This window comes from Lewinella sp. JB7 (assembly GCF_024297185.1).
Classification (GTDB): Bacteria; Bacteroidota; Bacteroidia; order Chitinophagales; family Saprospiraceae; genus Neolewinella.
In genome coordinates, this window is sequence record NZ_JANCTD010000001.1 from 395,894 (window position 1) to 453,564 (window position 57,671).

General features: G+C 61.2%; 37 protein-coding genes. 19 read left to right on the plus strand and 18 right to left on the minus strand.

Annotated features, from left to right (window positions below):
- The first annotated feature begins 253 nt into the window (after positions 1-253).
- The 3 genes from NMA52_RS01550 (at position 254) to NMA52_RS01560 (ending at position 6,554) form a co-directional block, all read left to right on the plus strand.
- A complete protein-coding gene (locus tag NMA52_RS01550; RefSeq protein WP_254825868.1) occupies positions 254-1,849 on the plus strand; it encodes an ATP-dependent DNA ligase in 1,596 nt (531 codons plus the stop codon).
- 197 nt (positions 1,850-2,046) lie between these two features.
- Positions 2,047-5,187 (plus strand): TonB-dependent receptor, encoded by a 3,141-nt coding sequence (locus NMA52_RS01555; protein WP_254825869.1) that lies wholly within the window; start codon positions 2,047-2,049, stop codon positions 5,185-5,187.
- A 26-nt stretch (positions 5,188-5,213) separates the two neighbouring features.
- Positions 5,214-6,554 carry a RagB/SusD family nutrient uptake outer membrane protein gene (locus NMA52_RS01560; protein WP_254825870.1) on the plus strand — a complete coding sequence of 447 codons (1,341 nt, stop codon included), beginning with the start codon at positions 5,214-5,216 and terminating at the stop codon, positions 6,552-6,554.
- Between the two features lie 38 nt (positions 6,555-6,592).
- Here NMA52_RS01560 and NMA52_RS01565 read toward each other — a convergent pair whose 3' ends face one another.
- The 3 genes from NMA52_RS01565 to zwf all read right to left on the minus strand — a co-directional run bounded on the left by NMA52_RS01565 (position 6,593) and on the right by zwf (position 15,090).
- On the minus strand, positions 6,593-11,596 hold the full coding sequence (locus NMA52_RS01565) for a two-component regulator propeller domain-containing protein (protein WP_254825871.1): 5,004 nt from the start codon (positions 11,594-11,596) through the stop codon (positions 6,593-6,595).
- A gap of 177 nt (positions 11,597-11,773) precedes the next feature.
- Positions 11,774-13,372 (minus strand): L-aspartate oxidase, encoded by a 1,599-nt coding sequence (gene nadB, locus NMA52_RS01570; RefSeq protein WP_254825872.1) that lies wholly within the window; start codon positions 13,370-13,372, stop codon positions 11,774-11,776.
- Positions 13,373-13,557: 185 nt separating this feature from the next.
- The gene (zwf, locus tag NMA52_RS01575; protein ID WP_254825873.1) at positions 13,558-15,090 is read right to left on the minus strand and encodes a glucose-6-phosphate dehydrogenase; all 1,533 of its coding nucleotides are present in this window, start codon (positions 15,088-15,090) and stop codon (positions 13,558-13,560) included.
- Positions 15,091-15,183: 93 nt separating this feature from the next.
- On the opposite strand from zwf, the gene NMA52_RS01580 reads away from it, so the two are divergent.
- The 6 genes from NMA52_RS01580 to NMA52_RS01605 all read left to right on the plus strand — a co-directional run bounded on the left by NMA52_RS01580 (position 15,184) and on the right by NMA52_RS01605 (position 21,010).
- Complete coding sequence (locus NMA52_RS01580) at positions 15,184-15,627, plus strand: RpiB/LacA/LacB family sugar-phosphate isomerase (protein WP_254825874.1); 444 nt, start codon at positions 15,184-15,186, stop codon at positions 15,625-15,627.
- Positions 15,628-15,647: 20 nt separating this feature from the next.
- Entirely contained in the window at positions 15,648-17,000 is a 1,353-nt protein-coding gene (locus NMA52_RS01585; protein ID WP_254825875.1) for a hypothetical protein, read from the plus strand.
- Positions 17,001-17,089: 89 nt separating this feature from the next.
- The gene (gndA, locus tag NMA52_RS01590; protein WP_254825876.1) at positions 17,090-18,550 is read left to right on the plus strand and encodes an NADP-dependent phosphogluconate dehydrogenase; all 1,461 of its coding nucleotides are present in this window, start codon (positions 17,090-17,092) and stop codon (positions 18,548-18,550) included.
- 116 nt (positions 18,551-18,666) lie between these two features.
- Positions 18,667-19,317 (plus strand): YceI family protein, encoded by a 651-nt coding sequence (locus NMA52_RS01595; protein ID WP_254825877.1) that lies wholly within the window; start codon positions 18,667-18,669, stop codon positions 19,315-19,317.
- Positions 19,318-19,336: 19 nt separating this feature from the next.
- The gene (tsaE, locus tag NMA52_RS01600; RefSeq protein WP_254825878.1) at positions 19,337-19,771 is read left to right on the plus strand and encodes a tRNA (adenosine(37)-N6)-threonylcarbamoyltransferase complex ATPase subunit type 1 TsaE; all 435 of its coding nucleotides are present in this window, start codon (positions 19,337-19,339) and stop codon (positions 19,769-19,771) included.
- 3 nt (positions 19,772-19,774) lie between these two features.
- Positions 19,775-21,010, plus strand: coding sequence for an alanine dehydrogenase (locus NMA52_RS01605; protein WP_254825879.1), 1,236 nt, complete (start codon positions 19,775-19,777; stop codon positions 21,008-21,010).
- Positions 21,011-21,042: 32 nt separating this feature from the next.
- Here the strand turns inward: NMA52_RS01605 and NMA52_RS01610 are convergent, their stop codons facing one another.
- Positions 21,043-21,891, minus strand: a complete 849-nt coding sequence (locus NMA52_RS01610; protein ID WP_254825880.1) for a mevalonate kinase — start codon at positions 21,889-21,891, stop codon at positions 21,043-21,045.
- Positions 21,892-21,984: 93 nt separating this feature from the next.
- Between NMA52_RS01610 and NMA52_RS01615 the strand changes: the two genes are divergently transcribed.
- A complete protein-coding gene (locus tag NMA52_RS01615) occupies positions 21,985-25,260 on the plus strand; it encodes a caspase family protein (protein ID WP_254825881.1) in 3,276 nt (1,091 codons plus the stop codon).
- The gene (locus tag NMA52_RS01620) at positions 25,260-28,106 is read left to right on the plus strand and encodes a CHAT domain-containing protein (RefSeq protein ID WP_254825882.1); all 2,847 of its coding nucleotides are present in this window, start codon (positions 25,260-25,262) and stop codon (positions 28,104-28,106) included. Before NMA52_RS01615 ends, NMA52_RS01620 begins: the two co-directional genes overlap by 1 nt.
- Before the next feature lie 901 nt (positions 28,107-29,007).
- Here NMA52_RS01620 and NMA52_RS01625 read toward each other — a convergent pair.
- Positions 29,008-29,829 (minus strand): bifunctional 2-polyprenyl-6-hydroxyphenol methylase/3-demethylubiquinol 3-O-methyltransferase UbiG, encoded by an 822-nt coding sequence (locus tag NMA52_RS01625; RefSeq protein ID WP_254825883.1) that lies wholly within the window; start codon positions 29,827-29,829, stop codon positions 29,008-29,010.
- A 154-nt stretch (positions 29,830-29,983) separates the two neighbouring features.
- Between NMA52_RS01625 and NMA52_RS01630 the strand changes: the two genes are divergently transcribed.
- Positions 29,984-31,759, plus strand: a complete 1,776-nt coding sequence (locus NMA52_RS01630) for an aminopeptidase P family protein (RefSeq protein WP_254825884.1) — start codon at positions 29,984-29,986, stop codon at positions 31,757-31,759.
- A 64-nt stretch (positions 31,760-31,823) separates the two neighbouring features.
- Positions 31,824-33,608 (plus strand): ABC transporter ATP-binding protein, encoded by a 1,785-nt coding sequence (locus NMA52_RS01635; RefSeq protein ID WP_254825885.1) that lies wholly within the window; start codon positions 31,824-31,826, stop codon positions 33,606-33,608.
- Positions 33,609-33,723: 115 nt separating this feature from the next.
- On the opposite strand, the gene NMA52_RS01640 is transcribed toward NMA52_RS01635, so the two are convergent.
- Complete coding sequence (locus tag NMA52_RS01640) at positions 33,724-34,188, minus strand: hypothetical protein (RefSeq protein WP_254825886.1); 465 nt, start codon at positions 34,186-34,188, stop codon at positions 33,724-33,726.
- A 313-nt stretch (positions 34,189-34,501) separates the two neighbouring features.
- Here NMA52_RS01640 and NMA52_RS01645 point away from each other — a divergent pair, with 313 nt between their 5' ends.
- Entirely contained in the window at positions 34,502-35,425 is a 924-nt protein-coding gene (locus NMA52_RS01645) for a Gfo/Idh/MocA family protein (protein ID WP_254825887.1), read from the plus strand.
- 5 nt (positions 35,426-35,430) lie between these two features.
- On the opposite strand, the gene NMA52_RS01650 is transcribed toward NMA52_RS01645, so the two are convergent.
- From NMA52_RS01650 to NMA52_RS01660, 3 genes are all read right to left on the minus strand, one after another.
- Positions 35,431-36,639: a beta-lactamase family protein gene (locus tag NMA52_RS01650; RefSeq protein ID WP_254825888.1), complete on the minus strand. Its 1,209-nt coding sequence runs from the start codon at positions 36,637-36,639 to the stop codon at positions 35,431-35,433.
- Between the two features lie 99 nt (positions 36,640-36,738).
- Positions 36,739-38,202, minus strand: coding sequence for an NAD(P)/FAD-dependent oxidoreductase (locus tag NMA52_RS01655; RefSeq protein ID WP_254825889.1), 1,464 nt, complete (start codon positions 38,200-38,202; stop codon positions 36,739-36,741).
- A 29-nt stretch (positions 38,203-38,231) separates the two neighbouring features.
- The gene (locus tag NMA52_RS01660) at positions 38,232-40,625 is read right to left on the minus strand and encodes a glycoside hydrolase N-terminal domain-containing protein (protein ID WP_254825890.1); all 2,394 of its coding nucleotides are present in this window, start codon (positions 40,623-40,625) and stop codon (positions 38,232-38,234) included.
- 63 nt (positions 40,626-40,688) lie between these two features.
- Here NMA52_RS01660 and NMA52_RS01665 point away from each other — a divergent pair, with 63 nt between their 5' ends.
- On the plus strand, positions 40,689-41,723 hold the full coding sequence (locus NMA52_RS01665; RefSeq protein ID WP_254825891.1) for an alpha/beta hydrolase family protein: 1,035 nt from the start codon (positions 40,689-40,691) through the stop codon (positions 41,721-41,723).
- A 37-nt stretch (positions 41,724-41,760) separates the two neighbouring features.
- Here the strand turns inward: NMA52_RS01665 and NMA52_RS01670 are convergent, their stop codons facing one another.
- Positions 41,761-42,579, minus strand: coding sequence for a sugar phosphate isomerase/epimerase (locus NMA52_RS01670; RefSeq protein ID WP_254825892.1), 819 nt, complete (start codon positions 42,577-42,579; stop codon positions 41,761-41,763).
- Between the two features lie 181 nt (positions 42,580-42,760).
- Between NMA52_RS01670 and NMA52_RS01675 the strand changes: the two genes are divergently transcribed.
- A complete protein-coding gene (locus NMA52_RS01675) occupies positions 42,761-43,930 on the plus strand; it encodes a hypothetical protein (RefSeq protein ID WP_254825893.1) in 1,170 nt (389 codons plus the stop codon).
- 6 nt (positions 43,931-43,936) lie between these two features.
- On the opposite strand, the gene NMA52_RS01680 is transcribed toward NMA52_RS01675, so the two are convergent.
- Both NMA52_RS01680 and NMA52_RS01685 read right to left on the minus strand, forming a co-directional pair.
- Entirely contained in the window at positions 43,937-44,590 is a 654-nt protein-coding gene (locus NMA52_RS01680) for a DUF1801 domain-containing protein (RefSeq protein WP_254825894.1), read from the minus strand.
- Between the two features lie 3 nt (positions 44,591-44,593).
- On the minus strand, positions 44,594-45,931 hold the full coding sequence (locus NMA52_RS01685; RefSeq protein WP_254825895.1) for a sulfatase-like hydrolase/transferase: 1,338 nt from the start codon (positions 45,929-45,931) through the stop codon (positions 44,594-44,596).
- Positions 45,932-46,269: 338 nt separating this feature from the next.
- On the opposite strand from NMA52_RS01685, the gene NMA52_RS01690 reads away from it, so the two are divergent.
- Positions 46,270-47,625: a YbjN domain-containing protein gene (locus tag NMA52_RS01690; protein WP_254825896.1), complete on the plus strand. Its 1,356-nt coding sequence runs from the start codon at positions 46,270-46,272 to the stop codon at positions 47,623-47,625.
- 334 nt (positions 47,626-47,959) lie between these two features.
- On the opposite strand, the gene NMA52_RS01695 is transcribed toward NMA52_RS01690, so the two are convergent.
- The gene (locus NMA52_RS01695) at positions 47,960-49,114 is read right to left on the minus strand and encodes an acyl-CoA dehydrogenase family protein (RefSeq protein WP_254825897.1); all 1,155 of its coding nucleotides are present in this window, start codon (positions 49,112-49,114) and stop codon (positions 47,960-47,962) included.
- 121 nt (positions 49,115-49,235) lie between these two features.
- Here NMA52_RS01695 and NMA52_RS01700 point away from each other — a divergent pair, with 121 nt between their 5' ends.
- Positions 49,236-50,231 (plus strand): alkane 1-monooxygenase, encoded by a 996-nt coding sequence (locus NMA52_RS01700; protein ID WP_254825898.1) that lies wholly within the window; start codon positions 49,236-49,238, stop codon positions 50,229-50,231.
- Here the strand turns inward: NMA52_RS01700 and NMA52_RS01705 are convergent.
- The 5 genes from NMA52_RS01705 to NMA52_RS01725 form a co-directional block, all read right to left on the minus strand.
- Positions 50,228-50,932: a hypothetical protein gene (locus tag NMA52_RS01705; protein ID WP_254825899.1), complete on the minus strand. Its 705-nt coding sequence runs from the start codon at positions 50,930-50,932 to the stop codon at positions 50,228-50,230. The genes NMA52_RS01700 and NMA52_RS01705 overlap by 4 nt on opposite strands.
- A 75-nt stretch (positions 50,933-51,007) precedes the next feature.
- Positions 51,008-51,565, minus strand: coding sequence for a class I SAM-dependent methyltransferase (locus tag NMA52_RS01710; protein WP_254825900.1), 558 nt, complete (start codon positions 51,563-51,565; stop codon positions 51,008-51,010).
- 46 nt (positions 51,566-51,611) lie between these two features.
- The gene (locus tag NMA52_RS01715; RefSeq protein ID WP_254825901.1) at positions 51,612-52,967 is read right to left on the minus strand and encodes a dihydrolipoamide acetyltransferase family protein; all 1,356 of its coding nucleotides are present in this window, start codon (positions 52,965-52,967) and stop codon (positions 51,612-51,614) included.
- Between the two features lie 798 nt (positions 52,968-53,765).
- Positions 53,766-54,083, minus strand: a complete 318-nt coding sequence (locus NMA52_RS01720; protein WP_254825902.1) for a transposase — start codon at positions 54,081-54,083, stop codon at positions 53,766-53,768.
- A 931-nt stretch (positions 54,084-55,014) separates the two neighbouring features.
- Positions 55,015-56,355 carry a competence/damage-inducible protein A gene (locus NMA52_RS01725; protein WP_254825903.1) on the minus strand — a complete coding sequence of 447 codons (1,341 nt, stop codon included), beginning with the start codon at positions 56,353-56,355 and terminating at the stop codon, positions 55,015-55,017.
- A gap of 145 nt (positions 56,356-56,500) precedes the next feature.
- Between NMA52_RS01725 and era the strand changes: the two genes are divergently transcribed.
- Complete coding sequence (gene era / locus NMA52_RS01730; protein WP_254825904.1) at positions 56,501-57,397, plus strand: GTPase Era; 897 nt, start codon at positions 56,501-56,503, stop codon at positions 57,395-57,397.
- Positions 57,398-57,671: the final 274 nt, after the last annotated feature.

The following is a 57,671-nucleotide window of genomic DNA, read 5'->3' on the forward strand; positions in this document are numbered from 1 at the left end:
AGGGGGAGGAAGCCAGTCTCCCGGTCACCGATGTAGCCGCGTCCTCCCCCCTCTGGGGGCCGGGGGGCCAGACGCGGCGTGTTGCAACGCGACCCTCACTCCACCGTGAAATTTCCGTACCCCGTCTGGCTTTTGCCCCCCAACCCCCAAGGGGGGAGGAAGCCAGTCTCCCGGTCACCGATGTAGCCGCGTCCTCCCCTCTCTGGGGGCCGGGGGGCCAACGCGGCGGACTGCTAAAATCCGCGGGTAGAAAATGAAGAACTTCGCCGAACTCTTCCGCCGCCTCGACCGCACCACCAAGATCAACACCAAGGTGGAAGCCCTCGCCGACTACCTGTTGCAGGTCGCCGATGAGGATAAACTCTGGACCGTAGCCCTTCTGTCCCACCGCCGCCCGCGCCGGACCGTCAACTCCAAACTGCTGCGTGCCTGGGCCTCCGAACTCAGCGGCGTAGACACCTGGATCCTCGAGGAAAGCTACCACGTGGTGGGCGACCTGGCCGAAACCATCGCGCTCATCCTCCCGCCCCCCGAAGCGGATTACGATCATACCCTGACGTACTGGATCGACTACATCGAACGCTTCGCCGGGTACGACGAAGCCGGCAAGAAGGAAGCGGTACAGGAAGCCTGGCGCGGACTGGGCACCACCGAACGCTATCTGTTCAATAAACTTATCACCGGAAATTTCCGGGTGGGGGTCAGTCAGAAACTGATGACCCGTGCCCTGGCCCAGGCTACCGGCATCGAGGAAACCAACCTGGCCCACCGCCTGATGGGCAACTGGACCCCTAACGATACCACCTTCGAGGAGCTGATCCACAGCGAATCGGCCACCGACGACATTTCCCGCCCCTATCCCTTCTATCTCGCCTACCAGCTCGAGCAACCCGCCGAGCAACTCGGAGCACCCTCTGAGTGGCAGGCGGAACATAAGTGGGACGGCATCCGGGGCCAGCTCATCGTGCGCGACGACCAGGCCTTCATCTGGTCGCGGGGAGAGGAGCTCGTCAACGATAAGTACCCCGAGTACCACATCCTGGCCGAAGCCATTCCCAACGGTACCGTGATCGACGGCGAGATCCTTCCCTTTAAGGACGGTCGCCCGCTGGGCTTTAACGTCCTCCAGACCCGCATCGGCCGCAAAACGGTCAGCAAAAAACTGCTCAAGGAGGCCCCCGTGGTTCTCATGTGCTACGATCTGCTCGAATACGAAGGGCGCGACATCCGTAAGTTGCCCATGTCCGGCCGCCGGGAGTTGCTCGAACGGATCGTGGAGGAATACGACACCCAGGGCATCCTGCAACTTTCCCCGGTCTTCCCCTTCACCGACTGGGGCGAGCTGGCCGCCGAACGGGAAACCGCCCGCGAAAAGTACAGCGAGGGTATCATGCTCAAGCGACGCGACAGTCCCTACAAACAGGGCCGCAAGAAGGGCGACTGGTGGAAGTGGAAGGTGGATCCCCTCACCATCGATGCGGTCATGATGTACGCCCAGCGCGGTCACGGCCGGCGGGCCAACCTCTACACCGACTTCACCTTCGGCGTGTGGGACGGTGACCAACTCGTACCCTTCACCAAGGCCTACAGCGGGCTCACCGATAAGGAATTCAACCAGATCACCGCCTGGGTGCGTCGCAACACCGTCGAGAAGTTCGGCCCCGTGCGCAGCGTCAAACCCAAGCAGGTCTTCGAAATCGGTTTTGAGGGTATCCGGCGGAGTACCCGCCATAAATCGGGCGTGGCCCTCCGGTTCCCGCGAATGCTGCGCTGGCGTCACGACAAACCGGTTGAAGAGGCCAATACCAAGGACGATCTGGAGGCGCTGCTGGAGGTGTACGGCAGTTAGGTGGGCGGGGAACGCGGGAGCAGTAAACGTAGGTGAACAAGCCAGATCGATCCGGTCGCAATCGATAAGCAATCAACCCCTTATCGTAGGAATACCCCCCATTCTAGTCGGTTAACCGTCACAAAACACCGGCGGATTTGATCTTCGCGCTTTTGGGCGTACCCGTACCTTCGGCCGTTCATTAATTCGCACCTGACATGAAAAGACTGCTACTCACCCTGTATAGCCTGGGGTTTGCCCTCTGTCTGACGGCCCAAACTACCGTCAGCGGTACCATCACCGACCAAACCGGCGAGGGTCTCATCGGCGCTTCCGTACTGGCCCAGGGGACCAGCAGCGGAACGGTGACCGATCTGGACGGCAACTTTACCCTCAACGTCCCCGCCGGCACCGAAGAACTGGTAGTCTCCTACACGGGCTTCAAAACCCAAATGATTCCGCTGAACGGCCAGACCACCTTCGAGATCGTCATGAACGAGGACGCCGCCCAGCTCTCGGAGGTCGTGGTGGTCGGCTACGGTAAACAGATCCGCAGCACCCTGACCGGCAACATCGCCCAGATCGAGGGGGACGCCATCGAAAACCTGCCCGTCACCAGTGCCGAACAGGCCATTCAGGGGCGTACGGCCGGGGTATTCGTCCAGGCCGTAAGCGGCAAGCCCGGCGGGCGCATCAACGTCCGCGTACGGGGAAGCTCCTCCATCTCGGCCGGCAACAACCCCCTTTACGTCGTCGACGGAGTGCCCATCACCAGCGGCACCTTCAGCAGTCCGGGCTCCGGCAGCCAAAACTTTATGGCCGACCTCAACCCCAACGATATCCAGTCGATCGAGATCCTAAAGGACGCTTCCTCCGCCGCCATCTACGGTTCGCGGGCCGCTAACGGGGTAATCCTCATCACCACCAAGGAAGGCGTGAGCGGGCGCACCAAGATCAACGTCAACGTCAGCTACGGCAGCAGCGAACCCAGCCGCCGCCAGGAATTTCTGAACGCCGAGGAGTTCGTTTCCTTCTTCCAACAAACCGCCCGGGGCGGCGCGCGCTACGATTTCAACAACGGGCTCAACGAGTTCGGCCTGGCCGAGGAGGATTACACCCTCGAAAACACCACCCAGGCGTACCTGGATTTCGTCGAGGGACGCTTCGACCGCTACAGCGGCCCCAGCGACTGGCGCACCAACGAAACCAATACCAACTGGGAAGACCAGGCCTTCCGCACCGGCCAGAGCCGCAACGCCGACCTGAGTGCCAGCGGGGGCAGCGACAAAATGACCTACTACGCCAGTTTCGGCTACTCCGACCAGGATGGTATCCTGGTCGACAACGGTTTCCAGCGCCTCAGTACCCGCCTCAACCTGGATGCCGAAGCATCGGATCGCTTCCGCTACGGGCTCCGGCTCGGCCTCAGCCGCTCCGACAACAGCCGGGTGAGCAACGACAACCAGTTCAGCACCCCCCTGCAGTTGATCGCCCTGTCACCCATCACTCCCGTGCGTAATACGACGGGAGAGGACTACAACGGCTTCGCGCCCGGCCAGCTGTTCGACCGCCCCGTCACGACCTACTACAACGGCCTGGTGGAACTGGAAAACAGCGAAAAGAAGTCCGTCAGCTACCGTACCCTGGCTAACGTCTTCGGAGAGTTCGACCTGCTGGAAGGACTGTCCGTACGCGCCGAAGCAGGCGTCGACGTCGCCAACATCAAGCAGGATCGTTTCCTGGGCCGCCTTACCGACGGCGGGGAAAGCACCAATGGATTCGCCGACAGCCGCTGGAGCAACATCGTCAACTACAACACCAAGGCATTGCTGCTCTATAACCGCGACTTTGCCGCGGGGCATAACGTGGACTTCGTCGGCGGCATCGAGTTCCAGAAATCGGATGCGGAGAACATCTTCGTCGAAGGCCAGGAGTTCCCCCTCGACCAGCTGCGGACCATCGCCAGTGCCGCCGACATCACTTCCGGCTTCACCGAGCTCACCGAATTTACCTTCCTGAGCTACTTCGGCCGCGCCAACTACAATTTCGACCGTAAGTACCTCTTTAGCATCAGCGGACGCCTAGACGGATCCAGCCGCTTCGGTACCAACAATCAGTACGGCTTCTTCCCCGCGGTGGCCGCGGGCTGGGTAATCAGTGAGGAGGATTTCTTTACCGACAACTCCGCCGTCAGCTACCTGAAACTCCGCTCGAGCTACGGACTGACGGGGAATGCCGACATCAACAACTTCGCCAGCCGGGGACTGTACGACGCGTCCAGCTACGCCGCTACCTCCGGACTCGGGCCCAGCCAGATCGCCAACCCCGACCTCACGTGGGAAGAGACGGCGCAGTTCGACGTGGGCATCGATTTCGGCTTGTTCAACAATCGACTGAGCGGGGAGGTCGACTACTACGTCAAGAACACCAACGACCTCCTCCTCAACGTCCCCGTCCCCGGCACCTCCGGTTTCCGGACCCAGTTCCAGAACGTGGGCGAGCTCCGCAACAAGGGCGTGGAAGTACTGCTGAACGCCGTGGTCTTCGACCGGGAGTTCGGCTGGAGCACCAGCGCCAACTTCGCCTACAACGACAACGAGATCCTCTCCCTCGCCGACGGACAGGACATCATCGACGAAGGCGGCAGCCGCTACATGAACGTCGTCAAGGTGGGCGAAAGCATCGGCGCCTTCTACGGCTATGAATACGCCGGCGTGGACCCCGCCAACGGAGACGGCCTGTACTACATCAACGAAACCGACGACAACGGCAACATCATCAATCCGGGAGCCACCACCAACAGTGCCAACGAAGCCAACTTCGTGGTCCTGGGCGATGCCCTGCCGACCACGCTGGCCGGCTGGACCAACGACTTCAGCTACAAGGGCGTGGCCCTCAACGTCTTCCTGCAGGGAAGCTTTGGCAACGAGGTGCATAATTCCGCCGGCGTCTTTCAGAGCTGCGGGGGTTGCTGGTTCGACAACCAAACCCGTGATCAGCTCGACGCCTGGACGCCCGAGAACACGATCACCGACGTACCCGAAGCCCGTTTTTTCTGGGGCAACGCCGATAACGGACGCAGCAGCCGCTACCTAAGCAGCGGTAACTTCGTGCGCCTCAAGACGGTCACCCTCTCGTACGAACTGCCGACGACCCTCGTCGACCGCATCGGCGTGAACCGGCTTCGCTTCTACGTCACCGGCCAGAACCTGGCCATCATCACCAACTACGCCGGATGGGACCCCGAGGTTGCCGCCGACTTCCTGGCCGACGACTCCCCCAACGTGCTCACGAGCGTGGACTTCTACACCGCGCCCCAGCCCCGCACCATCATCTTCGGCATTAACGTCGGCCTGTAATCCTCCCCATCCCCCAAACGAACATCATGAAATATTCAATCCTCGTTACGCTGCTGGGGCTCGGTATGCTTTCCGTTTCCTGTAGCGACGAACTCCAACTCCAACCCTCCCAGAGCATCGGCGAAGACGTCGCCCTGGGTTCCGACCCCACCGTAAAGGCCGTCCTCATCGGAGCCTACGATCAGCTGGGTGACGGTGACCTCTACGGAGGCAACAACCTCCGCGACGCCGACCTGCTCGGGGGCACCGGTGAGCTCCTCTTCGTGGGTACCTTCAACAGCCCGGACGAGATCGCGCGCAAACAGATCAGTACCGGAAACGCCGACGCGGAAGCCACCTGGCTCGAAAGCTACGAGACCATCAACATCACCAACAACGTTCTTTCCGCCCTGGAAGTCGTGGACGCCGACGATCGCGGTCGCGTCGAGGGGGAAGCCCGCTTCATCCGCGGACTGATCTACTTCGACCTCGTCCGCTTCTACGCCCTGCCCTACGAATCCGGACAGACGAACGGACAGCTCGGCGTGCCCCTCGTCCTGACGCCCACCCGGGGCATCAGCGAAGAGAGTAACGTTTCCCGCGCCACCGTCGAGGAGGTGTACGCCCAGGTGATCGACGACCTGACTACGGCCGCCGATCTGCTCCCGACCTCCAACGGCGTCTTCGCGACGAAGCAGGCCGCCACGGCCCTGCTCGCCCGGGTGTACCTGCAAATGGACCGCTACGCCGACGCCCGCGATGCCGCCAACGCCGTGATCGAAAGCGGATTTTACTCCCTGGCCCCCAATTACGCGGCCGCCTTCATGAACGGCAGCAACTCGACCGAAGACATCTTCGCGATCCAGGTCAGCGCCCAGGACGGGGTCAATAACCTGACGACCTTCTACTCCGTACCCGAGTTCGGCGGACGCGACGGTGACATCGAAGTACTGCCCTCCCACCTGGCGCTGTACGAGGAAGATGACGCCCGGCTCGCGCTCTTTTTCGAGCGGGGCGGCGTCAATTACACCGGTAAGTTCAATAACCAGTTCGCCAACATCAGCCTCCTGCGCCTCGCGGAGATGTACCTGATTCGGGCCGAAGCCAACGAACGCCTCGGCACGGATACGGGAGCCACGCCCGTGGAAGACATCAACCGTCTGCGCAACCGCGCCGGTCTCGACGATCTGGACGAAGTAGACCTGACGTACATTCTCGCCGAACGCCGCCGCGAACTGGCTTTCGAAGGTTTCCGGATCCACGACATCAAGCGACTGCAGGGCAGCGTGGGCAACTTCGCCTACAACGCCAACGAACTGGTGTACCCGATCCCCGCCCGGGAAACGGTGGCTAACCCCAATTTGCAGCAGAACCCCGGCTATAACTAAGGGTCCTCATACTCTGCTCCCGCGTCCCCGCCGGGAATTTATTTGAAGGTCATTACCTCCACGCCGGTCCACCCCTGGTCGGTTCCCCGCACGAGCAGTTTACTGGCTCGGTGCAGGAACAGTCGGGCGGGTTGATCGTCCGGAGTGATCTTCAGGACCTGATCGAAGGCCGCTACGGCCGCGGCGAAGTCGCGGTCGTAAAAATGGGCTAGCCCCCGCTCGAATACCTCCTGGGCGACCAGCTTTTTTTCCAGGAGGCGCGGCGGGTCACCGTTGAAGCATTCGTACAGTCCGATGGGATCCCGTTTGCCCTTCACCACTACCTTACCCAGGTACCGGAGGTGGTAGGCCGCCGTATCCCCGATGCGGTCGAGGCTATCCTGGCTGAGCAGAATGGAAGCGCCGTAGTACTTCGTCAGGCTTTCGATGCGGGAGGCGGTATTCACCGTGTCCGCGATCGTAGTAGCGTCCATGCGATCCTTGTCGCCGGTGATGCCCATAATGAGGGGACCGCTGTGCAGGCCCGTGCCCACCCGCAGGGGAGTCTGGCCGTCGCTGGGAAGACCGCCGTTCCGTTTATGAATGGCGGTCTGGATGGCGATGGCCGTATCCAGCGCATCCCGACAGTGGCGGGGAAAGATGGCCATGATGCCGTCGCCGAGATACTGATTGACGAAGCCGTGGTGCTGCTGGACGACGGGGCCGATGCGCCCGTTGAAGTCGTTGACGAACATGAACGTCTCCTCTGGGGTCATGGCCTCGGAGAGTGTGGTGTAGTCGCGAATGTCGGTGAAGAGCACGGTCACTTCGCGTTCGATGTGATCGCCCAGGACCACCTCCGTCAGGCGGTTGCGGTTGAGGGAGTGCAAAAAGGCATTGGGTACGAACTTGCCGGCTACTTTGAAGATGCGGTGCAGGTCGAGTTGCGTATTGATGCGGGCCAGCAGTTCCTGCTTGTGGAAGGGTTTGGGCAGGTAATCGTTGGCCCCGAGCGCCAGCCCCTGGACGACGTTCTTCAGTTGATTCTTGGCGGTCACCATGATGATGGGCAGTTCGGAGGACAAGTAAGTCTGCCGCAGTTTCTGACAGACTTCGTAGCCCGACATGCGGGGCATCATCACGTCCAGCAGTACCAGATCGAAGGGTTCATGTTCTTCAATGGTACGGATCGCCTCTTCTCCGTTCATCGCCTGCGTCAGGTGAAATCCCTGGTGGGACAGGTGATTGCACATCACCTGCTGGTTGATGGGCTCGTCATCCACCACTAGAATGCGGACATCGCCCGGCCTGCCTTCCGCCGGCAGCACGGCAGAAGGCTGCGGTGCCGGAACGGATGCGGCGACGGGAGGGGACGCAGCAGGTCCCGTTGCTACGGCGTCCCCGGCCGTCGGTACGGTGAAGTAGAAGGTCGAGCCCCGGTTGACTTCGCTCTCCACCCACATGGTACCCCCGTGCAACTCCACCAGTTGTTTGCTGATGCTGAGTCCCAGGCCGGTACCGGAGAATTCCCGGTTCGCCGCTCCGTCGAGTTGGCTGAATTCCGTGAACAGGAATTGGTGCTTTTCCTTCGGAATGCCCACTCCGGTATCCTCGACTTCCACCCGGATAAGGTCGTCGACGAGCACGGCCCCTACCCGGATGTGACCCCGTTCGGTAAATTTCATGGCATTGCCGACCAGGTTATAAAAAATCTGCTGCATCCGGTTTTCGTCGGCCAGGGCGGCCGGAAGATTGGGGGGAATATCATTACAGAGTTGCAGCGTCTTCCCGCCCATCAGGGGGGCGTTATTGTGAAATACGATATCGCAGATAATGCGCAGATTGAGCGGTTTTTGCTGCAAGGTGAGGTCGGAGTTCTTCAACTTGGAAAAATCCAGGATGTCGTTGATCAGGTGGTTCAGCCGCTTACCGGAGGATATGATCATGCCGAGATCGACGCGCTGTTTTTCGGCCGATACCGTACCGGCGGTTTCGTACAGGGACTCGGACAGACCGATGATTCCGTGGAGGGGGGTCCGCAGTTCGTGGGACGTATTCGCCAGGAACTGATCCTTCAGTTTATCGATCTCCCGAAGCCGATCCGTCATCAGTCGCTCCTGGGCCAGTTCACGCTCCCGGATGCGCAGGCGGCGCTTGTGGCGTCCGGTGCGCCACCGCACGAAGCGAAACAGAAGGAAGGCTCCGGCCAGACCGTAGCCGAGGCGGGCCCACCAGGTGTGGTACCAGGGGGGGAGAATCGTGAAGGTATACGCCAGGGGGTCGCTCCAGGCCGATCCTTCGCCGATCGCGCGCACCTTCAGGGTGAAGGTGCCGTAGGGTAAGTTCCGGTACTCGGCGGTGGAAGAAGGGGAGGGGATGCTCCAGGATTCATCTAAGCCCTCCATCCGGTAGCTGTACTGGATCTTGTGAGGCGCGCTCCAGTCGATGGCCGAAAAACGAAAGTTGAGGTGATTCAGCCGGCTGGGCAGGGAGAGATTCCGGGGATAATTGGCGGAGGCGGCAATCGGTCCTACTGAGCGCGCCAGGCGTTTGCCGAAGGGCAGACTGCGTAAGTAGGTCGTGTCCGAAAGCCGGTGATAATCAATGAAGTGTTGATTGATGTCGACAGAATTCAGGCTGATTTGTGGACTGCCGGAGGGCAGGGGAAATTCGTTCAGATCCAGGCGGGTCAACGACTCCCCCGTGCCGAACCACAGGCGGTGCTTCCGGTCCAGGTACGCGCCCCGCCAAAAATTAAGGTGCAGTAAGCCGTCGTTCTTGGCGTAGGGCGTATTGCGGTACACGGTCCCCGGTACCGGGGCGGACGATTCTGATTTGGCGGGAGACGCGGGAGCCAGCAAAGTGAGTCCCTGATGCCTTCCCAGCCAAATATTTCCGCGCCCGTCGGGGACCACGGATAGTGGTGCTCCTAGTTGGTCGTTCAGCGGGAAGGGGTAGAAGTCGGCACCGTCGTAGTAGCGTAAGCCCTGCTGGGTTCCCAACCAAAGGGAACCGGCCCGGTCTGGGGTGATGGCAAACACCCGGTGACTTTCGGTTGCCGTATCGATGAGCCCGCGGTAGTGGTCGGCAACCATCTGTTCGCCGGTGGTATCGACGCTGAAGAGGCCGACGTGACGGGCGTTGAACCAGAGCGTTCCCCGGCGGTCATCCACGACGGCGTTCACCCACGCGCGGTACTGGGGATCCGACGGGGTGCCCGTCGGGTCGGAGGGTATGGTGTAGTGGGTAATGCGGGGCTTACCGGCGTGTTCGCCCGGCAGCAGGCGGGTGATTCCGATCCCAATTCCGCCCATCCAGAGGGCATTGTTATCGTCCCGGTGCAGGGAAAACTGTACATCCCCCCGCAAGCCCTGGTGGGTAGTGTAGGTGGTGAAAGCGCCGCGTCCGCGGTAAGCTTCGGGATCCAGGCGGCTCAGTCCCCCGTTGGTGCCGAACCATAGATTCCCCTCGGCATCCTCGGCGGCGGCGAATACGGCATCGCCGGCCAGGCCCTCCCGTTCGGTAAACTGGGTAAAGTCGCGGCCGTCGTAGTGGAAAACCCCGGCACCGTTCGTGGCGATCCAAACGTTGCCCTTACGGTCGCCCTGGATCATGTAGGCGTTCCCGGCGGTGAAGCCGTTATCCCGCGTGAAGTACTGGATGCCGGGTTTGTACCTGATGGCGCCGTTGGTACCCGACCCGAACCACAGGTTCCCCTGCCCGTCTTCGTGAATGCTGGTGATGTCGTTGTTCGATAGTCCTTGTCGGGTAGTGAAACTGGTGAACGTCGGCGCGTCACCATCGGCATCGTGCAATTTGCTGACGCCCGCGTCGGCGGTGGCGAACCAGAGGTTGCCCGTCCGATCCTCGTGAATGTCGGTGATCACCTGGCCCTCCAGACCCTGCGAGCGTCCGTAGTGCGCCAGTGTGTCGCCGTGGCCGTCCCGGGACGGGTACAGGCAGTCGACCCCTCCACTTTCGTCCCCGCTGAAGTTGACGTCAAAGGACGGGCCGCCGCCCCCGGAGCCGAACCACAGCCGGCCGTTGCGATCCTCGTGGATCGACAGGACGTGATTATTTACCAGCCCCTGCGCGGTGCTGTAGCGGGTCAGGGAGCCGTAGGGGGCCGCCGCCGAACGGTCCGGGTCATACTTGATCACACCCCCGTTGAGGGTGCCGAACCACAGGTTACCCCGGCGGTCCTCCAGGACGGACTTGATGTTGTTATCGCTCAGCCCCTGTCGGATCGTGAAGTGGGTAAAGGTAGCCTCCTTACCGTCTCTGGCGGGCGTGAGCCGCCTAATGCCCTCCCGCGTGCCCGCCCATACGTTGCCGTGACGATCTCCGGTGAGGGTGAGCACCAGATTGTCGCCGATGTTCTCCGCCGTGGCGAAATTGGTGAAGGTGCGGCCGTCGAATTTGCTGATGCCCGGTTCGCCGCCGATCCAGAGGTTTCCGGCCTCGTCCACGAACATACTTCTTACCCAGGTTACGCCCAGGCCCTGTTCCGTCGTGTAGTTCGTGATGTGGTTACCGTCGTACTTACTGATGCCCCCGTCCTGCCCGAACCAGATGTTGCCGCTTCGGTCCTGCACGATGGCGTAAATCCGCCCGCCGTTCATGAGGCTTCCCGCGTCCAGAAACTGAAAATGGCCGGTGGCGTTCCGCGTCAATCCCGGGGCGGGGGTTGGTTCGGGTCGCCGCTGTATGGCGGGACGCACGGTGGCGTGGGCGGTCACGACCCGGGGAGGCGGAACGCCCTCAGTGCCGGGGCGGATGACGACGGGCGGTACCGTAATCTCGGTTATGCGGGGTAGCCCCGCCGCCCGAACGTTCTCGGGACCCGGAATCACCCGGGGGCGTCCGGAAACCGGCCGGGCCCGGGCGGCAACGACACTATCGGGGTGAACCTCCGTGACGACCAGCGGAACCCGCTGCGGACGCACGGGTAAGGGAGCTCCGGTCTCCGCCACGTAGGGCGACGGCGGATCGCCGGCTTGGTCTTCCGACTCCGTGCAAGCTGCCAGCAATAACAGGACTATGAAATGTACGTAGCGCATCATCGTACCGGGGTAAGTGGCCTCGAGAATCGGCCAATTGTTTATCCCGTGCAGACGGACAGGTAACCGACCGGACATCCGAACGTTGTCGGACAGCGCTCAGTAGGCAGCCACTACGGTTGTTCAAAATAACCCCAAGTTGTCAGCTTTGCAAGGCTTTCCGCCCGCCCCGTCTCAGGTCTACAGCACCGAGTACTGTACGAAGTCCGCTCGCTCGGGGTAATCGGTAGTGTAATGAAGCCCCCTGCTCTCCTTGCGGAGCGAGGCGGCTTTGGTCACGAGGTAGCCCACGGTGATGAGGTTGCGCAGTTCGCACAACTGAGGGCTTACGAGGCTGTGGCGGTACAGTTCCTCGGTTTCGTCGTGTAGAAGGGTGAGTCGGTCCCGGGCCCGCTTCAGGCGCTTATCGCTGCGCACGATGCCTACGTAGCTCGACATCACTTCCTTGAGTTCCTTGATGCTCTGGGTGATCAGCACCTGTTCCTTGGGTTCGGTGGTGCCGGTGCGTTCCCACTGCGGAATGTCTTCCCGCAAATCCTCGTGATCAATGTTACTCGCAATGGAATGGGCGATGCGGTGACCGAAGACCAGGGCTTCCAGCAGACTGTTGCTCGCCAGGCGGTTAGCGCCGTGCAGTCCCGTACTGGTGCATTCCCCCGCCGCGTAGAGGCGATTGACGGAGCTGCGGCCAAACTCATCTACCTTCACCCCCCCGCACATGTAGTGGCAAGCCGGGGTAACGGGGATCAGGTCGTGCATGGGGTCGATGCCGATCTCCCGGCACTTATCGTAGATCGTCGGGAAGTGAGCGATGAATTTTTCCTTGTCCAGATGGGTGCAGTCGAGGCACATGAACTCGACGCCGTGCAGCTTCATCTCGTTGTCGATGGCTCGGGCCACGATGTCGCGGGGGGCCAGAGAGCCCCGGGGGTCGTAGTCGTGCATGAATTCCGATCCATCCGGCCGCTTAAGGATGGCTCCGAAACCCCGAACGGCCTCGCTGACCAGAAAGGCCTGCTTTTCCCGCCCCGGGTTGTACAGGGCCGTCGGGTGAAACTGCACGAACTCCATATTTTCGAGGTGCACCTTGGCCCGGTACGCCATCGCCAGACCGTCTCCGGTGGCAATGATGGGATTGGTGGTGCTCCGGTAGATCTGGCCGTTGCCGCCGGCGCAGAGGACGGTCGTGCGGGCCAGAATGGTGCTGATCTCCCAGTTTTCCTTATTCAGGACGTATGCACCGTAGCATTCGATGTTCTCCGTCAGCCGGGTTACGATGTGACCGAGGTGATGTTGGGTAAGCAGGTCGAGGGCGAAGTAGTGTTCGTGCACCACCAGATTGTCGAGGGTGGCCGCTTTGGCACTCAGGGCCCGCTGGATCTCCCAGCCGGTGAGGTCCTTATAGTGCAGGATGCGGTTCTCGGAGTGACCGCCCTCCCGCCCGAGGTCGTACTTCTCGAACTGGTCGAGGTCGAAACGCGTGCCCCAGTCGATGATTTCCTCCACGCGCTCGGGACCTTCCTCCACCACGATGCGCACGATGTGCTCGTCGCAAAGGCCGGCGCCGGCATCCAGGGTGTCCGCAATGTGTTTTTCGTAGTTGTCGGTGCCGTGGTCCCACACCGCGGCGACTCCGCCCTGCGCGTAGCTGGTGTTGCTTTCCCGCTCGTTGACCTTGGTCAACACGTCGATCTTTAGCTCCGGCCGGAGCATCGCTAACTTAATGCCCGTGCTCAGGCCGGCAATTCCGGAGCCGATGATGAGTACGTCTGTGGTCATGGGAGAATTGAATGGGGGGGGGTCGAAGGAATGAATTAAAGAAGGATTGGAGGAAAGAATTAAAGCAGGATTGAAGGATTGAATTAAAGCAGGATTGGAGGAATGAATTACAGCAGGATTTATCCTGCCATCCAATAATCCTAACATTCATTCATTCACTAACTTCTCATTCACTCATCCTACCCTCACAACTTCGTGTAGTGCTTATCCTCCGTCAGTGATTCCGGGGGATTGCGCCAGGTATTGCCGACGCCGTCCCAGAGATCATCGGCTTCCGTCGGTCCCCAGGTGCCGGCTTCGTACATGACGAGCGGCGCTTCGTTCTTTTCCCAGGCCTCGAGGATGGGATCCACGAATCCCCAGGCCGCTTCGACACTGTCGCCGCGGGCGTATAGGGTGGGATCGCCCTTCATACAGTCGAGGAGCAGGCGGCTGTAGGATTCCGGTACGTCCTTGGTCGTGAGGTCGCGGTAGAAGAAGTCCATGTCGACGTTCTTTACGCGGAACCCTTCACCGGGCACTTTCATGCCGAATTCCATGGCCATGCCCTCGTCGGGCTGGATGCGAATGATGAGCTGGTTGTCGCACTTCATGGCGTAATCGTCGTACGACGCGAAGATGGCCTGGGGCGGGTTCTTGAAGGTGATGACGACCTCGGTGACCTTCAGCGGCAGGCATTTGCCCGTACGGATGAAGAACGGAACGCCGGCCCAGCGCCAGTTGTCGATGAAGAACTTCATCCCGACGTAGGTCTCGGTCATACTGTCGTCCGGTACGCCCTCGGCGTCGCGGTAGGCTACCACGTCGCCCTCCTTGGTATGTCCGGCGGTGTACTGGGCACGGACCACCTGCTGGGCTACCTGCTCCCCCTGGATCGGGCGAAGCGACTGGAACAGTTTCATCTTCTCTCCCCGGATCGAGTAGGCATCGGCGCGGATGGGTGGTTCCATCGCCACGTGGGCCAGTACCTGCAGGAGGTGATTCTGGATCATGTCGCGCAGGGCACCGCTTTCGTCGTAATATCCCCCCCGGCTGCCCACGCCCACCGTCTCGGCGGCGGTGATCTGGACGGACTGGATGTAATTCCGGTTCCAGAGGGGCTCGAAAAAGCCGTTAGCGAAACGGGTGACCAGGAGATTTTGCACCGTTTCCTTACCCAGGTAATGGTCGATGCGGTAAATGTTGTTTTCTGGAAAGACCGACTGAATCTCCTCGTTCAGTTGCTTGGCGGAGGCCTCGTCGTAACCGAAGGGCTTTTCGATCACGATGCGGGCCCATCCGTCGGCGGGCTTATTCAGTCCCGACGCGGCCAGGGCCTTGGGTATGGTGCTGTACAGCTTTGGTGGCGTCGACAGGTAAAAGATGAAGCGATTACCGGTGGTAAACTCCTTGCTCAGATCCTGTAGTCGCTGTTTGAGTTTCTTGATGTCGTCCTCGCCGTCGTACCGCTTCAGGTCCTGGTAGAAGAGCAGTTTGGCGAATTCCTTCAGTTTGGGTTCCTGCTTCTTTTCCTCGTCGAAAAATTCGTTTTCGAAAACCACCTTTTGCCGGAAGTCCTCGTCGCTGTAGTCGGTACGGCTGGCCCCCAGCAGGGCAAAGTGTTCCGGGAGGTAGCCCCCGCGGTACAGATCGTAGACCGCCGGGATCAGCTTGCGTTGGGCGAGGTCGCCGGAAGCACCGAAGATGACGAGGATATGGGGTTCTACTGTACTGGCCATAGGTAGGGGTTTCTCTAGCAAAGGTGTGTACTTTTTATAAGGTTTACGCCCCACACAAGGTAATTTTAGGCCCTATCCACTAAATCCGAGTCCATGACCATTGGCATCGCAACCGACCACGGCGGCATCGAACTGAAGCAGCAACTACAGAAATATTTGGAAGACAAGGGCTACACCGTCCGTGATTTCGGCGCCTATACTTACGACGCCCAGGACGATTTCCCAGATTTCGTCATTCCACTGGCGCGGGCCGTGGGAGCGGGCGAGGTGGACCGCGGCGTAGCCGTTTGCGGCAGTGGGGTAGGGGCCAGCATTGCCGCCAACAAGATCAAAAACGTGCGCGCCTGCCTCATCAACGAAACCTATTCGGCACGGCAGGGGGTCGAGCACGACGACATGAACATGATCTGCCTCGGCGGTCGCGTCATTGGCATCGCCCTGGCCACCGAACTGCTCGACAATTTCGTGGAAGCGGAGTACCAGGCACTGCCCCGCCAGCTGCGCCGGATGGGCAAGGTGGCCGCACTGGAAGAGTAGGGCGGCGGAGCGCGGGTGCCATGAAATCAGGAGAAGAGCAAAGTGATCAGGACCGACCATCCCAACTCAAGGGGTGGTTCGATAACCTACAGCAGGAGAGCTGGCAGCTCGAACTCCTCATCAGCGGATTCGCCATTTTTCTGCTGATCGCCGGCTACGAATCCCTGAACGGACTCAACGGTCTGGTCCAACGCTTGCTCCTCGATGCCAGCCACTGGCAACCCCTCGCGATCACCTACTACATCATGCGTACCGCCTACTCGGTGCTCATCACCAGTTTGGTCATCCACGTACTACTGCGGGGCATTTGGATCGCCGCCATCGGTTTGCGGTACGTCTCCGGCGATATCGACTACGCGGCGCTTGGCTACCGCCCGCGGTATACCCGCTTTCTCCGGCGACGCATCGGTAGTTTCGACGACTACCTCGAAAAATTGGAACGCCTCTGCAGCGTGGTGTTTTCGGTAGCCTTTCTCATCATTTTCTGCTTCTTCAGCGTTACGGCCTTCGGGCTGTTCACCACTTCGCTCCAGTTCGCCATCAGTTGGCTCTTCGGCCAGGAGGTGCACCAGAGTGGTCTGTTCAGCGGCAGCGGACTGGGCCGGCTGATCACCCTGCCTACCGGTATCCTGTTCTTTATCGACTTTATCACCCTGGGTTTCCTGAAGCGCAACCGCTACACGGCCGCCGCTTTCTATCCCATCTACCGCTTCGTGGGCTGGATCACGCTTGCCAATCTCTACCGACCCCTGTACCATAACCTGGTAGATAATCGCTTCGGGCGCCGGCTGGCCCGCCTGCTGCCCGTTTTCGTGCTCCTGGCCATGGCGGCCGTATCCGTTCAGTACGTAAACGGAAGTTTCCAGCCGGAGTACGCCCGGGACAGTCACTACGCCATCGCTACAAACAATTACGACGATACCGCAACCGACCTGGCCGCGCAGTTGCACCGACCGACCCTGAACTCCAAATATCCGGAACACGATTATCTGGAACTGTTCATTCCCTACCTGCCGTCCATCAACGACCCGGTCATCCGAAAGATAGCTCCCACCCTGACCGAAACCGCCTACCCGGGCGTCAAACTGCGCGGCGGCATTTACGCGGGCAGAATGTTTAACGACCGTGCCGACTATCCGGCCACGCTGGCCGCTATGGGGCGGCTACACCGCGTGTTCCTGAACGGAGAGCCTACGCGCGCGGTCGATCCCCTTTTTTACTTTCACGGCGGACGGGAACAACACGGGCTGCTCTACATGATCCCTACTCACCGGTTGCCCGTCGGAAAACATACCCTCCGGGTCGAATCGCGCACCTCCAGCCGGGATACGACGGCCTGGTCGGGCTACGGCAACATCTACTTTTACAAGTAAGCGAACCAAAGTTGGCCCGTTGCTTTTAACCGCTTTACCTTGTACCACATCCCGGCAACTCCCGGACCCTCCCTAAAATATACCCCTGTATGGACCAGCAACTGTATGATTTCGGCATGATCGGCCTCGGCGTCATGGGCCGCAACTTTCTGCTCAACGTCGCCGACGATGGCTTTGGCGCACTGGGTACGGACATCGACGAAGATTCCGTCAGCGCCCTCAACAGCGAAGGAAAGGACATGCGCGTGAAGGGCGTAGGAACGCAGAAGGAATTCGTGAGCCTGCTCAGTAAACCCCGGAAGATCATGATGCTGGTTCCGGCCGGAAAGATCGTCGACAATGTCATCGAAGGCCTGCTGCCCCTCCTAGACGAGGGCGATATTTTGATCGACGGCGGCAACAGCCACTACGACGATACCGACCGTCGGTATGCCTTTCTGAAGGCCAAGGGCATTCGCTTCCTCGGCACCGGTGTATCCGGCGGCGCGAAGGGAGCCCGCCTCGGCCCCAGCATTATGCCGGGAGGCGATCGCTCGGCCTGGGAAGACGTCAAACCCATTCTGGAAACCGTCGCCGCCAAGGTGAACGGCGAACCCTGCGTGACCTACATCGGCGAATCCAGCAGCGGACACTACGTAAAGATGGTCCACAACGGCATCGAGTACGGCCTTATGCAACTCATCGCCGAAGCCTACGACGTGCTCAAGCGAGTCGGTGGAATGGGCAACGACGAGATGTCGGCGCTCTTTACGAAGTGGAACGACGGGCGCCTCAACGGTTACCTCATCGAAATCACCGCCGCCATTCTGAAGTTCCGGGAAGAAGGCACGGAAACCCATTTGCTAGACGTGATCCTCGATAAAGCCAAGCAGAAGGGTACCGGCAAGTGGACCAGCCAGTCGGCCATGGACCACGGCGTTCCCGTGCCGACCATCGACGCCGCCGTAACCATGCGGGCTATCTCGGCCTTCAAGGAATACCGCCAGGATAACAGCAAGCTGTACAAGCCCATTCACCCTGACGAGGTAGCTCTGAAGGGGGAAGGACTGGCCGATGCCGTGGAAAAAGCCCTTTACTTTAGTTTCATCACCTGCTACGCCCAGGGGATGCAGCTCCTGGCCGAAACCAGTATCGACCGCGAGTACAACCTCGATCTGGAGGGCATCGCACGCATCTGGCGGGGCGGCTGCATCATCCGCGCCGAATTGCTCGAGAAAATCCGCGAAGCCTACGGTAAGCGGGAGGGACTCAAGAACATGATGGCCACCAAGGAGTTCCGTGACGATCTCTTCGCCTGCCGCGACGGCGTGGCCGAAGTGATCCACCAGGCCACCGAACGGGGTATTCCCACGATGTGCATGTCCGCCTCCCTCCAGTACTTCGATGCCTTCCGGACCGAAAACCTGCCCCTTAACCTGGTACAGGCCCAGCGCGACTACTTCGGTTCCCACTCCTACGAACGGCTCGATCAGAAGGGCATCTTCCACACATCCTGGGACGCTCCCCGGGAAGCCAAGGTCATGGACCCCCCCAGCGGAGCCGAGGGGTAAGTGTAAAAAATAGATGTATCTACATTAAATTTTACCCGCCGTTCAACCAAGCGTTGTAGCGGCGGGTTTTTCATGCCATCGGGTCACGAGTCGTGGCTCCGACCAAATGTGAAACTATGCTACGTTTACTTTCCCTCCTTACTTTCTCCCTGCTGCTCGCGGCCTGCGGGCCCTCTGGCACCGAAGTCGAATCGTCCGACGCCGTCGCCGAGAATACCACGACCGAAGCCGCCGCGGTATACACCGTCGACGCTCAGGCCAGCACCGTCAGCTGGGAAGGAACTAAGCTGATCGGCGGCGGCCATACCGGTACCGTACCCCTTACCGCCGGTAACCTTAAGATCGACGGTGAAGCGCTCGTCGGTGGCGAGTTCACCCTCAACCTTGCGGGACTCGAGAACAGCGATCTCGACGGTGACGGCAAGGGCAAGTTGGAGGGGCACCTCAAAAGTGCTGACTTCTTCGACGTGGAGCAGTACCCCACCGCCAAGTTCACCATCACCGGGGTTTCTCCGACCACCGACGCCGACGACCACAACTACACGGTGACCGGTAACCTGACGATGAAGGGTAACGCCCGCAGCATCACCATCCCCGCCAACATCACCCTGGGAGACGAGCAGATCACGGCCACCACCCCGGAATTCGTCATCGACCGTACCGAGTGGGGCATCGAGTACAACTCCGGTTCTACCGAGGGCATTCTGAAGGATAAGGTGATCAACGACGAGATCGGACTTAAGCTCGATCTGGTCGCTAAGCGGTAATTCGGCGTAGCTTTGCGGGATGGACCACTGGTATACGCTGGATGATCTGCCCCGCATTGCCGCCGAACTGCTAGCCACCTACGGCCCGGACGGGGTCTACGCCCTGGAGGGGGAGCTGGGTACGGGCAAAACTACGCTCGTGACGGAGCTGTGCCGGCAGTTAGGCGTGCGGGAACCCGTCTCCAGCCCCACCTTCAGCATCGTGAATAGTTACCCGGCCCCCGGGGGTACCGTGTACCATCTCGACTGCTACCGGTTGGAACACGTGGAGGAAGCCATCGACGCCGGCCTTGAGGAACTGCTCGCCGAGGCCCCCCACGCCGTCTTCGTAGAATGGCCCGCCGTGATAGAACCCTTACTGCCCCCCGGCGTTGTTTTTCTGTGCTTGGACCACGATCCGGAAGGCGGGGGACGGCGCCGACTACGTATCCATACCGGCTACCCCGCAAGCTAGATTATGAGCAGTAAGGAAAAGGAAAAGATCGACCTCCCCAAGGAGCTTACCTCCGGCTACGGCCAGACCCAGACGGAAACCCTGGCCGTCGAACCCAAAGCCGAGGAGCTGTTCATCGGTATTCCCAAAGAGATTACTCTCCAGGAGAAGCGGGTAGCGATCGTCCCCAGCGGCGTGCATAATCTCACCAGTCGTGGTCACCGCGTGCTGGTCGAAACCGGAGCCGGCACCCCGAGCAGCTTTACCGATCACGATTTCAGCGAGTGCGGAGCCGAGATCGCCTACTCCGCTCAGGAGGTGTACCGCAAGGCCCGCGTAATCATCAAGGTAGCGCCGCCCACCATCGAAGAGATCGAGATGATGCAGGAAGGTTGTATCCTGATCTCCCCCCTGCAGCTCCCCATCATCAATGCCGAATATCTCTACCGCCTGAAGCACAAGCGCATTATCGCCCTGGCCATGGAGTACATGCAGGATGAGGAAGGCAGCTACCCCCTCGTGCGCATCATGAGCGAAATGGCCGGTGTATCCGCCATCCAGACGGCCGCCGAACTCCTGAGTACCAGCCACGGCGGACCCGGCGTTCTCCTCGGCGGCATTTCCGGCGTGCCCAGTGCCAAGGTGGTTATCCTCGGCGGAGGCGTCGTAGCCGAATACGCTACCCGGGCGGCCCTGGGCATGGGGGCCGAGATCCGCATCTTCGACGATAACATTCATAAGCTGATGCGCCTACAGAATTCCGTCGGCCGTCAACTCTATACTTCCGCTATGAATCCGGTGTACCTGCGCCGGGAACTACTCGACGCCGACGTGGCTATCGGAGCTATCCACGCCGAACACGGGCGCGCCCCCATCGTGGTCAGCGAAGACATGGTGCGCGCCATGAAGCCCCACTCCGTAATCATTGACGTAAGTATCGACCAGGGGGGCTGCTTCGCGACCAGCGAACTCACGAGCCTGGACCGACCCACCTTCCGCAAGCACGACGTCATTCACTACTGCGTGCCCAACATCGCCAGTCGCGTGGGGCGCACCGCCTCCATCGCGGTAAGCAACATCCTTACTCCCCTGCTGCTGCGGGCGGAGGGCGCGCGTAATTTCGAGCACTTCCTGTTTCACCACAGCGGTATGCGACAGGGCATCTACACCTTCCGGGGCTGCCTCACCAACCGCTACCTGGGCCAGCGCTTCGAAATGCGCCATACGGACATCGATCTGCTGATGACCAGTGGCTTATAAATTTAAAATTGGCAATTTTAAATGTGCACATTTTAAAGCCAGCTCAACCGCTTCCCGTATACCGATTCGACCGCCTGCCGGTTACGGGCTAGTCCCAGCAGCATGCCGCCCCCGCCGGCCCCGCACAGTTTTAGCCGGTACTCCCCCCCGCCATCCCAAGTGGTACGGAAATCCTCCGGAATGAAGTCCGGAAATCGGGTCAGCTGAAAGCTGGAAATGGCGGCGAAGGCGGCGTAGAGCGCGTCCGGCTCATCCGCGATCAACGCGGAGATCGCCCGGTCGGCCGGAAGGCTCCAACCCTGCTCGATCGATGCACCTTCGGTGTCGTCGTACGCCCGCAAAAAACGCTCGATGTACCCGGAGGCACTGCGGGACCGGCCCGTGTCCAGGAGGAAAAACCCATGAGCCCAGCTCTCGGGAAGTTCTACGGCACCCGCGGCCCCGCCCGCTGACAACAGTAAGGGGCGACGGAGATATGCGATGAGTGGGTCCGTCCCCGAACTCTGACCGTGAAAGTGGCCCTCCATGGCGGCCAGAAAAGCCCGAAGTTCACGTAGGGGTAGCTGCTTGGCCTCCGGCCTTGCGAAAGCATCGAAGACGGCGGCACAAACCGCTCCGCTACTGCCTAGTCCGTAACCGGTCGGGATATTACCAGTCAGACGCCGACCCGCGAAGACTTCCTCCATGAGGCGGTCCGTAGCGAGGTAAGCGGCAAAATCCGGCTGACGCAGGTAACGGGCAAACGCGCACAAGCGCTCGTCGGGAGAACCCTCGATCCACCGCAGGGCGCGGTCCGGATAGGGAACGGCCAGGCCGCGACCGCCACGCAAGACGGTGTGTTCGCCGAACAGAAGAATCTTGGCGGGGTAGGGCCGGCTCATCGGCCGCAAAGTACGGGAAAAGGGACGGGAAGCGGCAGGCCCCAACGCGAAGGCTCCTTGTTGGAACATCCGTAAAGCATGTATATTGGATATATGTCCAAACTTCATGCACTCCTGGTCGGAATCGATCGCTATCCCCCGGAATCCGGCGTCCCTCCCCTGCGGGGTTGTAGTAACGACGTGCTGCAGTGGGAAAGCCTGCTCCGGACCTACTACGGCGAAGCGCGGTGCCGGGTCCTGCGGGACGAACAGGCCACCTACGCCCAGGTCGTAGCGGCCTTCGGCGAGATCGCGGCTGTGGTGGCGCCGGGTGACCGCTGCTGCTTCGTATTCGCCGGTCACGGCTCCCGGGAACCCGCGGCGGCGGCCTTCGCTCCCTACTTTCCCGAGGGGTTGCAAGAAACACTCGTCTGCTACGATAGCCGACTACCGGACGGGCAGGATCTAGCGGATAAGGAATTGCTCTACCTGATTGGCGATCTCGCGGAGCGCGGAGCGGAGGTGACGGTGGTACTTGACTGCTGTCATGCCGGCTCCGGTACCCGGGCGGCGACGGGTGACGGTACGCTGATCCGCCGGGCCCCCGACCGGTCTACGGCCCGCCCCCTTACCTCCTACCTCCGGGGTCGTATTGCCGGGGATTTAGATAAGTTAGGAACCGCTTACCGCCTGCCGAATCCCCGCCACCTGCTACTCGCCGCCTGCCGCCGCGACGAAGAGGCCCGGGAGCTACCCAGCCGCCGGGGCCTCCTTTCCAGCCTGGTCGAACAAGCCATCCGGGAAAGCTCCGGCCGGATCAGCAATACCGATCTGTACCGGCGCATTTCGGTGGGCGCGGTGGACTTTACCACCCGCCAACACCCCCAGCTGGAAACTTACGGAGGGTTCGACGGGTCGGGGGGCTTCCTCGGGATCGACACCGACCTCGTGCACGCCGAACTTCCCGTCGGTCGCGACGAGGAAGGGCGGTGGTACGTAGCGATCGGTGCCCGTGACGGACTGCCGGACACCGAGCCCGGACATGTGAGCTTTCGCCTATCTACGGATGGTAAGGATTCCATGACGGTTACGGCACGCTCCGTCGGCTTCGACCGAACCATCATCGAACTCCCCGCCGGAGCGAACGGTGGAGGTCCCTACCGGGCCGTATTGCTCAATCCGCCGCGCCCTCCGGCCTCCGTTCAGTTGCGCGTGGGGGACCCGTGGTCTGATCGGCTAATGCGAGCCCGCTCAGCGCCGTCACCCTTCTATATCCTGACGCCGCACGGCAACCTATCCCCTTATTACATCGCGGAAGCGGAGGGTGGTCTGCAAATCGTCCGACGCGCGGACGGGCTGTCCCTCTACACGGCCGTGGGGGAGGACGCGGACGCCGTGGTCGCCGCTGTGCTGGAGCGCCTGGACACCATCATGCGCTGGGAGTACCTGGTAACACTCGATTCCACCGCCCGCAGCCCCGACCGGGGGGCCGTGGAGATAATTCTGGAAGTGCGACGGGATGGCGGGTGGACCGAACTGACGCCCGAAGAGGGCGGGACGATAAACGTACATATTCCCCACACGGACGGGCGCAGTGCCGAGTTGCCCTTTCGCGTGTCCGTACGCAACACCCACGCCAAGAAACCACTCTACGCCGCCCTCTTCTTCACTACCGAGCAGTACACTTTTCACTTCACCGGCTTTAACGAATTAGTGGCCGCGGGCACCCGTGCCGTTGCCTGGGAGGAGGTGCTCCAGGGGGTACCTACCCGTTTCGCCGCCTCGGGCGCACCTTCGAGCCTGCACCTGCTCAAACTGTTCGTGGGCGAGCGCGAACTCGACGTTAGCGGGATGCACCGACCGGGTTTTGCCGTAGGGGAAACGGAGCGGGTCGGCGCGCGCGGGCGCGGTATGGTCCCCGGTATCGATGCTTTCGGGCAGGCACCCGCCGAGCCAGATTGGTGGGCGCAGACCCTCCCCATTCGGGTGGTGGAATCCTCGTCCACCGTCGGCCCCCGGGAGGCCGTGTTGCTGGAAGGGCGGATCACGGTAGGCGCCCGGTCCGACGACTTTCGCGCGGAGGTAACGCTTGGCCACCTCGGCGCGGGCCACCGCGGCTTGCCGGAAAACGATCGGCTGCGGGAACTGCTGGAGGCACAGCGGGGCGCGGAAGTCGTCCAGTTCGCCGGTGATACGCGGGGAGCAATGCCCTACGCCGTGCTCGAGCTTCGTCAGATCCATCACGCCACGCGGTTAGCGGATGCCCCCCTGGAGATGGAAATTCGCTTACCGACGCAAGACGGTGAGCATTTGCAATTGGTTGCCTTCGACGGAGAACACTTACTGCCGGTCGGGGAGGTATCCGAAAGCGGCTCCGGACACACGCTGCATATTCGCCACCTGCCCGAACCCGGAGCCGGCGATCGGCGTAGCCTGACCGGCGCACTGAAGATGGTTTTCCTGAAGTACGTACTGCGGCAACCGGGTTACCGCCTGCGGTGGGTTGACTATACCGGCCCGCAGGTGCGCCGGCGTACGACGGATCTAAGGGCGAAGGTCGCCGCGGCACGCCGCATTCTGCTCTGCATTCATGGCATCATCGGCGATACGGAGGGTATGGCGGCCTTCGGGCGGCCGCTGGTGGAGCGGGGTAAGTTCGACCTCGTGCTCACCTTTGACTACGAGAACCTTACGACCGTACTGGAGGATACTTCCCGGGCGCTCGGCGAGGCCCTGCGCCGCGAGGCCGGAATCGGACCGGAGCACGAACTGGTGATCCTGGCGCACTCCATGGGTGGCCTCGTAGCCCGTCACTTCATCGAACTTCGCCGGGGCGGGGAGCTGGTCGACCGGCTCATCATGGCCGGAACCCCCAATGCGGGGTCCGAGATCGCCCAACTCACGAAGTACCGCGATGGCGCGGTGATCCTGTTGGGCATGGCGATCAATTTCGGTTGGTCTTTGCCCGCCGCCGCCGCCCTGAGCACTACCCTCAAAGCATCGGAAAAAGTGACGAAGACGCTGGAGCAGATGCTGCCAAACAGCACTTATCTGCACCAACTGGAAGATGCCCCCGATCCCGGCGTCGATTACCGGGTACTGGCGGGGAATCTCAACGATTACCTGACCCAACACGCGGAAACACGTCGCTTACTGGACAAGCTCTATAAACTCGGGGGGCGGCTCTTCTACCGCGACTTGCCCAACGACCTGGCCGTAAGCATTGCGAGCATCGGATCGGTACCTACGGGACGGGAGCCGGCAGGCGAGACCAGAGAGGTCCCCGGACATCATCTCAACTACTTTACCGATCCCCGCAGTACGGCGATCCTGGAAGAATTTTTGGTAGAAGATGAGGTCCCGGTCCCTCCGAAAGTAAGCTTGCCGTGATGCTTCAGCCGCCCACTCTTTCCCGCTTTCGCGCAAAGATGCAGCATCCGGCGGCCTGGGCCATACGGATCCTGGAGATCACGGCGGAACTAGCCCCGGCGGACCAGACTTCCGGATGGCGTAGCGCACTGGAGTTCAGTCTTCCGGCCCAGCGCCGGTCGCTCTTTTATTACGTCCAGGTACTCCAAGGGAACGGACCGGAGGGTACGGTGGTGCCGGAACTTCCCGGGCTGTCGGCACCGGCAAGGGGCCGGTTACTCGAAGACTTACGGGAATCCGATCTTTCCGTGGACGATTACTACTCCCGCCACCCGGCATTTCGGAAGGAACTCACCGAACTTACCGATCGCTACCTACGGCTAGGTTCGGCAGCGGATCCTCTATCGGACGGTATGCTCCTGCTTAAGGACACCCGGGCCGCCCGGGAGCGGTGGAAGCAGGAGGACGAGCGACTGGAACTGGTGGATCTGGAAAACAAGGTGCTGGGGCATCTCGCGCTGGTCTGCAAGCAACAGTCCGCCTACGGAGAAGCCCTGAAGTGGTACGAAGAAGCGGCAAAACTGACCGGGGAACACGGACTGGAGGAACGCTGGTTGGAGACGCAGGTCAGCCGGGCCGAGATTCACCAACGCGGGGGGCGGGGGGCGGCCGAGGCACTGCGGAGTATCCTGCCCCTGTGGGAGGAGCAACGGGCCACGAGCACGCATCTTCCGGGAGCCGAACTCACGCTGTTGCTGGCCGAAACCTATTCCGCGGCGGGTGACCGCTACGAAGCACGTAAATACGCCGGTCTTGCCCGCCGCCAGCTCGGGGAACTCGGACTGGAGCGAGACCCAAATACCCCTCTGCCGGTTATGGTAGACCATTGGGTAGACCTTCTCGCCCCCCGGCACGAAGTGCAGGAAGATTTTCTGGGGAAGTTGATGAAAACTCTGCTTCTGAACCTTCAACTTACGCGCCTGGAAGCCCGGCTAAATGGCCAGGACGAGGAGGTGTGTACGAAAGAGTACGCGACCGTGATCGAGGAACTTTGGGAAGCGGTCCGGGAGCAAGAAACCGAGGATCACGCCGCGATGGAGGCTTTTCTGACGGGGACTGCTTTCTCCCGGGCCCCGGTCGACGCGGACACCCAAGCCAATGGCCCGCCCGCCGCCGTCCTTTACTGGGAAGCGGGGGAGGCGGCAGCGGAGCGCGGCGACTGGTCCGCAGCACACGCACACTTCGAAGCAGCCTATACGTTAGGGCAACGGGCGGATGATGACGATACCATGCTCCATTCGCTCAGCCTGCTGATGCTGAATCGTCCCGCGGAAGACGTGGCGGGGCGATTCGCGACGGCTATGCGTGCGATTCGTCACGTGGAAGGCGTGCGATCGACCCTGCGGAGCCCCTACCAGCGCTCGGCCTACCTGGCCGATAAGGAGATGTACTATACCGTGGCCATGATCAGTGCGTGGAAACTCGGCAATACCGACGAGTTGTTGCGGATCGGGGAGTTGCTAAAGGGTGAACCCCTGGCTTACCGGGGCAGTCTCCAAAACCGGCGGCGTACACACCGCGAACTTCACGAAATTTCCGACCGACTGGCTTCCGCTCCGGTACCGCCCCCGGAATGGTTGGAAGACCGACAGCGGCTCTTCGACCGCTTCATGCTCGATCTGCCACCCTCACCCGACCGGTTAGAGAAAATGCCGACCGCCTTTGCCAAACAAGTCCGCTCCCGGATTTCTCCGGATGCTGCCGTGCTGAGCTACTACAATCTGGCCGATCAGGTCCTGCTGGTAGTCGCCCTGACGCGGGAACGCGAGTGTATCGTGCGGCAGGTAGAGCAGAGTGCCGGGCACTTTGATCAGCTCAGCCGGGGGGAGGGGTTCGGGGATGGTGATCTACCGCTCCCGCGCTCGCCGCGCTACGTTCCCGGCACGCAGGTTCGTGAGTACAGCCCCGTCGATCGCTCTGCTCTCACCGCCTGGTTATTACCCCCGGAAATAAGGGAGATGGTGGCCGGTAAGGAAAGCATTTACGTATGCCCCCACCGCCAACTGCACCAGGTTCCCTTTCACGCCCTGCGGGTCGGAGACGAGTACCTGGTCGAGCGGCACCTGATTTCCTATATTCCGAATCTGCACGGATTTCTGGAAGAGCGACCGCTCTGGCAGGTCGGCGCCATCGGCGTGGTGGCGTGTGCCGACTATACCCAGCGCCCCGCCGTGGACCTTCCCCGTATTCCCGGCACGGAACGGGAGGCCGACCGGATCGTGACGGATTATCGGGAGGCGGGTTTCCGGGCCGATCCACTATTGGGGAGTCACTGTCACCGCGATCAGCTCGTGCAATTACTCGACGGGTACGAAGCGGAACCTTACACCCTGCCGTCCGTCCTTCACCTGGCCGTACACGGGGAAGCGGCGCCGGGGGATACCCCCCTCGACACTCGTCTGTTCCTGCACCGGGGGGTTGCCGACGGCTTCGATTTGCTGCTGCGGGATCTGCCTTTCCCGCTGGTCGTGCTGAGCAGCTGTTTCGCCGGCACCCGGCCCGGGGCCGGCCGTGATCTTCCCTACCTGCCAGCCGACGATCTGTTCGGTTTTCAGGCCTCCTTCTTCGCCGCCGGTGCCCACCGGGTCCTGGGCGCGCTATGGGCGGTCGACGATGATGCCGGAGCGGAAATTATGATGGAATTTCACAGGCAGTTGCTGCGTGGAGAAGCGCCAGTTGCGGCACTCGCCCTCAGCCAGCGGCGGTACCTGGCTACGACGGTGGGGGAGCGGCGGGATCCACGGTACTGGGCACCCTTCTTCGTGGTGGAGGGGAGATCCGTAGACGGGCCCCCGTCTGCTGACTAGGAATACATCCGTAGTAGAAAAGACGTCCGTCCGTGTTAAATCCGTGCCCATCCGTGGTGAACTTGTCCCGGACCAGAGGCCACTCGACCTATCGCTGTGCTCGGCGTGCAACGCCTCGACCTGAGTCGTGCGGTAGCAAAATCCGTGTTAAATCCGTGCCCATCCTTGGTGAACTCGTCTCGGACCAGAGGCCGCTCGACCTATTGCCTGCTCGGCGAGCAACGCCTCGACCTGAGTCGTGCGGTAGCAAAATCTGTGCAAATCCGTGCCCATCCGTGGTGAAATCGTCTCGAACCAGAGGCCGCTCGACCTATTGCTCTGCTCGGCGAGCAACGCCTCGACCTGAGTCGTGCGGTAGCAAAATCCGTGTTGAATCCGTGCCCATCCGTGGTAAACTTGTCTCGGACCGGAGGCCACTCGACCTATTGCTGTGCTCGGCGTGCAACGCCTGACCTGAGTCGTGTGGTAGCAAAATCCGTGGAAATCCGTGCCCATCCGTGGTGAAATCGTCTCGAACCAGAGGCCGCTCGACCTATTGCTGTGCTCGGCGTGCAACGCCTCGACCTGAGTCGTGCGGTAGCAAAATCCGTGTTGAATCCGTGCCCATCCGTGGTGAACGTGTCTCGGACCGGAGGCCACTCGACCTATTACCGAACTCGGCGTGCAACGCCTCGACTGAGCCGTGCGGTAGCGAATTCCGTGTCGAATCCGTGCCCATCCGTGGTAAACTTGTCTCGAACCAGAGGCCACTCGACCTATTGCTCTGCTCGGCGAGCAACGCCTCGACCCGAGCCGTGCGGTAGCGACTTCCGTGGAAATCCGTGCCCATCCGTGGTGAAAAAGTCTCGGACCGGAGGCCGCTCGACCTGTCGCTTCTATTGCACATGCGATGCCGACCTTATTATCTACAAATCACGATCACCAGCCGTGCGGGCTTCTTCACCACCCGGTTCGCCAGGGAGTCCACGGCCCGCCACGCGCGAAAAGGTAAGTGGCGCAGTACCGAATGCGTGCGCAGATACAGCAGCGCCTTATTCGACAGCGTATAGGTACGGTACCGGACGTCCGCAAACGGAGCGAGTAGCCGTGCAATCAGTTCCTCATTAAAGCTGTGCAGGTGGGCATGAAGGGGCGTGCGCCGGTTGCAGTGAATACAGAGGGAATACTGGATGGTTTCGTTGTAGGGGGTGGAAATGACGATACGTCCCCCCGGCTTCACCACCCGCAAGAGTTCGGCGAGGTAAGCGGGAACGTCCGGCACGTGCTCCATAACTTCGGAAGACACGATCGCATCCACCGAGCCGTCGAGAAAGGGGAGCCGGTAGGCATCACCCGTAACGGCGAAGTGATTAGGGGCGGGATGGCGCCGCAAAGCTTCGGTAGTATTGCGCAAGGCGATATCGAAGGAGACGACCGCCTCCCGCTCGGGGAGCAACGCCCGGGCCACCCACGCATTGCCGCAACCGACATCGAGAACGATCCGGGCCGCGGGCGGCAGGTGACGCAAAATTTCCTGGTGGAGGCGCGTACTTTCGTGGACGGTAGCCGGGTCGGTGGGGGGCGCGAAGTAATCGAACTGCAGCGCGTCTTCCCGGTAGTGGGCAACGTAGTCGGGCTCGACTTCCGACACCGGGTCGGGGAGGAGATTATACACGCCGTCGGCGGTCCGGTAAGTCTCCAGCGGCCTAACTTGGGGTGCGATGATCCGGCTCAGGTCGAACATACCGGCAAAGCTAGCGATTTTGGAAGCCGCTTCGCCGCGGAATTCCCGCAGCGGTTCAGTGCCGGAGTGCACCGTTCCCGCGTTCAAAACGTTGCACCTGCGCGCCCGCCAAAAGCCGGAAACGCACGCATTAATACGCTAACTTATTTCGTAGATGACTACCCCGGAAAAACTCGCCGCCCTCCGCCACCAGATGCTGGAACACCAACTCGACGCCTACGTAGTACCGAGCACCGATCCCCACCAGAGCGAGTACCCCGCCCCGCGCTGGGCCACCCGCGCGTGGCTGAGCGGCTTCACGGGCTCGGCGGGAACCCTGGTCGTGACCCTCCACGAAGCAAAGTTGTGGACCGACAGCCGCTACTTCCTCCAGGCCGAAGCGGAACTCCGCGACAGTGGTATTCAACTTATGAAACTGAAGACACCCCACACGCCCGAGTACGCCGACTGGCTCGCCGATCACCTGCTGCGGGGACAAACGGTGGGCGTGGACGGCCGCGTATTCAGCGCAACGGCCGCCCGGCGGCTGGCGAAAAAACTGGAAAAACACGACGTTCAGCTGCGCACCGGCCTCGACCTCCCCGGCCTCGTGTGGAAGGACCGCCCCGGGCTGCCCAACCGCCCCGTAAGCGAGCACCTCTCCGACTTCAGCGGCGAAAAATGGGAGGACCGCCTACGGCAACTGACCGACTGGATGACCGAAAACGGCCTGGACTACTTCCTGGTTTCCGCCCTCGATGAACTGGCCTGGTTGCTCAATCTGCGGGGAACGGACGTCGACTTCAACCCCCTCATGGTCGGTTATCTCGTGGTGGGACGCCGGGGGGATCACGCCGTTTTCGCCGAACAGGAAGAAGCGCTCGACCCCTGGGTGGCCAAGCTGCCCGAGATGAAGCGGTTGCCCTACGGCGAGGCCGCCGCGTACCTGCGCAAGCTCAATGCCGCCGACGCCGACATCGGATTCGATCCGGATACCACTTCCGTGTACCTGTCTACTGCGGCCGGGGGCGTGGAAGTCTGCGGAATCGAAAGTCCCATCCCCCGCTGGAAGGGGATCAAGAACGAGGTAGCCCTGGAGCACCTACGGGAAGTGATGACCCACGATGCCGTCGCCCTGCTCCGCCTCCGCCGGTGGCTCGACGAATCCCTCTCCGCCGGGGTCACCGAATACGAGGTAGGGGAAAAACTGGCCGCCCTGCGTGCCGAATACCCGAACTACGTCAGCGAAAGCTTCAACCCCATCGTGGGATACGGCGCCAACGGGGCCATCGTGCACTACCACGCTACGGCGGAGGGGTCGGCCACCCTGCGCGAAGAAGGTATCCTGCTCCTCGACAGCGGCGGACAGTACCACAACGGAACCACCGACATCACCCGCACCTTCGCCCTGGGGGAACCGACCGCGGAGCAACGCCGCAATTTTACGCTCGTGCTCCAGGGACACATCGATCTGGCCACGGCCCGCTTTCCGGTCGGGACCAGCGGCGTACAACTCGACGTACTGGCCCGCCGCCCGTTGTGGCAGCACGAACTGAATTACGGCCACGGGACGGGCCACGGGGTCGGCTTCTTCCTGAACGTGCACGAGGGGCCGGCGGGCATCAGTCCGAACCCGCGTTCGAAATCCGCCCAGCACCCCCTGGAGCCTGGCATGCTCCTGAGCAACGAACCCGGCTACTACGCGGCCGGCGAATACGGTATCCGCACCGAAAACCTGGTCGTGGTGCAACCCGCGAAGCAGGAGGGTTGGCTGCGGTTCGAGACGGTGACCCTGTTCCCCATTGATCGGCGGCTCATCGACGTGAGTCTGCTGAGCGAAGCACAACGGCAATGGCTGAACAATTACCACGCCCGGGTGCGGGAGAAGGTCGGGCCCTTGCTGAATGGCGACGAAAAAAACTGGTTAGAGGTAGCCTGCGCGGACATCTGACGGCACCAACTATCTACCGGCCGACGCGTTCACACAGTCACGATCTCCGAACTCTCCTTCCCCCTTGGGCGACCTCAAATACCTCAACCGATTCTTCTGGAAGTACCGCTGGCGCCTGCTGCTGGGGATCGTTTTCATTTGTATTTCCAACTACTTCCAGGTCCTGCAGCCCCAGGTGATCCGTGAAGCGCTGGACCTGGTGATCGATTACGTCAACAGCTACCGGCTGTACGACGGCTTTGGTGTGCAGGCCGAGTTCTTCGGTATCCTGAGCCATACGCTCATGCTGTTTGCCGGACTGGTCCTGCTGCTGGCCTTCGTGATGGGCTTTTTCCTCTACCTCACGCGGCAGACCATCATCGTAATGTCGCGCCTCATCGAGTATGATCTGCGGGAAGTCATCTTCGACCACTACGAGGATCTGAGCCTGGAGTTCTACAAGCGCAACAATACGGGTGACCTGATGTCACGCATCACCGAAGACGTGAACAAGGTCCGCATGTACCTCGGTCCGGCCGTCATGTACTGCGCTAACCTGATCTCGACGATCCTCTTCGTCATCTTCAGTATGCTGGCGGTAAGTCCGACACTGACGCTCTATACCCTGATTCCCCTGCCGGTGCTCGCGGTGAGCATTTACTACGTCAGCAACCTGATCCATACCCGGTCCACCCTGATCCAGCAGCAACTCGCGCGGCTGACCAGCACGGCTCAGGAGGTGTTCTCGGGCATCCGCGTGGTGAAGAGCTACGTGCGTGAACGGCAGCAAATCCAGTACTTCGCCAACCAGAGCGATACGTACAAGGACATGAGCGTCAACCTGGCCAAGATCGACGCCTGGTTCTTTCCGCTCATGATCTTCATGGTGGGCGCCGCGACGATCCTGACGGTGTACGTCGGCGGACTGCAGGTCGTCGCGGGCGAGATCAGCGCCGGCAATATCGCCGAATTCGTCATTTACGTGAATATGCTTACCTGGCCCGTGACGGCCATCGGGTGGATCGCGAGCATCGTGCAGCAAGCCTCGGCCAGTCAGAAACGCATCAACGAATTTCTCGACACCAAGGCCACCGTGATCGACCCCCGGCCCGATTACCGGGGCCCGGTGCGGGGGGGCATTACCTTCGATCAGGTGACGTTCGTCTATCCCGACACGGGTATTCGCGCGCTCGACGGACTGGATTTCACCCTCGAACCCGGACAGAAACTCGCCATTATCGGGCGCACGGGTTCGGGCAAGACTTCCGTAGCGGACCTACTCCTGCGGATGTACGACGTGACTTCGGGCCGTATCCTGATCGACGGCCAGGATATCCGCGAGGTAGGCTTGGCCAATTTGCGGCAGCGTATCGGCTACGTCCCCCAGGACGTCTTCCTGTTCTCGGATACCATCCGCGCCAACATCGCCTTCGGAGCCGACCATGACCCGAGCCTGGAGGAGATCGAGCAGTTCGCGAAGTACGCCGCGGTGTATAAGGACATTGCCGACCTTCCGCTGGCCTTTGACACCCTTGTCGGGGAGCGCGGCGTGACCCTCTCCGGAGGCCAGAAGCAGCGGGTGTCCATTGCCCGGGCTCTGATCAAGCGCCCCGATATCGTTATCCTCGACGATGCCCTCAGCGCCGTCGATACGAATACCGAGCAGCAGATCCTGGGCTACTTCAACGAGGCCTTGCAGGATAAGACGGCCATCATCATTACTCACCGCATTTACGGCCACCTTAAATTCGATAAGATCATCGTCCTGGAGGAAGGGCGCGTCGCGGAAGTGGGCACCCACGAGGAATTGCTCGCCAACGGTGGCTACTACAGCGAGATCGTGGAACGGCAGATGGCCGAGGAAGCGTAAGAATTACAACTTATAAATTCAACCTGCGGCTTCGCTCGTACACTGAGCATGACGCAAAAAAAAGCGCAATGCCCCCGTCCGGGAACACTGCGCTGAAATATCAACGGGAAATGGGTTATTCGGACAGCTCCACCAGGTGGGGTTCCCAGTCGGAGGGGATATCGTTGAGGGTATATACTTTCAGTTCTTCCCGCAGGAGGCCGGCGGTGGACCGCGACATTGTCTGGTTGATGAACTCCGTATCGAGTTTGTACATGGCACCGGTCGCCGGGTCCACGATGAGTAAGCCGATCAGTCCGCCGAAGAGAATGTTGCCGAAGTACCAACCATCGAGTTTGTATTCGATGGGTACCATGCCGGAATCGTAACCCTCCATCTCGAAATTGACCACGTACTGGGCCTTGGAGAAAAATCCGCTGCCGGACTTGAGCTTCACCGTAGCGGGTGTATTGCCGCGGTAAACATCGACGCCTTTTTTATCGGTAATGGTGATGCGAGCGCCGGAGGGCGTACTATCGATGACGACGGGGTAGTTGCTCTTACTGACAATACTCGCGCAACTGGTGGAAAAAAGAATCAAACAGGCTAATACACAGGAGGTAAAACGCTGAATCATAGGGGTAAAGGTGAGTGGTGCGCCTACTTCTGTTTTAGGTCCTTTTCGGCATATTCTGACCGGTATCGATTACCGTACCGCCAAGTAAACGGTCATTCACCGGCCCTATTGCTAATATATGATACATATTTGAATGTTTTTGCGCGGCCGCGGGAGCTGGGTATATCCGGAAAGTCCGGTCATCAAACAGTGTCCGTCGACAATATTCGGTATACGACATTCGGTACGGTTGCCCGGTAAAGGTTAAGGGGGTTGGGCACCGACTTATCTTCACCCCATGCCCGAATCTACCCGCCTACGGATCGCCCTCATCGGTCTCGGTGACATTGCCCGGAAAGCATACCTGCCCCTCATGGCGGCCTACCCGGATGTCGACCCGGTGCTCTGCACTCGCCAGACGGAAGTGTTAAGCCGGTTAGCCGACCGCTACCGCATTGCGGAGACGTACGCTTCCCTCGACGAGCTGCTCGCCCGCCCGCCCGCTGCCGCCATGGTCCATGCGGCCACGGACAGCCACGTCGCCATCACGCTCCGCCTGTTGGAAGCCGGTATCCCCGTTTTCGTCGATAAGCCGCTGAGCTATTCGCTGGAGGGGGCGGACCGGATCGTAGCGGCCGCCCGTGATAAAGACGTGCCGCTGTTCGTTGGCTTTAATCGGCGGTACGCCCCCCTGATTCGTGCGCTACGGGATGCGGGTACGCCCCTGCATATCCACTGGCAAAAAAACCGGACCGCCCTGCCCGGCGACCCCCGCACCTTCGTGTTTGACGACTTCATTCACGTCGTGGACGGCCTGCGCTTCCTTGCCCCCGGCCCCGTGGAAAACTTGCGCGTGCACGCTCACTACGCGGCAAACCAGTTGGCCAATCTGCAAGTCCACTGGACGCAGGGCGATATCCTTCTCACCGGAGGCATGAACCGGATTGCCGGCCGGACCGAAGAACGAATCGAGTACTTCACCGACGGACATACCTGGCGCCTGGATAACCTACACGCGGGGAGTCATTACCACGCCGGCGAAATCACCAGGCTGGGCTTCGACCACTGGGAACCTACCCTGACCAAACGGGGCTTCTCCGACATGCTCGATGCCTGGATCGCTACCGTGCGGTCCGGTTGCGCCGATGCAGCCATGCTTGAGGACGTTCGCCTTACCCACGCTCTCTGCGAGGACATCGTGGAGCGGCTCCGGACAACGTAGGGTATTCAGGAGCCCTTCGTGACGTACGGCAGGTAGTTCTCCCACCGCCAGGGCGTATAGGTGTCGCCGACCGTCAGGGCCAGTAGGTCGCGGAAGATGCTCTCGGCATTATCGCTGTTGGCCATCAACAGGACTCCGATTCCCCGGTCGGGAAAGAGGATGGAGTAATGCTGAAAGCCCTCCCCGTGTCCCTCCTTGAAGACCCCCTTCCCGTAGGGCGTCTGCAGGATACCCCAGCCGAGGCCGTAACTGAGTTGAATGTCGTCGTTTTCCGTCGTGTTCACCAGCGACTCCGGGCCGAACTGCATCCTCGACCGGATGCGTATAACCGGGGTAAACAATCGCTCGGTCAGGGGAGACCCCGCGGCGGTGGACCGCAGGACGTGTTGCAGGAACACGGCGTAATCCTCAGGCGTGGTCTCCAGGGAACCGGCCGCGCCGGCCTCATCCTCGGTATCCTTCGGGATCACGCTGCCGTCCGCCAAGTGCCCGTAGGAGAAGGCATCCCCGAAGCGGTCCTGCCAGACGTAGCTGGTCATATCCATCCGTAAGGGGTCGAAGATGCGCTCCCGGGCCAGTTCCTCCAACCCCCTTCCCGTAACGTGCTCGATCGCGTGTTGCAGCAACATCATCCCCTCACCGGAGTAGCTGTATACGGTGCCGGGGTCGGTGTACAGCCGTAATTTTCCTTCGGGCGCGAATTCACCGACGCGGCTGATCCACCGCCAGTTCGGCAGTCCGCTGGTGTGGGCCAGGCACATGCGGGCCGTGATCTCGCGGTAACGTGGGTCATCGGCCAGATCACGGAAGCCCCGCCATTCCCGGTTAAACGCCAGTTCGGGAATGGGCACGTCGAAATATTCCTGTAGCGGCCGATCCAGGTCGATCGTTCCCTCCTCGACGAGGTCCGCCACTAGGTATCCGAATACGGCTTTACTCAGAGAGGCTCCGTAGAATACGTGGTCGGTACGCAGCGTGTCTCCCCGCGAACGGTGGGCGTAGCCGAAGGCCCGACGGTAGGGGACCGTGTCGGGCTGCACGATGGTTACCGTAAGTCCGGCAACGTCGGCCGCTTCCACCAGTTGTCGGATGCGCGCATCGAGGGAGTCGACGGAAACGGTGGTAGCATCGATGCGCTGGATCATTCCGGTTGGCGGGATTTCGGCGGTACACCCGAGAAGAAGCAGGAGTCCGGTCAGGCAGAGAAGTTTCACGAAAAAGGCTTGGGCGGGAACGCGGGAGCAGCGCAAAACCACGTGATCCGGTGAAGGGTAGCGGACAAAGCTAGCCAGCCGGGGGTAAAGTCGTCACGATTAACGGAACTCCAGCACGCCGTCGTCGATCCGTTCGTAGCGGGTGAGCAGCGCATCGGCCAGATAGTTCTGGTACACCCGCCAGGGTCGCCGTGATCCCTGCACGGGCATTTTGTCACCGGCCCGCCGGATGTACCCGGCGCTGAAGTCCAGTAGGGGACGGGGGTCGACTCCGGCTTCCCGTGTGGGTGTCACTACCCGGTACCCTTTACGGTCCATATGGCGCAGGAGGCGGCAGACGTAGTTGGCCGTCAGGTCGGTCTTCAGCGTCCAGGAAGCGTTGGTGTAGCCGAAGGCAATGGCGAAGTTGGGTACGCCGGCGGCGAGCATACCCTTGTAGATCATGATGTCGCCGGTACGGATTTCCCGGCCGTCCACGGTGACCCTGGCCCCTCCGAGCAGACGGATCTTCAGGCCGGTGGCTAGTACGACCAGGTCGGCGGGAAGCTCCCGCCCCGACTCCAATCTAATCCCCCCGGAGGTGAAGCGGTCGATCCGGTCGGTAACCACCGCCGCCCGGCCGCCGCGGATGGAGCGGAACAGATCGCCGTCGGGCACCAGGCAGAGCCGCTGGTCCCAGGGGTCGTAGCGGGGATTGAAGTGAACGTCTACGTCCACCTCCGGCCCCAGTTGTTTGGCGGCGTTGTTCATGATCCACCGCTTGATCCGGTTAGGGAACAGTTGCGAGATGCCGTAGAGGGCCATACTGCCCCCCAGATTGATCCAGCGATTAATGCGGTAGGCCCAGCGCTCCGGCAGTACGCGCCGCATGCGATCGTACGGCGCGTTGCGGTTGGGAATGGTCATGATGTACGTGGGTGACCGTTGCAGCATCGTCACGTGGGCGGCCCGTTCGGCGAGGGTCGGTACCAGGGTTACCGCGGTGGCCCCACTGCCTACGACTACGACCCGTCGATCGGTGTAGCTCGTGTCGTCGGACCAGAATTGGGGATGCACGATTGCCCCCTTAAAATCCGCCTCGCCCGCGAAGGTGGGCCGGTGGGCCTCCGTATAGCTGTAGTAGCCGCTGCACATGTAGAGGAAACGGGTACGGAACTGGCAAGAGTGGTCACCCTTTTCGACGGTGAGGGTCCAGTAAGCGGTGGTACTGTCCCAGTCGGCCCCGATGACCCGGTGCCCGTAGCGGATGCGCTTGTCGATGCCGTACGCCGCCGCGGTTTCCCGCAGGTAGTCTAGAATTTCGGCACCCGCCGCGAGGGGTTGGGGTTGTCGCCACGGCCGGAAGCGGTAGCCGAAGGTGAACATGTCGGAGTCCGACCGCACGCCCGGGTAGCGGAAGAGGTCCCAGGTGCCGCCCAGCTGTTCGCGACTCTCTAGGATAGCGTAGCGCTTAGCGGGGCACTTCCGCTGTAACCAGTAGGCCGTACCAATACCGGACAGACCGGCCCCTACGATGATGACGTCGTAGGTGGGTGGGGAGTCCTGCCGGGTTTGCTCGCTCATGGAAAAATCGTTGCACCCGCGTGCCCGCCCTAAAAGTCGAGCGTGATCCGCTCCCCCCGCTTGAGGGAGACCGGTCGCTGGGTGGACCCGTAAATTACGGTGGTTTGCGCGTCCGCCCGGGCCGTGAGGGTAGCACGTACGGGTTTAGCGTCGGCCCATTCGAGGTCAACGACGAAGCCGCCGCGGGCGCCCATGCCGGTCACGGATCCCGACGGCCAGGCCTCCGGTAGCGCCGGAAGTAGGGTGATGGTGTCTGCGGAAGATTGCATCAGCAGTTCGATGACCGCCGCCGCGCCCCCGAAGTTTCCGTCGATCTGGAAGGGCGGGTGGGCGTCGAGCAAGTTGGGGTAAGTGCCGCCGTGACGGGCCCCCACGGGCGGGACGTAGCGCAGGAGCGTCCGGTACATGCGGTAGGCGCGGTCGCCGTCGCCGAGCCGGGCCCAGAGATTGATGCGCCAGCCCTTGGACCATCCGGTGGTCTCGTCGCCCTTGATCTCGAGCGTCCGGCGGGCGGCGGCGGCGAGGTCGGGGGTAAGGCGGGGCGACAGGTGGTGCCCGGGGTGGAGCCCGAACAGATGGGTCTGGTGGCGATGTTGGGGGTCCTGGTCCTGCCAGTCGTGAAACCACTCCTGCAACTGACCTTCGCTGCCGATGCGGTAGGGGTGGAGGTTGTCGTGAACCTCCCGGGCCCGGGAGGTGAAGTCATTCCGCAGCTGGAGGGTTTCCGCACCGGCGAGGTAATTCGCGAAAAGCTCGCGGAGCATGGCCAGGTCGGCGGTGGCACCGTAGAGGGTGGAGCCGACGTAGCCGTCCGGGGTAATGAACTTCGCCTCCGGGGAGGTCGACGGGGAGGTGATGTAGTGGCCCGCGGTGTCGCGCACGACCCAGTCCAGTCCGAAGCGGACGGCGCCCTCCAGCAGGGGCAGGGCCCGCTCGCGCAGGAAAGTGGTGTCGCGGGTATAGAGGTAGTGCTCCCAGAGGTGGGTCGCCAGCCAGACGCCGCCGAAGTTCCAGTTGGCCCAGTTGGGGTCGCCCTGGCCGTAGTCGCCGACGGGGTTGCTGAGGGCCCAGATGTCGGAGTTATGGGCGGCCACCCAGCCGTCGGTGCCGTAGTACGCCCGGGCCGTGCGGGCGCCGGTCTTGGCGATGTTGCCGATGAGGTCGAGCAGGGGAGTGTGCAGGTCGGAAAGGTTGCCGGGGCCCGCCAGCCAGTAATTCTCCTGGGCGTTGATGTTGATGGTGTAGTTGCTGCTCCACGGCGGACGCAGGTGGGGGTTCCAGAGTCCTTGCAGGTTAGCCGGTACGCCGGGGGTGCGGGAACTGGAGATGAGCAGGTAGCGGCCGAAGTTGAAGTAGAGTTCCTCCAGGGCGCGATCTTCCTCCCCCTCGGCGTAGCGCCGCAGGCGGGCGTCGGTGGACAGGTCGGGGGCATCGGTGGGTCCGAGATCGAGTTGGAGGCGATCGTAGAAGTTTCGGTAGTCGGCGACGTGGGCGTCGTGAAGGGCGGCGTACTCGCGCTGGCTGGCGGCGGCCAGGGCTTCGGCGGCCAGGGCCCGGTTATCCAGCCCTTCGGTGGCGGGGTTCTTATCAAAGCCGTTGAAGCTCGTAGCAATGGCCACCAGGATCACCGCCTCGTTCACGCCGGCAAGCTGGAGAGTGGTATCGGTCGTGGTGACCCGTCCGCCCTCGTGCTTCACCCGGAAGAGGGAAGTGAAGCGGGTGCCCCGCTCCGGATCGAAACGTACGGCATCGGGCATCCGGCCCCGGTAGCTGGGCTCGGCGTGGTAGGGGGCGTAGCCATTGACGTGTAGATCGCCGTCCCGAACCTCAGTAGCGTACCGTAAGAGGCTGCTGAAGCGCAGGGTCGCGTTGACGGCGCCGGGCCGGTCAGCGGTGAGGCGGATGGCGATCACCCGGTCCGGGTGGGACACGAAGTATTCCCGGCGAAGGGTGGTGCCCCCCGTGCGGTATTGCGCGCGGGCGGTGGCGGTCCGGAGGTCGAGCTCGCGGCGGTAATCGGTAGTGCCGGTGGGCGTGTCGAAGTCGAGCAGCAGGGTGCCCAGGGGGGCGTAGGAATCCGAAAACGGGCCCTGCAGTACTTTATTCAGTGAGTCGGCGGCGCGGTAATCCTCGGCGGCCAGGGCGGCGCGGATGGCGGGAAGATTGCCGGCCACGTCGGGAAAGTGGGAAGAGTCGACGGGTTCGCCGGACCAGAGGGTCAGGTCGTTGAGGTAAATAGTATCGGTACCCGTACCTCCGAAGACCGATGCTCCCAGGCGGCCGTTGCCGAGCACCAGGCTTTCCTCAAAGTAGCGGGCCGGGCGGTCGTAGCGCAGGAGCTCGTCGGCGGCCGTCTGAGCGGTGAGGGGTAGGCAAGCCGCGAGCAGGCAGCATGAGATGGTGTAGCGCATGGGGGTCAACATGGTCGTCAAATTACTGCACGGAGCCCGTACCGTCCGGTTGTTACCTTGCGGAAAAAACCTGGTATGCTCCGCTCCCTATGGCTGTTTTCATTCCTCCTGCTCGCCGGTTGGCTGCCGGCCCAGTTCGGTGGGGGTACGGTAACCATCGATTCCCTCTCCTCACCGCGATTGGATAACGCCTTCGGGGAGCCGACCACGCGGGCCATGTCGGTCTACCTGCCGCCCGGCTACGCCACCTCCACCGTCCGTTACCCGGTTATCTACTATCTGCACGGCTTTCTCAACGATCATACCCTCACCGTCGAGATGATCGCCACCCTCGACGAAGCCATTGCCGCGGAACGGATTCCGCCCTTCATCCTGGTCGTGTCCGACAGTAAAACCCAGGTCGACGGCAGCTTCTACAGCAACTCCGGCTTCGGCAATCTCGAGGATTACCTGGCCTACGACCTGGTGAAGCACATGGACGCGAACTACCGGACCCGCCCCGACCGCCTGAGCCGCGGCGTCACCGGGCACAGCATGGGGGGCTACGGCGCCCTGAAACTGGCCATGCGCCACCCCGACGTATTCAGCAGCGTATACGCTCTGAGTCCGGGCGCCCTGACCGTGGTCGGCGAGTACGGTCCGAACAGCGATACCTACCGGGAATTGGCGGGCATCACTACGATGGACGAGCTGCTGAAATCCTATTTCCCGAAGGTGATCGTGGCCTTCGGGCGCGCCTGGTCACCCAACCCGAACAAGCCACCCTTCTACGCCGACATTCCCTTCGCCTACGATGCGGATGGACTGCTCGTTGTCGACCCCGCCGTACTCGATAAGTGGTACGCGGAGATGCCGGTCCACATGATCGATGCGTACCGCGAAAACCTGCGGTCGCTCACCGCCATCAAGCTCGACTGGGGCCGCAATGCCGGCGACCGCTTCGTGCGGCAGTGCGAAATGTTCAGCCAGCGACTGGAGAACGCCGGCGTGGCCCACTTTGCTGAGGAGTATATCGGTACCCACACCAGCGACATCTTCACGCCGGGCGGACGGGTATCCACGGATATGCTGCCCTTCTTCGCGGAGTATCTGGAATTCGCGGCGGAGTAGGGCGCGCTAAGAATAGCAGGTCGGCTGATGCACGACGCTACAGGAAGCGCTGTACGTAGCGCTTGAAGAACTCGGCGCTGTCGGCTACGCTGCGCAGGGGAGTGTAGGTATAGTTACCGCCCTGCTCGAGGTAGTAAAATTCGAGACCGGCCCGTGCGGGATCGGGAAGGATGGTGGTGTAGTCGATGGTGCCGTTGCCGAGTTCGGTGTAATCGCGGGAAACGGGGTGCATGTCCTTGATGTGCCACATCACGTAGCGGCCCGGCTGCGCCGCGACGAGTTCGCGGGGCGTGGTGACCCCGGCGTGCATAACCCAGTACATGTCGATCTGCAGCTTGACCAGGGCGGGGTCCGTCTCGTTGACGATAAGATCGTAGCCCCGCTGACCGTCGTGCTCCTCGAATTCGAAGCCGTGGTTGTGGTAGGCGAACCCGAGTCCGGCGGCGGTGACCCGTTCCCCGATGCGGTTGAGCAGTCCGGGTAGGCGGCGGTAAGTTTCCATAGTGCGCTGCTCGGGGGCCATCCAGGGCCAGGTGACGTAGCGCATATTCAGGGCCCGGGCACCCGTAATGCAATGGTCGACGAAGCGGTCCAGCTCGTCCGCGGGGCGGTCCAGGTAGGGCGCAAAGCCGAAGTGACCGCTGGATACGGTAAGGTCCAGGTCGTCCAGCACCCGCCGGAACTCGGCGGCCGGGTAACCATAAAATGCTCCTTGCTCCTCGTCGAAGCCGTACACCTCGAAATCTTCGTAGCCCATGGCCTTCACGGCCCGTAGGGTGCCGACGGGATCCTTCGCCATGTCATCGCGGATGGTGAAGAGCTGGAGTCCCATTTTGTACCGGGGGGTGGGGGGCATAGGCAGGACCGTTGCGGGTAAGCAGACGGACGCGCCCAACGTGGCCGCAGTGGTAAGAAATTGTCTGCGCTTCATCCAGGAGTCGATTTGGGCGTCAAAGTAAGGAAGTTTGGTCCGGGAGATATCGCCCGATACTCCGTATCATACTTTCCTGAGGCGCGTGCCCCCCAAATATAGCTCCATGACCGACCGAACCATCACCGTTGGAATTATGAAAGTCGACGTGGGCGGCGAGGATGCCCGCGGTCTGAGCCGACTAACCGAACAGGCCACCGACACCTTCACCCGGGAGCTTCGCCGGGAGCCCCGGCTCCGTATTCAATCCCTCACCTTCGCGGGGCCCCACCTGACGCCGGATCGCGAAGGTTACCGTGCCCTCGACTTCGTACAGATCGGCATCAACGAAAAGACCGAGCGCCGGCTGGCTTTCTTGCTCATCGTGACGGAGGTCGAAATCACGGCTTCATCACTCTCATACCTGCTCGCACTTCCCTCCCAACTGACCAACGTAGCCATCCTGTCGACGCGCCGGCTGGCGGACTACGGGTCGGAAGACCTCAAGGATCATGCGCTGCTCGCCGACCGACTCGGTACGCTCATGTTGCACAGTTTCGGCCGCCTGCTGAACCTTCCCTACCACCCCGACAACACGAACTATATGGCCCGCATTCGGGTGCCGGAGGATCTCGACGCGATGCATCATTTCACCGAGGAACAGTTCGCCCGTATGGCCGACAACCTGCCGGAAGAGGCTAACGACCGCTATTCGGAGGGGAATCGGTTTTCCTTCGTACTGCGACAAACGGCGGCCAACCTATCCCGCATCGTGCGCGGTGCCCTGCGGGCAAATCCCATACGCATCGCCACTAAGTTGCCCACCATGATCGCCACGGCCCTGTCGGTGATCGTCCTGCTCATCTTTGGCGGGGAGACGTGGGACTTTGCCGCCTCCGTCTCGCGCGGCCAGCTGGCGGTGTTCGTCGGTGCCAGCTTTGCCGCGGCGACCTTCGTACTGTACCGGGCCTTCTCCTTCAAGCTCGTGGGTACCCGCAACGGCAAGATCTCCGAAAGCTCGGTCGTGACCGCGGGAGCTACCTACCTGGCGCTGGTACTGACGCTGTGCTGTCTGTTTCTCCTTTTCGGCCTGCTGATGTACGGGGTGGTCGTGTTCGTATTCCCCGATCCGCTCATGGACAACTGGACGTCCGACCGGGATGGTTCTACTCCGGGGGCTCACCTCCGGCTCGTCATCTTTCTGGCCGCGGTGGGCGTACTGTCGGGATCGCTCGGAGGGTCGGCCGATTCCCGGTCGGTAGTCCGCAACGTGCTCTTCGCGGTGGACGAGACGTAAGTCCGTTTAGTGGTATTTATGCGAACCGTCGCAGGTCGGCATTCGCCGGGAGTGTCCGCAAATGCAGTCGTTCAGGCCCTTCCCGGCAAGAATGCGGGGGGCACAACGCTCGATGCGGGCCGTACGCGTCGCCGACTGCTTCGCCCCGGAAAAGTGCAGGAGGTAAGCACGCCGGCGCCCGGGCGTGAGGGCGGCGAATGACCTTTCCAGCGCGGGCTGGGCGGTAAAACGGGCGGTGAGTTCGGCGGGTAATTCCGGACTGGCGGACCGTCGCTCAGGCTTCAGGTCCGCCCGCTCCGCCGCGATGGCCTCCTCAATGTAAGCACGCAGGATCGGTGCGAGCCGGTCAATCTCTTCGGTACCGGTGAAGCGCAGGAGGCGGGGGACCCGGGTGTTTGCTCCGGGTTTCAGGAGGATGCCGTGGGGATCGCTCAGGACCGCGCCCCGGAAGAAGGTCAGGGTGCAGTTTGTCTTGAAGCGACCGAGCAGAATGACGTTGCGGTCTGCGTCGGTGTAGCAGGGGGTACGCCACTTCCACGTTTCGTCCAGGCCGCTGGCGAGGACGATAGCACGCAGACGACTCAGTTCGGCCGACCACGGTTTGGCGGGGTCGAAGAAGGCTTCCAGGTCCGGATGACCGTACGGGGGCGGGGTGGCCATAAGTTATCGCTTTGCGGTTGCTAGGTCAGCCGCGCGGAGTATCGACAGCAGCGATTCGACGGTGGCGGGATGGTCGTCGGCTACGTTGACGGTTTCGCCGGCCGGGCTGGTGTGATCGTACAGCTCCACGAAACCGTCGTCGTGAAGGATCAGGCGGTGAGTATCGGTACGGACGGTGGTGGCGGACGCCGTATAGGCAATGGCGGGATGGCCGGTTGCCGTGGAATCCTCCAGCAGATAACGGAGGGAGGTGCCCTGGGCGAAGGGGGGCGCCTCGCTGCCCGTCAACTCACAAAGGGTAGGAAAGATGTCGAGGGTTTCCACTACGGCCCGGCTGGTCGCGCCCGCCTGTTCCATGCCTGGGTAGCGTACGATCAGCGGCGACCGCAGGGACTCCTCAAACAGGCTGTGCTTCCCCCAGATGGCGTGTTCGCCCAGATGCCAGCCGTGATCTCCCCACAGCACGACGATGGTGTTGGCGTCCGCCCCGCTTCGCTTCAGTTCGGCGAGCAATTTGCCTACCTGAGCGTCGGCGTAACTCACGCAGGCGGCGTAGTGGCGACGCACGGCTTCGGCGAAGACCGGATCTTTGTTCGGGTCTTTTCCCCAGTTATGGTACCGCCTGAATTCTCCGGAACCGTGCCACGTGGTCTTTCCGGTCGGCTTGGCGGGGTGGGGGATGGGCGGGAAGGTGACGTCGGCGTAGTGGTCCAGGTAGGCGGCCGGGGCCCCGAAGGGCAAGTGGGGTTTGAGTAGGCCGACGGCGAGGAAAAAAGGACGGTCGCCGTCGGCGGAAAGCGTGCTTAGTTGCCGTAAGGCTTCCGCGGTGATCCGGCCGTCGGGGTAGATGTCGTCATCGCCGGGAACGGACTGGTAAACATCCATGGCCGCCGCGTCTTCGCGGATCTCGCCGTGAGCCAGTCCGTGCATGGCGCCCCGCGGGTGTTGCCATTCGCCGACGGGCATGAGGTGGCGATCCCAGGCACCGGGCAGTTCGGGCTGGGCATCGTCGTTCCAGTCGGGGCCTCCCCGTCCGCCCGGGTGGTGGCTTACTTTCCCGATAGAAACGGTTACGTAGCCGCGCCGGCGAAACCACTCCGGCATACTCGGGGGGACACCGGTGGTATCCTTGGCACGTTGGAAGAGCGCGTTGTTCCCGGCGGGACCGTAACGGCCGGTCAGCAGGGTATAGCGGGAGGGGCCGCAGCTTGGAGCGTTGACGTAGTGCCGGCGAAAGGATACGCCGCTCGCGGCCAGGGCATCGATGTGGGGGGAAGAAATGTGGGGAACGCCGAAGCTGTTCAGTTCGGGCCGCAGATCGTCGACGCAGATTAGGAGCACGTTGGGTCTCGCGGGCGTTTGCGCATGCCCCCGGAACCCAGTGCTGAGTAAGCACAGGAGGATAGACAGGGGAATTAACCAGGGTCGCGTTCTTAGCGGCATATCGGGGCGTATCGTTGCCCCCTAAGGTAAGCGTTCCGTACGGGCGGCGGCGCGCGGGAGCAACGAAACAAGGGGAAAAAGCGGTCCCCCCCGGTACATAACCTTGATCGACGCACCGAGCTTTGGCTTATAACAGCCAGTCGCACGGTATAGGATTTGTTTCCGTTACCTGCTTAGCCCGAAACACGGCTCTCCGCTGTCCCTTTTGCACCCGCGTCCCCGCCGAAACCTTTGTATTGCGCTATCTTTCACCCCCGATGAGCATCTGGGATAATCTTTTCGGCCGGAAGGCCACTCCCCGGTCCGGTGGGGAACCGGAGCACCGCTTCGGACGCTACACCGATGCCCATAAATCGCGGGAAAACTACGCCGCCTGGGATCAGGCACTGGATGCCTTCGAGGAGGGTGACTTTATCGACAGCTGCACCGCCTTCATGGCCTACCTGCGCGATGAACGGGAGGACAACGTGAAGTGGCAGCGGGAGGCGGACAGGGTGTACTTCGAACTCTACCAGGGAAGCAAGCGGGTCACCGGAGTAGCTGACCGGGAACAACTGCGCGCCACGGCCCGGATCGCCCGGCTGGAAGAGGAGAACGCGCAGCTCTTGCGCCGCCTTACGGATATGAACTACGAGCTGAAGTACAGCCGCTTCGCGCTCGACGAGGAGGACTGCTTGACCATTATTTTCGATACCCCGGTACACGATGCGAGTCCGCACAAACTGTACCACGCACTCAAGGAAATGGCTCTGCGCGCCGACAAGCAGGACGATCTGCTTCTCGAGGAATTCGGAAGCATTCTGAGCCCGGTGGAAGTCACCCACCTGGAACCGATCTCCGCCCCGGAAAAACAACTGAAACTCGACTTTCTACGGGAGCGCATTCAGGGAGTGATCGATTACCTCGCGTCCAGCCGCATCAATCCGGAGGAACAACCCGGCGCGGTGGCCTACCTCCTACTCGATCTGGTGTACCGCCTCGACTACCTGCTCATTCCCGAAGGACACACCATGGAGGCGCTGGAGCGTATGCACCGGATGTACTTCGCCCGGGAGGAAGATCAGGCCGTCACCTACAAGAATGTCCGCCTGCTCGGCGAACTCCAGCACTTACTGCTGCGCGCGCCGGAAAGTTTCGCCGAGGAATTGTACGCCGGTAAATCGACCTTCGGCATCACGCTGCCCGCTAGCCATGACCGCCTCGGCAGCCTCATCGCTAACGAGCTGCCCAATATGGACTGGTACCAGGACAACGGCTACCCCGAAGTGGCGCGCGCCATCCCCGGTTACATCGCCGGATACGCACTGTTCAACTACGCCACTCCGCCGCCCGACCGCGATCTGCTGCATCTGTACTATCGCATAACCGAAGACGATTATTTTCGCCGCCTTGGCTACCGACAGGAGTTTCTGGACCGGGAAGGCCGCCCCGCCCGCCGCGCCATCCGCGCCGCCATCACCGACATCGTCGAGCATCACCGCCGGGAATATCCGCGCCTCCGGCCCGGCCTGAGTCACCTCGACTTCGCCTCGCTGTCGGACTTCAGTCGTACGTACCTGGAAATGGTGAGGGAATTGGATTTGGGGAAGTAGGCGCTCGCGGGGCTCGCTGTTAGGTGGTTAGTATTTTAGTGCGTTAGGGCGCTCGCGGGGCTCGCTGGTAGGCGGTTAGTATTTTAGTGCGTTAGGGCGCTCGCGGGGCTCGCTGTTAGTACTTTAGGCTGTTAGTACGTTGGGGTGCTCGCTGGTAGGGAATAGGAGGTTAGGGCGCTCGCGGTGCTGTAGTTATGGAGGTGAAACGGCTCACTTGAGGACTTGCCAGCTAAAAGCCTAAAGTACTAACCGCCTAACCGCCTAAACTACTAACTAAAATACCCGACTAAACTACTAATTGACTAACCGCCTAACCCCTTAAACTACTCCCCGGTTACACATACAGCTCCCCCTTCAGCAGCCCCCTACTGATCACGATCTTCTGCACCTCACTCGTGCCTTCATATATCTGGGTGATTTTGGCGTCCCGCATAAGGCGTTCGACGTGGTACTCCTTGACGAAGCCGTAGCCCCCGTGGACCTGTACCGCTTCCACCGTATGCTTCATCGCGACGGAGCTGGCGAAGAGTTTAGCCATGGCCCCGGCCTGGTCGTAGTTGCCGTGGGTGTCCTTGAGCCAGGCGGCGCGGTAGACCAGCATCTTCGCCGCCTCGATGTCGGTAGCCATGTCGGCGAGCTTGAAGGCAATGGCCTGGTGGTGGGAGATAGGTTTACCGAAGGCTTCGCGTTCCTTGCTGTAAGCGACGGCAAGTTCATAAGCACCGCCGGCAATGCCGAGGGCCTGGGCGGCAATGCCGATGCGGCCGCCGGAGAGGGTCTTCATGGCAAACTTGAAGCCGAAGCCATCGTCGCCGATACGGTTTTCCTTGGGCACCTTCACGTTGTTGTACATGATGGTGTGGGTGTCGCTACTGCGAATGCCGAGCTTATCTTCCTTGGCACCGATTTCGACGCCGTCCCAGCCCGTCTCGACGATGAAGGCGTTGATGCCCCGGTGGCCGGCGTCGGGATTGCTCTGGGCAATGACGAGGTGCACCTGGCTCGTACCCCCGCTGGTGATCCAGTTTTTGGTACCGTTGAGGAGGTAATGATCGCCCTTGTCCTCGGCCGTCGTCCGCTGGTGGGTAGCATCAGAACCGGCTTCGGGCTCGCTCAGACAAAAACTGCCGATCCACTCTCCGGTAGCGAGCTTGGTCAGGTACTTCTGCTTCTGCTCCTCGGCGCCGTAGGTTTCCAGGCCGTAGCAGACGAGGCTGTTGTTGACGGACATAATGACCGAGCAGCTGTTGTCGATCTTGGAGATCTCTTCCAGGGCCAGGACGTAACTGATGTTGTCGAGTCCGCTACCCCCGTATTCCGGACTGACCGTCATACCCATAAAGCCCAGTTCGCCCATTTGCCGGACCTGCTCGGTCGGATAAGCCATAGTGGAATCGCGCTCGATGACGCCGGGTTTACAGACTTGCTGGGCGAAATCGCGGGCGGCTTCACGCACGGCGAGCTGTTCTTCGGTCAGTTGGAATTGCATGGTGTAGGACTTTGGCCGTAAATTTAGCGAAAATTCGCTGTTTGGGTCATGTGGATGGGGGGGCAGGCGAATGTAACGTGATTTCGACTTATCAGGCGGTGACGCGCTAACGCATACGATCATGTGGAGAGATTACAAGTACCTACTGGCCTACGTCATTCCACTGGCGGGCTTTCTCGGGGTGCACTTCGGTGGGGTCTGGTCTCCGGGTAGTCTGTACGTTGCCTTTTTGCTCCTCCCCCTGCTGGAGCTGGTCCTGCCCGCCCGTACCGGCAATCCCGCGCCCGCTACGGAAACGGTACGCGCGGCCAACCCCTTTTTCGACTGGTTGCTTTACCTCAACCTGCCCGTCCTGTATGGCATCATCGCCTACTTCTTGTTCACGGCTACTACGCGCGACCTTTCCGCCTGGGAAACGGCGGGCATGGTGGGTAACGTCGGGCTCCTGATCGGCACGACGGGCATCAACGTCGGTCACGAACTGGGGCACCGCAGCCGACCCTTCGAGCGCTGGATCGCCCAGGCATTATTGCTCACCGGACTGTACCTCCACTTTTACATTGAGCATAATCGCGGACACCACAAGCACGTTGCTACTCCCCGGGATCCCGCCACCAGTCGGCGCGGAGAGAGCCTCTATGCTTTTTGGGTGCGTAGCGTCGTGGGCGGTTACCTCAGTGCCTGGCGACTAGACCGGGCGATGATGCGCCGCTTTACGATCGTACAATTGCTTTACCTGGCGACCGTCGCCGTGGGATTCGGCTGGTCGGGATTGGCCCTGGCCGTCGGGGCGGGAGTGTTCGGTTTCCTGATGCTGGAGACCGTGAACTACCTGGAGCACTACGGATTGCTACGGCATCGGAACGAGCGGGGGTACTACGAACCGGTGCGACCCGTGCACAGCTGGAACAGCGACCACGAACTCGGGCGTATCGTGCTCTACGAACTGACCCGGCACAGCGACCACCACTACAAATCAACCCGGAAGTACCAGACGTTGCGGCGGTTTGAGGAAAGTCCCCAACTACCCACCGGCTACCCGGGCAGTATGTTGCTCGCCTTGGTTCCCCCTCTCTGGTTCAGTATTATGGACCGTCGGTTGGAACGCTATACCTAGCGCTCGAACTTACCCGCATAGTCCGCCATCGGAATGCGCCGCACCAGTTTTCCGGCCATCACGCCCCCGGCCCCGAGGTCACGGTGGTATTCGACGAGGCCAAGTCCTTCGGCGTAGATCTCGTAACCGGTGTAAGTCGGGCTGATGTCGCCGAGCGTCGGATCGCGCTGACTGACTTCCCCCTCCAGATCGAACAGGAGGGCCGGGCGCGATTCTCCCATCACGGTCAGGGTCGTATCGCCCCGGAAGCGGCGGTTCAGGGAAATGTAATTGACGGCATCCGGATTGTCCGGTGGAATAAAGGCGATTCGGTAGCCGGTCGCCCGCCCGTCGTCGGTGTAGAAGGGAAAGCTGCGGCCGTAGAGGATCTGAGCATCAACGCGTTGCGGCTGCCCGGTAACGAGGCGGGGGTAGAGTATGAGCTGTTCCAACTGCACGCCGTCGTTGGTGATCCGTTCCCGCACGACCTGATCGGGCGACATACCGTCGGCGTAGTGGGTGGAGCTGAGGTACAGTGCGGTATCACGGTCGATGCCGAGAAAGTACCAAAAGTCCGACGGCTCGTCCGTCAACGTACCCTTATTCGTGTATTCGTACACCAGCCCGTCGGTAAGCTCGCGAACCGGGAAGTAGAAATTCCGTACATCTCGCTGGTCCGAGCAGGCTGCCAGCAACGGAAGGAAGAATAGTAATCGGTACATAGTGTGCGGAAATCGGTGGGGAAAGATGCTGCACAAACGCCGGATTCACCTCCCCGAATCCTCGTTCGTCCGCAATTAACCCTCTTTACGGCAATAAAGCACCCAGGCGGGGGGTAGATTGCGGTAGACACGTCGGGCGTCGACCCGACCGAATGCGCGTTCGTAGTAGCTCTTCGTTTTCAGGCTGTAGTGCACCTGGTTGTAACATCCTCCGGGGCGGAGGTTCTCGCGGGCGGCAGTAACGATCCGCTGACCCACGTCGGGGGGGAGCGCCGCGAAGGGGATGGCGGAGATGATGTGGTCGGCCTGACCCGCTCCGATCCGGTCGAGCCAGGCGCGAATGTTTTCGGCACTGTCCTGGGCGACCACGAGGCGGGGGTCGCCAATGGCGCGCATGTCGTCGCAGAGGTCTTCGCTCACTTCGAAGGCGATCACTTTCCCCTCGGGGTGGAGGCGTTCGAGGATGTGGCGGGTAATGACGCCGTCTCCGGCTCCTAGCTCGACGATGGTGCGGGCGGTGGTGAAGTCGATGCGGTCGATGGCCGCCTGACACAGGGCGGTACCGCTGCGGGTGATGGTGCCCGTAGTGCCGATATTACGTAGGCCCTCAAGGAAAAAAGATAGGGTACTCATGCGATTACGTTCCTCCCACGAAGCGCTGCGGTGGGTAAAAGGTTCGCTACACGTCGCTTCGTTGGGGATCGAAGGCTTCCAGGTAATCGCCGATTCGCCGCAGAAAAGATCCACCCAGGAAGCCGTCGACCACCCGGTGGTCGTAGCTCAGGCTCATGTACATCATTTGGCGGATGGCGATCAGGTCGCCGTATTCCGTCTCGACCACGGCCGGCTTTTTCCGGATGGCCCCGACGGCCAGGATCGCTACCTGCGGCTGGTTGATGATGGGAGTACCCATCACGTTGCCGAAGGTGCCGACGTTGGTCACCGTGAAGGTGCCGTCCTGGATCTCTTCGGGTTTGAGCTTGTTGGCACGGGCGCGGCCGGCGAGGTCGTTTACCTGGCGGCTGAGTCCGAGCAGATTCAACTGGTCGGCGTTGCGGATCACCGGTACGATCAGGTTTCCGGTCGGCAGGGCGGCGGCCATACCGATGTTGATGTCGTGCTTTTTGATGATGCGATCACCGTCGACGGAGACGTTCACCAGGGGAAAATCCTTGATGGCCTTGGCGACGGCTTCAATGAAGATTGGCGTGTAGGTAATCTTTTCCCCGTACTTCTGCTGGAAATCGCGTTTGATGCTCTCCCGCCAGTTGACGATGTCCGTGACGTCGACTTCGATAAAGCTGGTAACGTGGGGGCTGGTGCGCTTCGAGTTGACCATGTGGTCCGCGATGAGCTTGCGCATGCGGCCCATCTCGATGATTTCGGAAGAACCGGAGGCAAGGCCGCCGGCTGGTGCGACAGGGGGGCGGGGGGGAAGGGTTGTCGCGTGGGTACCAGCCGTTGGTGCAGCCTTGCCAGGACCGGTTATGAAGCGATTATCGCGTCGCTTCAGGTAAGCCTGTATGTCTGATTTGTTTACCCGGCCGCCGTTGCCCGTGCCGGGGATCTGGTCGAGCTCAGCCTGGCTGATGCCCTCCTTGTCCGCAATAGTACGGACTAGCGGTGAATAAAAACGACCGTTTTCTGACTTTTCTGCCGTCGCTGCCGCTTTTTCGGGGGCGGGCGGGGTCGCGGGAGCCGTGGGGGCGGGGGAAGGAGCCGTCGTTTGTGGTGGGCTATCGGAGGCTGCCGTGGGTGGCGCAATGGTGGGACTGGCCGCTACCTCCGCCCCGGCCTCCGTCTCGATGAGGGCAATCACCTCACCGACGGCAACGGTGGAATCCGCCTCGTACTTGATCTCCTTTATCGTGCCGGCCACCGGCGCGGGCACTTCACTGTCGACCTTGTCGGTGGCGATCTCGAGCACCGTATCGTCTACCTCTACCCGATCACCGACCTGCTTGACCCAATTGAGGATGGTTGCTTCGATGATGCTTTCGCCCATCTTGGGCATTACGAGCTCTACTTGGGCCATGGGGCGTACGGTTTTATGAGCGGCTGGTCAGGCCGTAATTTGGTTAGGGTGGGCAAATTTAACCCGCAGATGCGACTTACGCCCGTGTAGCGACGGCTTGAGCCGTCGAGCTGCTTGCAGACCATCAGCATTGCGGTCCGAACCCGTGTAGCGACGGCTTGAGCCGTCATGCTGAATCCGCAAACCCGCCAGTTAGTTTGTTGGTCAGCTAAGCTTTGCACCTCCTTTGGTCGTACAGTCGGACGGCTCAAGCTGTCCCTACAGTTGGGTCCCGTGTAGCGACGGCTTGAGCCGTCATGCTGCTTCCACCAATCTTCCCATCGTAGAGAGTGAGGGTGTTAGAAGCTATTCCTTTGGTCGTACAGTCGGACGGCTCAAGCCGTCCCTACAGTTGGGTCCCGTGTAGCGACGGCTTGAGCCGTCATGCTGCTTCCACCAATCTTCCCATCGTAGAGAGTGAGAGTGTTAGAAGCTATTCCTTCACTCGTACAGCTGGACGGCTCAAGCCGTCCCTACAGTTGGGTCCCGTGTAGCGACGGCTTGAGCCGTCATGCTGCTAACGCGGATCCTCCCATCGGGGGCATTGAAGGCGTTGGGTGCTGTTCCTTTCGTCGTACAGTCGGACAGCTCAAGCTGTCCCTACAGTTAGTGCCCGTGTAGCGACGGCTTGAGCCGTCATGCTGCTTCCACGAATTTTCCCATCGTAGAGAGTGAGAGTGTTAGAAGCTATTCCTCTAATCGTACAGTCGTACGGCTCAAGCCGTCCCTACACGCAGTGCCGGACGGCTCATGCCGTCGCTACACGTAGTAGGTAAAGGGGTACGACCGCCAGTTATTCACCAAACCTGCTTTCTCCGGATTATACAGGATGTAATACAGAATATTGTCATACGATTTGGCCGTCCGGACATAGTGGTCGTAGCTATCTTTCTGCCAGAACGGACCCTTTGTTCCGAGGTGTTCGTTCAGGTAGCGGGCTGAACCTCCCTTGATGCGTCGCATAACTTCGTGCAGGGGGCGGTAGCGGAGGGAAAGCTCCGGAATTGTCAAAAGGCGATGGTCCTCATCCGTAAGTTGATTGCCCATCGATAATAGTACGTGGACGTGATTGGGCATGATGCAGTAGGCCCTAAGTTCATACAAGTCATTGTCGAACGCATGCAGCCGTTCGGCCATGATCCGGCAAGCAACCGGATCCCGAAAATAACATCCGCTGCGCCTGCTCCGATCCAAAGTCGTATCGTACCGAAGAAAGTACTTCTTTCTAGCCCGTGCGTACGCCTGCTTCTGCCAGATGGAACACGACTGGTGCTGGAGGCGGATAGCTTGAAACCTGCTCGTAGGAGAAGCGCAGTCCCTGCATCAGACGTAGGGGAAGAGCGTCCTTTACCCGAAACGTGACGAAGAACGTCCCACCGACCGGGGTAACGTGAGGCAATCGACTGGTGTGAAAATCGGAGAGAACGTGCACGGGGGAGGTTTTATGGCAGCATATTTAAAACATTTGTTTGAAATATGCAAATGTTGGGTTCTCTCGGTGCGGCCTGATCCCGGCATCCGTGTAGCGACGACTTTAGTCGTCCAGCTGTGCGGCGGGAGAGTCAGCGTCACGGCTGAAGCCGTCGTTACACGTGTAGCTGCATGGAGGGAAGAGCAGCGTCACGGCTGAAGCCGTCGCTACACGTAGAAGCTGCATGGGTGGGGAACAGCGTCACGGCTGAAGCCATCGCTACACGTGGAGCTGCATGGGTGGGGAGTGTCAGCATGACGGCTCAAGCCGTCGCTACACGTGGAGCTGCATGGAGGGAAGAGCAGCGTTACGGCTGAAGCCGTCGCTACATGGAGAGCTGCATGGAGGGGAGAGCAGCGTCACGGCTGATGCCGTCGTTACACGTGTAGCTGCATGGATGGGGAGCAGCGTCACGGCTGAAGCCGTCGCTACACGTAGGAATGCACGGCGGGAGAGTCAGCGTTACGGCTGAAGCCGTCGTTACGCGTGTAGCTGCATGGATGGGGAACAGCGTTACGGCTGAAGCCGTCGTTACAGTTACTTCGCGGGCCGTTTGGGCTTACGGAGAGCCGGTTTTCTTCGGGCGGGTTTTTTCGCGGCAGCCTTTTTCGGGGCCGGTTTGCGAGGGGGCGTGGGCTTGTCGAGGAGCACGAGCCGTAGCAGATTCAGGGCCTGCAGCGTGGTGTACTCAATGTTGCGTTCCCGATCCTTGCCGGAGTGAAGCAACTTGGTTACGGTACGCTCGGGGGTGGCTACGGCGATCCAGATGGTGCCGACGGGTTTTTCGGGCGTGCCGCCCCCGGGACCGGCGATGCCGGAGGTGGCGATGCCGTAGTCCGCCCGCAAGCGATCACGCACGCCCTCGGCCATGGCGATGATGGTCGGTTCACTGACGGCGCCGTGTGCTTCCAGGGTAGCTGCGGGCACGCCGAGTTGGGACTCCTTGACGTCGTTGGAATAAGCGATTATGCCGCCGATAAAGTGCTTGCTGGAATCCGGATGAGCCGTGATCATCTTGCCGATGCTGCCTCCGGTGCAGCTTTCGGCCGTGGCTACCGTTTTACTGGCTTCTTGCAGGATGCGCCCGATCACGGAGGCCAGATCGTCCTTGCCGTAACCATAGACCAGGTCACCCAGCGCTCCCTCGATGTGATTGCGGTATTCATCAAGTTGGGATTGCAGGAGGGCCTCTACGTTGCCACGGGCACTGAGCCGTAGGCGGACGGTACCGAGATTCGGGAGATAAGCCAGCGACATATTTTCCGGCAGCCGGTTCTCAATCTCCTCCAGGCGCTCGGCGATGGTGCTTTCTCCTTCCCCGGCCGTGAGAATGGTGACGGAGCGCAACAGGTCGGCGTCGAGGTTCCGCTTGCGGAGCCGGCGCATCACTTCGTTTTCCATCAGGTACATCATCTCGTAGGGGACGCCGGGCATGGAGACGACGACCCGATCGTCCTTTTCCAGCCACAGGCCGGGGGCGGTACCCCGCTCGTTGACCAGGACCTTGGCGCCGGTGGGCAGTCGGCACTGATGGCGGTGGGTTTCGTTGGCTTCCCGGCCGTAGCGGCCATAGATCTTGACCAATCGCTTCCAGGTGGGATTGTGAAGACGCAGCTCGCCACCGAAGTAATCGGCCAGCACCTGCTTAGTGATATCGTCCTTCGTAGGGCCGAGACCCCCGGTCATGAGGACAATATCCGACTGCTGAAGCGCCCGGTCGAGGCCCGCCATAATGCCCTGTCGGCTATCGGCTACGGAAACGTGTTCGATCACGGTAATGCCCTCCTCGCTTAGGGCCGCGGCGAGGTAGGTGGCGTTGGTATCGACAACCTGTCCGATAAGGATCTCGTCGCCGATGGTAAGAATGGTAGCCTGCAAAGTGTTCGGTTTTCGTTTACGGAGGACAACGTACGATTTAGCTGTACAGTGTCAAAGGGACGATTGTTGTATTCGGTCGTCTACCGGGGGGCATTGCTCTTTAACGCAAACGTCGCGCCCGCGTTCCCGCCCGTACCTTTGCCGCATGCACAAAAGTGGATTCGTCAACATCATCGGACGGCCGAACGCCGGCAAGTCAACCCTCATGAACGCGCTCGTGGGAGAGCGCATGAGCATCATTACGGCCAAACCCCAGACGACCCGCCACCGCATCATCGGTATCCTCACCGAGCCGGACTACCAGATCGTCTTCAGCGACACGCCCGGCTACATCGAGGAAGCCAGCTACAAGATGCAGGAAAAAATGAACAGCTACGTCAACTCCGCCTTCGAGGACGCTGACGTGATGCTCTACCTCGTCGACCCGCAGGAGGAATACACCGAGGAAGACCTGCTGGTGAGCAAGCTGCGACGCATGGACACCCCCCTCTTCCTGATCTTTAACAAGCTCGATCTGGTGGACGAAAATCGGGTGAACCAGCTCGAGCGGCAATTCAAAAAATGGGTGAAACCCCAGCGGATTTTCGGCATTTCGGCACAGTCCGGGCTAGGCGTGGGCGACTTGCTCGAGGCGATCAAATCCGCGCTACCCGAAGGGCCGGTCTACTATCCCGAGGATCAGCTGACCGACCGCTCGGAACGCTTCTTCGTAGCCGAGATCTTGCGCGAACAGATTCTGGAACAGTACCACCAGGAAATCCCCTACAGCGTCGAAATCGAAATCGAAACCTTCGAGGAAACCGAAACCAACGACGGTAAGGAGCTGGCGCGTATCAGTGCCGTGATCTACGTAAGCCGTAAAACACAGAAGCCTATCCTGATCGGAAAGGGGGGCAGCAGCATCAAGAAACTCGGCACGAACGCCCGCAAGCGGATGGAGGAATTTCTGGGACGTCGCGTATTCCTGGAAACCCACGTGAAGATCCGCGAAGACTGGCGGGACGACGAGCAGTGGCTGAAGCGGTTTGGGTATGATCGGTAGTATCGCTCGCTGTGCTCGCTGATGGTCGCTCGCTTGGGCTCGCGGGTAGTATCGCTCGCTGTGCTCGCTGATGGTCGCTCGCTTGGGCTCGCGGGTGGTCTCGCTCCCGGTGGTCGCTAGTGGTTCGTTAGTCTCGCTCCCGGTGGTCGCTGGTAGTTCGTTAGTATCGCTCCCGGTGGTCGCTAGTGGTTCGTTAGTATCGCTCCCGGTGGTCGCTGGTAGTTCGTTAGTATCGCTCGCGGGGCTCGCTGGTGGTTCGTTAGTCCCGCTCCCG

Excerpts from the sequence above, each read along its gene's own strand:
- NMA52_RS01550 (WP_254825868.1), top strand. The coding sequence starts at position 254 with ATGAAGAACTTCGCCGAACTCTTCCGCCGCCTCGACCGCACCACCAAG.
- NMA52_RS01645 (WP_254825887.1), top strand. The coding sequence starts at position 34,502 with ATGCCCGAATCTACCCGCCTACGGATCGCCCTCATCGGTCTCGGTGAC.
- NMA52_RS01660 (WP_254825890.1), bottom strand. The coding sequence starts at position 40,625 with ATGTTGACCCCCATGCGCTACACCATCTCATGCTGCCTGCTCGCGGCT.
- NMA52_RS01555 (WP_254825869.1), top strand. The coding sequence starts at position 2,047 with ATGAAAAGACTGCTACTCACCCTGTATAGCCTGGGGTTTGCCCTCTGT.
- NMA52_RS01625 (WP_254825883.1), bottom strand. The coding sequence starts at position 29,829 with ATGTTCGACCTGAGCCGGATCATCGCACCCCAAGTTAGGCCGCTGGAG.
- NMA52_RS01710 (WP_254825900.1), bottom strand. The coding sequence starts at position 51,565 with ATGAGTACCCTATCTTTTTTCCTTGAGGGCCTACGTAATATCGGCACT.
- NMA52_RS01620 (WP_254825882.1), top strand. The coding sequence starts at position 25,260 with ATGCTTCAGCCGCCCACTCTTTCCCGCTTTCGCGCAAAGATGCAGCAT.
- NMA52_RS01680 (WP_254825894.1), bottom strand. The coding sequence starts at position 44,590 with ATGGCCACCCCGCCCCCGTACGGTCATCCGGACCTGGAAGCCTTCTTC.
- NMA52_RS01630 (WP_254825884.1), top strand. The coding sequence starts at position 29,984 with ATGACTACCCCGGAAAAACTCGCCGCCCTCCGCCACCAGATGCTGGAA.
- NMA52_RS01615 (WP_254825881.1), top strand. The coding sequence starts at position 21,985 with ATGTCCAAACTTCATGCACTCCTGGTCGGAATCGATCGCTATCCCCCG.
- NMA52_RS01605 (WP_254825879.1), top strand. The coding sequence starts at position 19,775 with ATGAGCAGTAAGGAAAAGGAAAAGATCGACCTCCCCAAGGAGCTTACC.
- tsaE (WP_254825878.1), top strand. The coding sequence starts at position 19,337 with ATGGACCACTGGTATACGCTGGATGATCTGCCCCGCATTGCCGCCGAA.
- NMA52_RS01585 (WP_254825875.1), top strand. The coding sequence starts at position 15,648 with ATGAAATCAGGAGAAGAGCAAAGTGATCAGGACCGACCATCCCAACTC.
- NMA52_RS01705 (WP_254825899.1), bottom strand. The coding sequence starts at position 50,932 with ATGTACCGATTACTATTCTTCCTTCCGTTGCTGGCAGCCTGCTCGGAC.
- NMA52_RS01595 (WP_254825877.1), top strand. The coding sequence starts at position 18,667 with ATGCTACGTTTACTTTCCCTCCTTACTTTCTCCCTGCTGCTCGCGGCC.
- gndA (WP_254825876.1), top strand. The coding sequence starts at position 17,090 with ATGGACCAGCAACTGTATGATTTCGGCATGATCGGCCTCGGCGTCATG.
- era (WP_254825904.1), top strand. The coding sequence starts at position 56,501 with ATGCACAAAAGTGGATTCGTCAACATCATCGGACGGCCGAACGCCGGC.
- NMA52_RS01720 (WP_254825902.1), bottom strand. The coding sequence starts at position 54,083 with ATGCCCAATCACGTCCACGTACTATTATCGATGGGCAATCAACTTACG.
- NMA52_RS01560 (WP_254825870.1), top strand. The coding sequence starts at position 5,214 with ATGAAATATTCAATCCTCGTTACGCTGCTGGGGCTCGGTATGCTTTCC.
- NMA52_RS01610 (WP_254825880.1), bottom strand. The coding sequence starts at position 21,891 with ATGAGCCGGCCCTACCCCGCCAAGATTCTTCTGTTCGGCGAACACACC.
- NMA52_RS01565 (WP_254825871.1), bottom strand. The coding sequence starts at position 11,596 with ATGATGCGCTACGTACATTTCATAGTCCTGTTATTGCTGGCAGCTTGC.
- NMA52_RS01580 (WP_254825874.1), top strand. The coding sequence starts at position 15,184 with ATGACCATTGGCATCGCAACCGACCACGGCGGCATCGAACTGAAGCAG.
- NMA52_RS01665 (WP_254825891.1), top strand. The coding sequence starts at position 40,689 with ATGCTCCGCTCCCTATGGCTGTTTTCATTCCTCCTGCTCGCCGGTTGG.
- nadB (WP_254825872.1), bottom strand. The coding sequence starts at position 13,372 with ATGACCACAGACGTACTCATCATCGGCTCCGGAATTGCCGGCCTGAGC.
- NMA52_RS01655 (WP_254825889.1), bottom strand. The coding sequence starts at position 38,202 with ATGAGCGAGCAAACCCGGCAGGACTCCCCACCCACCTACGACGTCATC.
- NMA52_RS01715 (WP_254825901.1), bottom strand. The coding sequence starts at position 52,967 with ATGGCCCAAGTAGAGCTCGTAATGCCCAAGATGGGCGAAAGCATCATC.
- zwf (WP_254825873.1), bottom strand. The coding sequence starts at position 15,090 with ATGGCCAGTACAGTAGAACCCCATATCCTCGTCATCTTCGGTGCTTCC.
- NMA52_RS01700 (WP_254825898.1), top strand. The coding sequence starts at position 49,236 with ATGTGGAGAGATTACAAGTACCTACTGGCCTACGTCATTCCACTGGCG.
- NMA52_RS01670 (WP_254825892.1), bottom strand. The coding sequence starts at position 42,579 with ATGCCCCCCACCCCCCGGTACAAAATGGGACTCCAGCTCTTCACCATC.
- NMA52_RS01695 (WP_254825897.1), bottom strand. The coding sequence starts at position 49,114 with ATGCAATTCCAACTGACCGAAGAACAGCTCGCCGTGCGTGAAGCCGCC.
- NMA52_RS01675 (WP_254825893.1), top strand. The coding sequence starts at position 42,761 with ATGACCGACCGAACCATCACCGTTGGAATTATGAAAGTCGACGTGGGC.